At 49.1% G+C, this 57,671-nt stretch carries 48 protein-coding genes, 4 tRNA genes and 2 rRNA genes (2 of these 54 running past the window's edge); 22 read left to right on the top strand and 32 right to left on the bottom strand.

The window, feature by feature from the left end; translation table 11 throughout:
- A protein-coding gene (locus tag AACQ93_RS01090; protein ID WP_064601621.1) for a PAS domain-containing hybrid sensor histidine kinase/response regulator crosses the window boundary here: on the bottom strand, positions 1 to 2,011 show its 5' portion. 1,478 nt of this gene lie to the left of the window's left edge; only the first 2,011 of its 3,489 coding nucleotides appear in the window; its start codon is at positions 2,009 to 2,011; the stop codon falls past the left edge of the window.
- Positions 2,012 to 2,183: 172 nt separating this feature from the next.
- Positions 2,184 to 3,347, bottom strand: coding sequence for a 3-phenylpropionate MFS transporter (locus AACQ93_RS01085; RefSeq protein WP_064601620.1), 1,164 nt, complete (start codon positions 3,345 to 3,347; stop codon positions 2,184 to 2,186).
- A gap of 264 nt (positions 3,348 to 3,611) precedes the next feature.
- Here AACQ93_RS01085 and AACQ93_RS01080 point away from each other — a divergent pair, with 264 nt between their 5' ends.
- From AACQ93_RS01080 to AACQ93_RS01025, 12 genes are all read left to right on the top strand, one after another.
- Positions 3,612 to 5,426: a DUF294 nucleotidyltransferase-like domain-containing protein gene (locus AACQ93_RS01080; RefSeq protein ID WP_064601619.1), complete on the top strand. Its 1,815-nt coding sequence runs from the start codon at positions 3,612 to 3,614 to the stop codon at positions 5,424 to 5,426.
- A 39-nt stretch (positions 5,427 to 5,465) separates the two neighbouring features.
- Entirely contained in the window at positions 5,466 to 6,089 is a 624-nt protein-coding gene (locus AACQ93_RS01075) for a 3'-5' exonuclease (RefSeq protein ID WP_064601618.1), read from the top strand.
- A 203-nt stretch (positions 6,090 to 6,292) separates the two neighbouring features.
- Positions 6,293 to 8,242, top strand: a complete 1,950-nt coding sequence (gene acs / locus AACQ93_RS01070) for an acetate--CoA ligase (protein WP_064601617.1) — start codon at positions 6,293 to 6,295, stop codon at positions 8,240 to 8,242.
- 477 nt (positions 8,243 to 8,719) lie between these two features.
- Positions 8,720 to 9,172 carry a type II 3-dehydroquinate dehydratase gene (aroQ, locus tag AACQ93_RS01065; protein WP_007462866.1) on the top strand — a complete coding sequence of 151 codons (453 nt, stop codon included), beginning with the start codon at positions 8,720 to 8,722 and terminating at the stop codon, positions 9,170 to 9,172.
- Positions 9,173 to 9,199: 27 nt separating this feature from the next.
- Positions 9,200 to 9,661 (top strand): acetyl-CoA carboxylase biotin carboxyl carrier protein, encoded by a 462-nt coding sequence (accB, locus tag AACQ93_RS01060; RefSeq protein WP_064601616.1) that lies wholly within the window; start codon positions 9,200 to 9,202, stop codon positions 9,659 to 9,661.
- Between the two features lie 12 nt (positions 9,662 to 9,673).
- Positions 9,674 to 11,017 (top strand): acetyl-CoA carboxylase biotin carboxylase subunit, encoded by a 1,344-nt coding sequence (accC, locus tag AACQ93_RS01055; RefSeq protein WP_007462862.1) that lies wholly within the window; start codon positions 9,674 to 9,676, stop codon positions 11,015 to 11,017.
- A 195-nt stretch (positions 11,018 to 11,212) separates the two neighbouring features.
- The gene (locus AACQ93_RS01050) at positions 11,213 to 11,494 is read left to right on the top strand and encodes a YhdT family protein (protein WP_007462861.1); all 282 of its coding nucleotides are present in this window, start codon (positions 11,213 to 11,215) and stop codon (positions 11,492 to 11,494) included.
- Complete coding sequence (panF, locus tag AACQ93_RS01045) at positions 11,487 to 12,947, top strand: sodium/pantothenate symporter (RefSeq protein WP_064601615.1); 1,461 nt, start codon at positions 11,487 to 11,489, stop codon at positions 12,945 to 12,947. Before AACQ93_RS01050 ends, panF begins: the two co-directional genes overlap by 8 nt.
- Before the next feature lie 163 nt (positions 12,948 to 13,110).
- Positions 13,111 to 13,995: a 50S ribosomal protein L11 methyltransferase gene (gene prmA, locus AACQ93_RS01040; protein WP_064601614.1), complete on the top strand. Its 885-nt coding sequence runs from the start codon at positions 13,111 to 13,113 to the stop codon at positions 13,993 to 13,995.
- Positions 13,996 to 14,159: 164 nt separating this feature from the next.
- Positions 14,160 to 15,125, top strand: coding sequence for a tRNA dihydrouridine synthase DusB (gene dusB / locus AACQ93_RS01035; RefSeq protein WP_036798777.1), 966 nt, complete (start codon positions 14,160 to 14,162; stop codon positions 15,123 to 15,125).
- A 22-nt stretch (positions 15,126 to 15,147) separates the two neighbouring features.
- On the top strand, positions 15,148 to 15,444 hold the full coding sequence (gene fis, locus AACQ93_RS01030; protein ID WP_005372656.1) for a DNA-binding transcriptional regulator Fis: 297 nt from the start codon (positions 15,148 to 15,150) through the stop codon (positions 15,442 to 15,444).
- A 953-nt stretch (positions 15,445 to 16,397) separates the two neighbouring features.
- Entirely contained in the window at positions 16,398 to 18,077 is a 1,680-nt protein-coding gene (locus AACQ93_RS01025) for a reverse transcriptase domain-containing protein (RefSeq protein ID WP_064601613.1), read from the top strand.
- A gap of 169 nt (positions 18,078 to 18,246) precedes the next feature.
- Here the strand turns inward: AACQ93_RS01025 and AACQ93_RS01020 are convergent, their stop codons facing one another.
- From AACQ93_RS01020 to ppnP, 5 genes are all read right to left on the bottom strand, one after another.
- The gene (locus tag AACQ93_RS01020) at positions 18,247 to 19,854 is read right to left on the bottom strand and encodes a virulence-associated E family protein (RefSeq protein ID WP_232323262.1); all 1,608 of its coding nucleotides are present in this window, start codon (positions 19,852 to 19,854) and stop codon (positions 18,247 to 18,249) included.
- A gap of 139 nt (positions 19,855 to 19,993) precedes the next feature.
- Positions 19,994 to 20,407, bottom strand: a complete 414-nt coding sequence (locus AACQ93_RS01015) for a hypothetical protein (protein ID WP_064601612.1) — start codon at positions 20,405 to 20,407, stop codon at positions 19,994 to 19,996.
- Between the two features lie 8 nt (positions 20,408 to 20,415).
- The gene (locus tag AACQ93_RS01010; RefSeq protein ID WP_064601611.1) at positions 20,416 to 20,646 is read right to left on the bottom strand and encodes a helix-turn-helix transcriptional regulator; all 231 of its coding nucleotides are present in this window, start codon (positions 20,644 to 20,646) and stop codon (positions 20,416 to 20,418) included.
- A 180-nt stretch (positions 20,647 to 20,826) separates the two neighbouring features.
- The gene (locus AACQ93_RS01005) at positions 20,827 to 22,032 is read right to left on the bottom strand and encodes a tyrosine-type recombinase/integrase (RefSeq protein ID WP_064601610.1); all 1,206 of its coding nucleotides are present in this window, start codon (positions 22,030 to 22,032) and stop codon (positions 20,827 to 20,829) included.
- 296 nt (positions 22,033 to 22,328) lie between these two features.
- Positions 22,329 to 22,610, bottom strand: coding sequence for a pyrimidine/purine nucleoside phosphorylase (ppnP, locus tag AACQ93_RS01000; RefSeq protein WP_007462831.1), 282 nt, complete (start codon positions 22,608 to 22,610; stop codon positions 22,329 to 22,331).
- Positions 22,611 to 22,817: 207 nt separating this feature from the next.
- Here ppnP and AACQ93_RS00995 point away from each other — a divergent pair, with 207 nt between their 5' ends.
- Positions 22,818 to 23,402, top strand: coding sequence for a zinc-binding dehydrogenase (locus AACQ93_RS00995; RefSeq protein WP_232323261.1), 585 nt, complete (start codon positions 22,818 to 22,820; stop codon positions 23,400 to 23,402).
- A gap of 216 nt (positions 23,403 to 23,618) precedes the next feature.
- Here the strand turns inward: AACQ93_RS00995 and zntR are convergent, their stop codons facing one another.
- Positions 23,619 to 24,035, bottom strand: coding sequence for a Zn(2+)-responsive transcriptional regulator (zntR, locus tag AACQ93_RS00990; protein WP_064601609.1), 417 nt, complete (start codon positions 24,033 to 24,035; stop codon positions 23,619 to 23,621).
- A gap of 230 nt (positions 24,036 to 24,265) precedes the next feature.
- Here zntR and purH point away from each other — a divergent pair, with 230 nt between their 5' ends.
- Entirely contained in the window at positions 24,266 to 25,891 is a 1,626-nt protein-coding gene (purH, locus tag AACQ93_RS00985; RefSeq protein ID WP_064601608.1) for a bifunctional phosphoribosylaminoimidazolecarboxamide formyltransferase/IMP cyclohydrolase, read from the top strand.
- 210 nt (positions 25,892 to 26,101) lie between these two features.
- Positions 26,102 to 27,391: a phosphoribosylamine--glycine ligase gene (gene purD / locus AACQ93_RS00980; RefSeq protein WP_064601607.1), complete on the top strand. Its 1,290-nt coding sequence runs from the start codon at positions 26,102 to 26,104 to the stop codon at positions 27,389 to 27,391.
- Positions 27,392 to 27,481: 90 nt separating this feature from the next.
- On the opposite strand, the gene AACQ93_RS00975 is transcribed toward purD, so the two are convergent.
- Both AACQ93_RS00975 and hupA read right to left on the bottom strand, forming a co-directional pair.
- Positions 27,482 to 28,168 carry a DUF1481 domain-containing protein gene (locus AACQ93_RS00975; RefSeq protein ID WP_064601606.1) on the bottom strand — a complete coding sequence of 229 codons (687 nt, stop codon included), beginning with the start codon at positions 28,166 to 28,168 and terminating at the stop codon, positions 27,482 to 27,484.
- Between the two features lie 41 nt (positions 28,169 to 28,209).
- The gene (gene hupA, locus AACQ93_RS00970) at positions 28,210 to 28,482 is read right to left on the bottom strand and encodes a nucleoid-associated protein HU-alpha (protein WP_007462819.1); all 273 of its coding nucleotides are present in this window, start codon (positions 28,480 to 28,482) and stop codon (positions 28,210 to 28,212) included.
- 228 nt (positions 28,483 to 28,710) lie between these two features.
- Here hupA and AACQ93_RS00965 point away from each other — a divergent pair, with 228 nt between their 5' ends.
- Positions 28,711 to 29,766 carry a CNNM domain-containing protein gene (locus tag AACQ93_RS00965; RefSeq protein ID WP_007462818.1) on the top strand — a complete coding sequence of 352 codons (1,056 nt, stop codon included), beginning with the start codon at positions 28,711 to 28,713 and terminating at the stop codon, positions 29,764 to 29,766.
- Positions 29,767 to 29,833: 67 nt separating this feature from the next.
- Here the strand turns inward: AACQ93_RS00965 and brnQ are convergent, their stop codons facing one another.
- Positions 29,834 to 31,156, bottom strand: a complete 1,323-nt coding sequence (gene brnQ / locus AACQ93_RS00960; RefSeq protein ID WP_064601605.1) for a branched-chain amino acid transport system II carrier protein — start codon at positions 31,154 to 31,156, stop codon at positions 29,834 to 29,836.
- A 556-nt stretch (positions 31,157 to 31,712) separates the two neighbouring features.
- Positions 31,713 to 32,300 (bottom strand): YjaG family protein, encoded by a 588-nt coding sequence (locus tag AACQ93_RS00955; protein ID WP_007462814.1) that lies wholly within the window; start codon positions 32,298 to 32,300, stop codon positions 31,713 to 31,715.
- A 162-nt stretch (positions 32,301 to 32,462) separates the two neighbouring features.
- Between AACQ93_RS00955 and AACQ93_RS00950 the strand changes: the two genes are divergently transcribed.
- Both AACQ93_RS00950 and AACQ93_RS00945 read left to right on the top strand, forming a co-directional pair.
- Positions 32,463 to 33,374 (top strand): D-2-hydroxyacid dehydrogenase, encoded by a 912-nt coding sequence (locus AACQ93_RS00950; RefSeq protein ID WP_064601603.1) that lies wholly within the window; start codon positions 32,463 to 32,465, stop codon positions 33,372 to 33,374.
- A gap of 20 nt (positions 33,375 to 33,394) precedes the next feature.
- Positions 33,395 to 33,991 (top strand): uracil-DNA glycosylase family protein, encoded by a 597-nt coding sequence (locus AACQ93_RS00945; RefSeq protein WP_064601602.1) that lies wholly within the window; start codon positions 33,395 to 33,397, stop codon positions 33,989 to 33,991.
- Between the two features lie 130 nt (positions 33,992 to 34,121).
- On the opposite strand, the gene hemE is transcribed toward AACQ93_RS00945, so the two are convergent.
- On the bottom strand, positions 34,122 to 35,189 hold the full coding sequence (gene hemE, locus AACQ93_RS00940; RefSeq protein ID WP_064601601.1) for a uroporphyrinogen decarboxylase: 1,068 nt from the start codon (positions 35,187 to 35,189) through the stop codon (positions 34,122 to 34,124).
- Between the two features lie 232 nt (positions 35,190 to 35,421).
- Entirely contained in the window at positions 35,422 to 36,189 is a 768-nt protein-coding gene (gene nudC, locus AACQ93_RS00935; protein ID WP_064601600.1) for an NAD(+) diphosphatase, read from the bottom strand.
- Between the two features lie 157 nt (positions 36,190 to 36,346).
- Here nudC and AACQ93_RS00930 point away from each other — a divergent pair, with 157 nt between their 5' ends.
- Positions 36,347 to 36,829 carry an Rsd/AlgQ family anti-sigma factor gene (locus AACQ93_RS00930; RefSeq protein ID WP_064601599.1) on the top strand — a complete coding sequence of 161 codons (483 nt, stop codon included), beginning with the start codon at positions 36,347 to 36,349 and terminating at the stop codon, positions 36,827 to 36,829.
- A gap of 299 nt (positions 36,830 to 37,128) precedes the next feature.
- Here AACQ93_RS00930 and rpoC read toward each other — a convergent pair whose 3' ends face one another.
- The 16 genes from rpoC to murB all read right to left on the bottom strand — a co-directional run bounded on the left by rpoC (position 37,129) and on the right by murB (position 53,787).
- Positions 37,129 to 41,346 (bottom strand): DNA-directed RNA polymerase subunit beta', encoded by a 4,218-nt coding sequence (gene rpoC / locus AACQ93_RS00925; RefSeq protein ID WP_064601598.1) that lies wholly within the window; start codon positions 41,344 to 41,346, stop codon positions 37,129 to 37,131.
- A 99-nt stretch (positions 41,347 to 41,445) separates the two neighbouring features.
- A complete protein-coding gene (rpoB, locus tag AACQ93_RS00920) occupies positions 41,446 to 45,471 on the bottom strand; it encodes a DNA-directed RNA polymerase subunit beta (protein ID WP_064601597.1) in 4,026 nt (1,341 codons plus the stop codon).
- 224 nt (positions 45,472 to 45,695) lie between these two features.
- Positions 45,696 to 46,061, bottom strand: a complete 366-nt coding sequence (gene rplL / locus AACQ93_RS00915; RefSeq protein WP_007462797.1) for a 50S ribosomal protein L7/L12 — start codon at positions 46,059 to 46,061, stop codon at positions 45,696 to 45,698.
- Positions 46,062 to 46,122: 61 nt separating this feature from the next.
- Positions 46,123 to 46,617 (bottom strand): 50S ribosomal protein L10, encoded by a 495-nt coding sequence (gene rplJ, locus AACQ93_RS00910; protein WP_036817332.1) that lies wholly within the window; start codon positions 46,615 to 46,617, stop codon positions 46,123 to 46,125.
- A gap of 261 nt (positions 46,618 to 46,878) precedes the next feature.
- The gene (rplA, locus tag AACQ93_RS00905; protein ID WP_007462793.1) at positions 46,879 to 47,583 is read right to left on the bottom strand and encodes a 50S ribosomal protein L1; all 705 of its coding nucleotides are present in this window, start codon (positions 47,581 to 47,583) and stop codon (positions 46,879 to 46,881) included.
- A gap of 4 nt (positions 47,584 to 47,587) precedes the next feature.
- Complete coding sequence (rplK, locus tag AACQ93_RS00900; RefSeq protein WP_064601596.1) at positions 47,588 to 48,016, bottom strand: 50S ribosomal protein L11; 429 nt, start codon at positions 48,014 to 48,016, stop codon at positions 47,588 to 47,590.
- 123 nt (positions 48,017 to 48,139) lie between these two features.
- A complete protein-coding gene (nusG, locus tag AACQ93_RS00895; RefSeq protein WP_007462789.1) occupies positions 48,140 to 48,685 on the bottom strand; it encodes a transcription termination/antitermination protein NusG in 546 nt (181 codons plus the stop codon).
- 11 nt (positions 48,686 to 48,696) lie between these two features.
- Positions 48,697 to 49,074, bottom strand: coding sequence for a preprotein translocase subunit SecE (gene secE / locus AACQ93_RS00890; protein WP_064601595.1), 378 nt, complete (start codon positions 49,072 to 49,074; stop codon positions 48,697 to 48,699).
- 217 nt (positions 49,075 to 49,291) lie between these two features.
- Positions 49,292 to 50,476, bottom strand: a complete 1,185-nt coding sequence (gene tuf / locus AACQ93_RS00885) for an elongation factor Tu (RefSeq protein ID WP_064601594.1) — start codon at positions 50,474 to 50,476, stop codon at positions 49,292 to 49,294.
- A gap of 104 nt (positions 50,477 to 50,580) precedes the next feature.
- Positions 50,581 to 50,656, bottom strand: a tRNA-Thr gene (locus tag AACQ93_RS00880).
- 12 nt (positions 50,657 to 50,668) lie between these two features.
- Positions 50,669 to 50,743, bottom strand: a tRNA-Gly gene (locus AACQ93_RS00875).
- A gap of 39 nt (positions 50,744 to 50,782) precedes the next feature.
- Positions 50,783 to 50,867 (bottom strand) — tRNA-Tyr (locus AACQ93_RS00870).
- Between the two features lie 17 nt (positions 50,868 to 50,884).
- Positions 50,885 to 50,960: transfer RNA gene (locus AACQ93_RS00865), tRNA-Thr, on the bottom strand.
- Between the two features lie 96 nt (positions 50,961 to 51,056).
- Positions 51,057 to 51,788, bottom strand: a complete 732-nt coding sequence (locus AACQ93_RS00860) for a type III pantothenate kinase (protein ID WP_064601593.1) — start codon at positions 51,786 to 51,788, stop codon at positions 51,057 to 51,059.
- A complete protein-coding gene (gene birA, locus AACQ93_RS00855) occupies positions 51,788 to 52,750 on the bottom strand; it encodes a bifunctional biotin--[acetyl-CoA-carboxylase] ligase/biotin operon repressor BirA (protein WP_064601592.1) in 963 nt (320 codons plus the stop codon). Before birA ends, AACQ93_RS00860 begins: the two co-directional genes overlap by 1 nt.
- Positions 52,747 to 53,787: a UDP-N-acetylmuramate dehydrogenase gene (gene murB / locus AACQ93_RS00850; protein WP_064601591.1), complete on the bottom strand. Its 1,041-nt coding sequence runs from the start codon at positions 53,785 to 53,787 to the stop codon at positions 52,747 to 52,749. The genes birA and murB overlap by 4 nt, the downstream gene beginning before the upstream one ends.
- 75 nt (positions 53,788 to 53,862) lie before the next feature.
- Here murB and AACQ93_RS00845 point away from each other — a divergent pair, with 75 nt between their 5' ends.
- The 3 genes from AACQ93_RS00845 (at position 53,863) to AACQ93_RS00835 (ending at position 56,407) form a co-directional block, all read left to right on the top strand.
- Positions 53,863 to 54,288 (top strand): GNAT family N-acetyltransferase, encoded by a 426-nt coding sequence (locus AACQ93_RS00845; protein ID WP_064601590.1) that lies wholly within the window; start codon positions 53,863 to 53,865, stop codon positions 54,286 to 54,288.
- A 128-nt stretch (positions 54,289 to 54,416) separates the two neighbouring features.
- Positions 54,417 to 55,766, top strand: coding sequence for a CDP-diacylglycerol--serine O-phosphatidyltransferase (pssA, locus tag AACQ93_RS00840; protein WP_064601589.1), 1,350 nt, complete (start codon positions 54,417 to 54,419; stop codon positions 55,764 to 55,766).
- Between the two features lie 11 nt (positions 55,767 to 55,777).
- A complete protein-coding gene (locus tag AACQ93_RS00835; RefSeq protein WP_064601588.1) occupies positions 55,778 to 56,407 on the top strand; it encodes a nicotinamidase in 630 nt (209 codons plus the stop codon).
- Positions 56,408 to 56,709: 302 nt separating this feature from the next.
- On the opposite strand, the gene rrf is transcribed toward AACQ93_RS00835, so the two are convergent.
- Positions 56,710 to 56,825: ribosomal RNA gene (gene rrf / locus AACQ93_RS00830) — 5S ribosomal RNA — on the bottom strand.
- 88 nt (positions 56,826 to 56,913) lie between these two features.
- A 23S ribosomal RNA gene (locus AACQ93_RS00825) occupies positions 56,914 to 57,671 on the bottom strand; it runs 2,130 nt beyond the window's last position.

The following is a 57,671-nucleotide window of genomic DNA, read 5'->3' as shown; positions in this document are numbered from 1 at the left end:
CCTGGATCAGCCCCGGCGGAAACGAAAACATTTCCAGATATCGGTGGTTCCAGGCCACCAGCCGCAGCTGTTTATCAACCACGGTGATCCCCTGACTGATATGTTCAATCGCTCCCTGTAACAAACCTCGGCTAAAATCAAACAGCTCCGACGCTTCATCGACAATGGTCGCGACTTCTTCCAGTTGCATGTTGCGCCCCTGCAAGGCAGAGGTCAGAACCAGACGGGCAGACGATGCCCCAAATACTCCGGCCAGCACTCGCTCGGTATGTCGGATCAACGAAGCCGTTGCCTGCATCTGCGCCATCACCGGCTCCTGATGTTGTTCGGCATACTGGCGGAAAGCATTCTTGACCCGTTTTCGCCCGACAAACCGGGCAGCCAACATCTCCAGCTCTCCCACCGTCACCCGGGTCTGATATAGGCTGACATCTTCCGTTTCCGGTAACGGCGCACCAACAAAGGCCGCGGCCTGCAAACGCTCGCTCAGAGAAGTACGGGAAGCCAAAGACACCAGCATATACAGAGAAACATTGACACTCAGACTGAGCAGCATTCCCCAGTCAACAGAGGAAAGCTCACCGAGCAATGGCCACTGTGGCGGCGCCAGCAACCACAGCAACAGGTTGTTGTCTGCGGTTCCAGCCAACATGTTGGTCTGCCCCATCATGGTGATCACCCAAACAGCCGAACCACCGGCCAAACCGGCAAACACCCCGTTACGGTTCCCGTCGCGCCAGTACAATCCCCCCAGCAGCGGCGGAGCAAACTGGGCAATGGCCGCAAACGACAACAGCCCTATGGCAGACAGTGACTCAATCTCATCTAATGCCAGATGAAAGAAAAGCGCCGCCAACAGCAGCACAACTATCAGCCCCCGACGGACATTGAGTAACAGGCCGGAAAAGGCACCGAAATCCTGTCCCGAAATCCGCAAACGACGCAATAACAAAGGCAGGACCAAATCATTAGACGCCATGATCGCCAGCGCAATAGTAGACACAATCACCATCCCGCTGGCAGCCGATGTCCCACCGAGAAAAGCCAACAAAGCAATACTGTCAGCTCCTTGTTGAAGGGGCAGACTGATCACATAAGTATCGGCTGCGATATGTGGCAACAACACCTGACCGGCAAGCGCCAACGGAACAACAAACAGCCCCATCAACAGCAGGTAAACCGGAAAAACCTTCCGGGCAGTATGCAAATCCTGGGCACGGTTATTTTCGACCACAGTAGTATGGAACTGGCGGGGCAGACAGATAATGGCCGCCATGGTCAGCAAAGTATGGATCAACAGGCTGGCCATATTCGGTGAATGGGGCAACAGGTAAGCCTGTTGCAACAACTTGATATCCGGCAGTTCAAACAACACACCGCAAACAAAGACGCCGACAACCAGAAACGCCGCCAGCTTAACCAACGATTCAAAAGCCACAGCCATCATCATCCCGCGATGATGCTCAGTGGTATCAATATGCCGGGTTCCGAACAACACGGTAAACACTGCCAGCGCCAAAGTCACCAGCCAGGCGATATCACTGTTACCAAGATCCTGAACTTTCCCTAAATCCGGAGCCACCAGCTCCAGCCCCATCGTAATCGCTCTAAGCTGCAGAGAGATATAGGGCAGAATACCGACGACAGCAATAACGGTCACCAACACTGCCAGCCCCTGCGATTTGCCGTAACGGGCAGCAATAAAGTCGGCAATAGAAGTGATATGTTCCCGTTTGGCAATCAGGATCAGACGCGCCAGGATCCGCCAGCCGACGGTAAACACCAGGATCGGTGCTAAATAGATAGGTAAAAAGGACCAGACATTCTGGCTAGCCTGTCCGACCGTGCCATAAAAGGTCCATGAGGTGCAGTAAACTGCAATTGAAAGGCTATAAATCCACGGCCGCAAACCTGCCATCCACTGCGGTTTCCGATCGCCGTACCAGGCAATTAAAAACAGCAGCCCCAGATAAGTAAGCGAGACCGGCACGACAATCCATCCCTGTGCCATGTGCGTTCCCTGACTGATTGAAAATGCGAAATACCGAAGGGCAAATTATCTGATGAATTTACTCTGGTTTAAGCATAGTAGCGAATATTCATCCGCTAGCTCAATCAGGGGGATCACAGTTCCGGTCAGGACACAGTGTCGCCGGTCTCGCTCCGTAAATTAATGAATAAATTTAGCAGCTTGCTGCTGCATACGACTCTCGTTGCGGCTCAAGCTTCATAAACAGCACTGGCGCCCCCATCGCAGCCATCAGCCAGAACATATCTGCGCCCCAGATGCCATACAGCCAACCGCTCACCGCGGTCATCAGCGCCATGAAGGCACCCAGCGGCAACGCATTGTAAAGTGCCTGCAATGCCACCACCTGATTGCTCTTGGCATTCTGGATATAACGGATCGCCGCCAGGTGAGCCGCAGCAAATGTCACACCGTGAAGGGCCTGAGATACAACTAGTACCGGCAGCTCAGTCATACTTGCAGTAATACCCCAGCGCAGCAGAACACCCACTGCCGCCAGGCGGAACATAGCCGATACGCTCCAACCAGCAAAAATACGCTTACTGAACGCAAACACCGCTACTTCCGCAACCACACTGAAGCTCCACAGGTAACCGATCACCGCTTCGCTGTAACCAACCTCTTTCCAGTAAATCGCACTGAAGCTGTAGTAAGCGGCGTGGCTGCCCTGCAATAAAGCAACTATCACCAGGAACAGAACAACCTGGCTGTCACGCATCATTTTCAGCAGTGCCGGACGGGCTTCGTTATGGCTATCATCCGATTTAGGCTCCACCGTCGGGCGACGCATCGCGAATAACAAGGTCGCCACAAGGCCGGCAACCGCAACCCAAGGGATAATGCTCGGATCATATTTCGCCGCCAGCATCCCAACCACTGTTGAACCGGCAATAAAGGCAATCGAGCCCCACAGGCGGGTACGACCATAGTCTAAGTGGCCGTCATTAGCATAGTGGTTTGCCAGAGCATCAGACAATGGAACAATCGGCCCCACCAGCAGGTTGAAAATAACAGTCACTGCCGTCAGCGCCCATAAGCTGCTACCGCAGTATATAAAGACAATACAGCTAATAAGAGAGGCAAGCGCCAGCCAACGCAGCGCCGGGATCAGATGCTCAGCTTTGTGAATGCGTGGTGTGATCACCAGGTTCGCAAAACAGCGAACCCCCAGCCCAAGGCCCAGCAACAGGCCGATATTGGAGGCACTGACTCCTAGATGGGCAAACCATAACGCCCAAAAAGGAAGGTAAACACCATAGTTAAAGAAAAAACCGAGCAGATACTGCGAGGTCCATCCATAGGGACTACTTCGAAACATGCCAAGTCCTATATGCAGAGTGAAGAATAAATTGAGCGCCTATTATGCATATTCTGCCTTCCCACCCAAACGAAATTATCAGACAAAATCCCTTCCCCTTTTTCAAACAGAAGACGAATTCCGGTTCACAGCTAGACTAAAGTCGGCTGGAGCCGAGGGCATTCCTGGGCGACACTGCCAACATAGATACGGTACTCAGATACTTTCAAACAGGTACTAAGTACACGATCTGTCAGCCGTATCCAAACCTACTGGAGGGTTGCCATGCCTGATACATTCGATACCTCACTGCCACCGTTTGACCGACTACTGGAAGATCAGCAACGCACCCTGCAACAATCACTGGATATCGGTTATTTCCGTGGCGGCGAGATCATTATTGAAGCCGGAGAGCCAAGCCCTCACCTCTTCATTATTATTAAAGGCTATGTCGAGGAAACAGCCACAGACAGTCAGGAAATCTTCGCCCACTACTCTGCCGATGACATGTTTGATGTCCGGGCCCAACTGGAACAACGCAGCCGACACCGCTATACCGCGCTGGAAGACACCCTATGTTACCTGCTGCCACGGGAAGTCTTTACCGACCTTTATCAGGCCAACGGCGAGTTTGCCGCCTACTTCGACAACAACCTAGCCCGACGCCGACAACTGCTTGAAGATGCCCATCAGCAACAAAGTTTGGCTGAATTTATCCTGACCAAAGTCAGTGATGACAATATCCAGCCTTGCCTGATTGTCCCGGCAGACACTGACCTGTGTACCATCACTAAGCAGATGCAAAACAAAGGAACTGATGCTGCCCTGGTCAAACTCGATACTGCAGAAAATAGAGCAAACCAATATGGCATCGTCACCCGTACCGACCTGCTCCATGCCGTTATGCTTGAAGCTTGTCTGCCAGCAACATCGGTCAGCCAGATAGCCGCCACACCAGTAATCAGTGTCCGCAAAGGCGACTTCCTGTTTAACGCCATGTTGGCGATGACCCGCCACAAAGTTAAACGGGTTTCGGTTTTAGATGGCAATGCGGTTATCGGGATGTTGGATCTGCCCCAGGTACTGAGCCTGTTTTCCACCCACTCCCACGTCCTGACCCTACAGATCGCCAGGGCAGAAACCGTTGAAGAGCTGGCCTTAGCGGCCCGAGGGCAAAACCGACTGGTCGAGACCTTATTTAACAACGGCATCCATACCCAATTTGTGACGGAGCTGATCGCCACCGTCAACGAGCAAATTATCGAAAAAGCCTTTCGGTTAGAGGTTCCTCACTCTATGCATGATTATTGCTGCCTGGTGGTAATGGGTTCGGAAGGACGGGGAGAGCAAATTCTCAAAACCGATCAGGACAATGCCCTGATTATTAAAGACGGCATCGACTGGCCCGACTGTCAGCAAGTAATGGAAGAGTTCAGCCACACCCTGCTCCAGCTCGGCTACCCGAGCTGCCCCGGTAAAGTGATGGTCAGCAACCCCAAGTGGGTCAAACATCAAAGTGAGTGGTTACAAACCATCAGCAATGCTACTCAGACAGGTAACGGTGAAACCATGATGGAGCTGGCGATTATGGCCGACAGCCATGCCGTTGCCGGTAACACCGAACTGCTGAAACCGGTACTTGGCCACCTCCGCCAACAATTTGTCCAGCAGGAATTACTCCTGGCGACCTTCACCCGCCCGGCCCTGACCTTCAGTGTCCCGCTGACCCTGTTCGGCAACCTCAAATCCGGCAAAGAAGGGCTGGATATCAAGCGTGGCGGGATCTTTCCGATAGTTCACGGTATTCGCGCCCTGACCCTTGAACATAACATCGCTGACAACAATACCTTCCGACGGATTGAACAGCTGGAAAAGCACAGCGTACTAGAGCCTTCCACCTCATCCAATCTGAGTGAAGCTCTGAAACTCTTTATCAAGCTCCGCCTGCGGCAGCAGTTGAGTCACCCGGACCACGGGCTGCAACACCATCTGGATATCAGCCAGCTCAACCGCTCCGAACGCGACCTGCTCCGCCACAGCCTGCATGTCGTCAAGAAATTTAAAGAGTGGCTCGGTTACCACTACCAAATCCGAGATTAAAAACAAAAAGCGAGAGACATAATAAAAGAGGAAACAACCATGAACAGCTTACGACGATGGTGGTATCTGCAAAAATTGGCAAACAGCCCATACCAATTTCTGTTTGAACGCTACCGGGGCGATGAGCTGGTTTCACTCGACTGCGAAACCACCAGCCTCGACCCTCACTCTGCCGAACTGGTAACCATTGCCGCCACCCAGATCAAGGCCAACCGTATTATAACCAGCCAGTCACTAAGACTGATCTTACAAGCGCCCGGCAGCCTCAATGCCGATTCCATCGCCATACACGGCTTTCGTCATCAGGATCTCAGTGAGGGGGTGGATGAACAACAAGCTCTGTTATCTCTTTTGTCCTTTATCGGCAACCGCCCGTTGGTTGGTTATCACATCCGCTATGACAAGACGATCCTCGACCGCTACTTCCGTCGACTGCTCGGCTTTCCCCTGCCCAACAAAACCGTGGAAGTCAGCCATCTCTACCATGAGCGACTGGAAAGATTGCTGCCCAACGCCTGCTACGATCTGAGCCTGGAAGCCATCAGCCGCCACCTTGAACTCCCCAAACCACAACGCCATGACGCCCTGCAGGATGCCATTGCCGCCGCGCTGATTTATGTCCGCCTCAAACACGGGGACATCCCGCCCCTGCGTTGTGCCTGACCTCTAAATGCCGGTTACCGGCAACTTTTTTATCTGTTTTTGAACTAAAACGGCTCTTTTTCCCTTCGTTTTCCCCCAGTCATCCTAAAGTCTAATTGTGACTATTCGGAATCTGACAGAAGTTATTAATTACACACAATACAAACAATAAGAACCAGCCGGTCCGGAACGGACAATGACGGAAACACAAGGAGAAAATAATAATGAGTGAGGTTCATATCTATCCGGTCTACAAGGAAATCGCCGCCAAGGCCCATATCAACGATGAGCAATACCGCGAGATGTACCAGCATTCCGTCGTTAATCCAGAAGGGTTCTGGCGAGAACATGGCCAGGTTGTTGACTGGATCCAGCCTTACACCAAAGTGAAAAACACCTCGTTTGATACCGGACACGTCAGTATCAAATGGTTTGAAGACGGTGTTCTGAACGTCTCTGCCAACTGTATCGACCGCCACCTTGCAAGCCGCGGTGACCAGGTTGCCATCATCTGGGAAGGTGACGACCCGGCCGACGATGCCACCCTGACCTACAATGAGTTACACCAGCAGGTGTGCCAGTTTGCCAATGCGCTGAAAAGCCAAGGCGTCCGCAAAGGCGATGTGGTCTGCCTTTACATGCCGATGGTCGCCGAAGCGGCCGTTGCCATGCTGGCCTGTACCCGCATCGGTGCCGTTCACACCATTGTCTTTGGCGGCTTCTCACCGGAGGCACTGGCCGGCCGTATCACAGACTCAGATGCCAAAGTCGTGGTCACTGCCGATGAAGGGATCCGTGGCGGACGAGCTGTACCGCTGAAGAAAAACGTTGATGCGGCACTGGCAAATGAAGAAGTCACCAGTGTCGAGAAAGTCATTGTCTTTAAACGCACCGGAGCAGAAGTCGCGTGGGATGACGACCGCGATGTCTGGTGGCACGAAACAACAGCTGTCGCCTCAACCCACTGTGAACCAGAGCCGATGAACGCCGAAGACCCGATGTTTATTCTCTATACCTCGGGCTCAACCGGTAAGCCAAAAGGTGTGCTGCACACCACTGGCGGTTACCTGGTGTATGCCACCATGACCTTCAAGTATGTGTTTGACTACCATGACGGTGATATCTATTGGTGTACCGCAGATGTCGGCTGGATCACCGGCCACAGCTATCTGGTCTACGGCCCGTTATCCAACGGTGCCACAACAATCTTGTTCGAAGGGGTGCCGAACTACCCATCCACCAGCCGCATGAGCGAGGTGGTCGACAAGCATGGCGTCAACATCCTGTACACAGCCCCGACCGCTATCCGCGCCCTGATGGCCAAAGGCGACCAAGCTATTGAAGGCACCGAGCGTTCGACCCTGCGCATCTTGGGCTCGGTCGGTGAACCGATTAACCCGGAAGCCTGGGAGTGGTACCACCGCACTATCGGTAACAGCTTCTGTCCGATTGTCGATACCTGGTGGCAAACCGAAACCGGCGGCATCCTGATCACCCCGCTACCCGGCGCGACCGAGCTCAAGCCAGGCTCCGCCACCCGCCCGTTCTTCGGCGTCCAGCCGGCCCTGGTTGATAACATCGGCAATATCATCGATGGGGAAGCAGAAGGCAACCTGGTGATGCTTGACTCCTGGCCGGGACAAATGCGGACCCTATGGGGTGATCATGAGCGCTTTGAGCAAACCTACTTCTCAACCTTCAAAGGCATGTACTTCACCGGCGACGGCGCCCGCCGCGACGAAGACGGCTATTACTGGATCACCGGCCGGGTCGATGACGTTCTGAACGTATCCGGACACCGTATGGGAACCGCCGAAATTGAATCGGCTCTGGTGGCCTTCGACAAAATCGCTGAAGCCGCGGTTGTCGGGGTACCTCATGACATCAAAGGACAGGCAATCTACGCCTATATCACCCTTAACGCCGGCGAAATCCCGAGTGCCGAGCTGCACAAAGAGGTGAAAGAGTGGGTGCGCAAGGAAATCGGCCCGATCGCCACCCCAGACTTCCTGCACTGGACCGACGCCCTACCAAAAACCCGTTCAGGCAAGATCATGCGCCGAATTCTGCGCAAAATCGCCACCGGCGATACCGGCACACTGGGCGATACCTCAACACTGGCCGATCCGAGTGTGGTCGAAAAGCTGATAGCCGAAAAGCAACAGGTTCTTTAAACCATCAACATAAAGCCGCCTTCGGGCGGCTTTGCTTTTCTTTGATATCGATTACAATATCAACGACTGGTTACAAAATCATCGCGTAGGATCGCGTACTTTCTCCCCCAAACCGACTACACTAATAGAGATTTTCACTCCCAATCCACACTGTTTCTGTATTCAGGAAGCGGATTAAAGCGACATCAGGGATAAAAATCGCGAACTCAGCCACAACTTAAAACAACTTAAATATATCCGGCTGAACTCTGCATTCTCGCAGCCATCTAATGCAATGACTCAATAATTACAGCGTACAGGTGTCCACAAAAAACTGTGGTGATTAGACCAGTATTTTGCTGCGATTTGCATTGAATTCACTATAATTGCTCTCCAAGCGTGTTTTGGCAGCTAAAATTGGGACACAAGGAAGCAGAATTGTTGTTCTCTGCACATTGTTAGAGTAAAACGTCAAAAAACGAGTGATTTAACGTCAAGATGTCGACCATTCAACGAATTTTACTGATTAACGGCCCTAACCTGAATCTACTGGGCCTTCGCGAACCAGGCCACTACGGTCAGAGTACCCTGGCTGAAATCGTGACGAATTTAACTGCCAAAGCAACTGAACTTGGTGTGACGCTTGAGCACATTCAGTCCAACGCAGAGCATGAGCTGATCGATGCCATCCACAATGCCCGAGGCAATGTGGATTTCATCATTATCAACCCGGCCGCTTTCACTCACACCAGTGTGGCGATCCGTGATGCCCTGCTCGGGGTCAGTATCCCGTTTATTGAAGTGCACCTGTCCAACGTCCATGCCCGTGAGCCATTCCGCCACCATTCTTACCTGTCTGACGTCGCTGTCGGGGTGATCTGCGGTCTTGGCCCGGATGGTTATGAATTCGCCCTGCGTGCAGCTGTACGACGCCTGCAAGCAGAAAGCTAAATGAACATATAGATAAGAGAAAGATAAATGGATATTCGTAAGATTAAAAAGCTAATTGAACTGGTTGAAGAGTCTGGTATCTCGGAACTTGAAATCTCTGAAGGCGAAGAATCAGTACGCATCAGCCGTAGTTCGACTGTTGCAACTGTAGCAGCTCCGGCACAAGTTGTTGCTGCAGCACCTGCGCCAGTAGCAGCTCCGGCACCAGCTCAAGCAGCACCAGCAGAAGCTCCGGCGGCGCCGGCTGCACCTGCGGGCCATCAGGTTCTTTCTCCAATGGTTGGTACTTTCTACCGCGCGCCAAGCCCAGATGCGAAAGCATTCGTAGAAGTAGGCCAGAGCGTGAATGTTGGTGACACACTGTGCATCGTTGAAGCAATGAAGATGATGAACCAGATCGAAGCAGACAAAGCAGGTACTGTTGTTGCGATCCTGGCTGAAGACGGTGATGCAGTCGAGTTCGACCAGCCTCTAGTTATCATCGAGTAACCGGGGCTGTCTATGTTAGATAAATTAGTTATCGCCAACCGAGGCGAAATCGCGCTGCGTATCTTGCGCGCGTGTAAAGAACTGGGCATCAAAACTGTTGCCGTTCACTCAACTGCTGACCGCGATCTGAAGCACGTACTGCTGGCAGACGAGTCAGTATGTATCGGTCCTGCTCGCGGCACCGAAAGTTACCTGAACATTCCGCGTATTATCAGTGCGGCTGAAATCACCGGTGCGGTAGCTATCCACCCGGGTTACGGTTTCCTGTCTGAAAACGCAGACTTCGCCGAGCAGGTTGAGCGCAGCGGCTTCATCTTCGTTGGCCCGAAAGCCGATACCATCCGTATGATGGGTGACAAAGTGTCTGCAATCACCGCGATGAAAAAAGCTGGCGTACCTTGTGTACCAGGCTCTGACGGCCCGCTGGATGACGACGAAGCAAGAAACAAAGCCTTCGCTAAACGTATCGGCTACCCGGTGATCATCAAGGCATCCGGTGGCGGCGGCGGTCGTGGTATGCGTGTGGTTCGCAGCGAAGCTGAGCTGACCGAAGCGATTGCCATGACCCGTGCAGAAGCAAAAGCAGCCTTCAACAATGACATGGTTTACATGGAGAAATTCCTGGAAAACCCTCGTCACATTGAAGTGCAGGTACTGGCTGACGGCCAGGGCGGTGCTATCCACCTGGGTGAGCGTGACTGTTCAATGCAGCGTCGCCACCAGAAGGTTGTTGAAGAAGCACCGGCTCCGGGCATCACCGAAGAGATGCGTAAGTACATCGGTGAGCGCTGCTGCCGTGCTTGTATCGAAATCGGCTACCGTGGTGCGGGTACATTCGAATTCCTGTATGAAAACGGCGAGTTCTACTTCATTGAAATGAACACCCGTATCCAGGTTGAGCACCCAGTGACCGAAATGGTAACCGGCGTTGACCTGATCAAAGAGCAGCTGCGCATTGCAGCAGGCCAGCCACTGTCATTCAGCCAGAAAGACATCCAGATCCGCGGCCACGCGGTTGAGTGTCGTATCAATGCTGAAGATCCGGAGCGTTTCCTGCCATGTCCTGGCAAGATTGAGCGCTTCCACGCGCCGGGCGGCATGGGTATCCGTTGGGAATCACACATCTACAGCGGCTACACAGTACCACCGCACTACGACTCAATGATCGGTAAGCTGATTGCCTACGGTGAGAACCGTGATGTTGCAATTTCACGTATGCGTAACGCGCTGGGTGAAATGATCATCGACGGCATCAAGACCAACGTTCCTCTGCAGCAGGACATCATGGCTGACGAGAACTTCCAGCACGGTGGTGCAAACATCCACTATCTGGAAAAGAAACTGGGTCTGCAATAATTGCAAAACCACAGATACAAAAGGCTGCCTCAGGCAGCCTTTTTTAGTTCAATCAATGGCAATTTGATGTGTTTTCTAGCGCTGAATTCTAACTTTTGCCACAATACCCCACCTTATTTTCCATAGACATTACTCATTTCCAGTATTTTCAACCACTTCTGTGAGTAATGTACCCAACCAACTGGAGACTTCGGCATGAAGACGCTCGCAGCGCGTTATCGTCAGGCTCATAAGGAAGCCAAATGGGCGATAGGCCTGGCACTCGCCTATTTCGTCTGGTGGTACTGCTCAGCCTATGGCTTGGCACCAATCAATGTACACGAGGCCTTACCGGAACTGTACTGGGGCTTCCCGCTCTGGTTCCTGATGGCCTGCATCATCGGCCCGGTAATTTTTACTCTGCTCTGTGCCCTGATGGTGAAATACATCTACCAGGATATGTCACTGGAAGTCGACAAGGACACCACTGATGAATAGCCAACTGTTAATCCCCCTCATCCTGTATCTGGCCGCAGTTTTCGGCCTGGCCCTTTTCACCCGCCGTCACCGCAATACCGGCAAAGGGTTTCTCAATGAATACCTGGTCGGCAACCGCAGTATGGGCGGTTTTGTCCTGGCCATGACCCTGGCGGCGACCTATGCCAGTGCCAGCTCATTTATCGGCGGCCCGGGTGCAGCCTATAAAATGGGTCTGGGCTGGGTTCTGCTGGCGATGATCCAACTACCAGCAGCCTGGTTGACGCTGGGCGTACTTGGCAAAAAATTTGCCATTGAGGCCCGTCGCCACAATGCCCTGACCCTCAACGATATCCTTTATGCCCGCTATAAAAACCGGGCGGTGGTGATCTTCGCTTCGCTGGCTCTACTGCTGGCATTCTTCGGTACCATGGTAGTGCAGTTTGTCGGCGGTGCCCGCCTGTTGCAAACCGTCACAGGCCTCTCCTACAGCCATGGCCTGATGCTGTTTGCCGTCACTGTCGGGCTGTATACCACCATCGGCGGTTTCCGCGCGGTAGTGATGACAGATACCATCCAGGGCATCATGATGATCATTGGAACCATTGCCCTGCTGGTCGGGATTGTCCATGCCGGTGGTAGCGTCGGTGAACTGGTTACCGAGCTGCACCAGATCAACCCGGAGCTGGTGACACCGTTCGGAGCCGATAACTTCCTATCCCAGCCGTTTATGCTCAGCTTCTGGGTGCTGGTCTGTTTCGGTGTGATCGGCCTGCCCCATGCCGCCGTGCGCTGCATGTCCTATAAGTCCAGCGGATCGCTGCACAAAGGCATGGTGATCAGTACTGCCATGGTGGCCTTCCTGATGCTGGGTATGCACCTGGCCGGCGCCCTTGGTCGCGCTATCGTGCCGGATATCGCCAGCCCGGACCAAATCATGCCGACGCTGATGATGACAGTACTGCCGCCGGTGGTTGCCGGAGTGTTCCTGGCAGGGCCGATGGCTGCAATTATGTCGACCATCGACTCCCAGCTGATCCAGGCTTCAGCCACCCTGCTCAAGGACCTGTACCTCAACTACATTAACCCGAAAGCAGCCGAAGGGCCGGAAGCCGAATCCCGCCTGCCGAAGCTATCACTGTGGGTTACCGGTATTTTCTCTGCCCTGGTGTTTGTAGCCGCGACTAACCCGCCGGATATGATCATCTGGCTTAACCTGCTGGCCTTCGGTGGTATGCAGGCGGTGTTCCTGTGGCCGTTGGTGCTTGGCCTGTACTGGAAGAAAGCCTCCGCAGCAGGCGCATTTGCTTCCATGGTCACCGGCCTGGTGTGCTATGCCGGCCTGTCCGTGGTGAAGCCGGATCTTGGCGGTATGCATGCTATCGTGCCAACTCTCGCCCTGAGTTTTGTCATATTTGTACTGGGCAGCCTGCTAAAACCAGTTGCCGCACCAAGCCCGCAACATCAGCTCTGATTCACAACAAATCACCACAAGATAGCACCTCCGGGTGCTATCTTTTTGTCTCCACCATCCCCCCGCATAGCCCCGCCAGACCAACGAAGTTGATGCGGGCTGACTAAATTTTATGCTAGACTCCGCTTCCTTGATCCGTAGTCAAACAATAAGCGAATTAACCATGCCTTGGATTCAAATAAAATTAAACGCGACAGCAGACAATGCCGAAGCAATTGGCGATATGCTGATGGAAGAAACCGGTGCTCTGTCCGTCACTTTCCTGGACGCACAAGACACCCCGGTTTTCGAGCCGCTGCCAGGTGAAACCCGCCTGTGGGGTGATACCGATGTCGTTGGTTTATATGATGCTGAAGCCGACATGGATTTCGTCCTTTCGATGCTGAAGAACAGCCCACTGATCGCAGACGACTTCGCCTATAAGATCGAACAGCTGGAAGACAAAGACTGGGAACGCGAGTGGATGGAAAACTTCCACCCAATGCGTTTCGGTCGTCGCCTGTGGATCTGTCCAAGCTGGCGCGAAGCGCCGGAGCCGGATGCGGTAAACGTCCTGCTGGATCCAGGCCTGGCATTCGGTACCGGTACTCACCCGACAACCTCTCTGTGCCTTGAATGGCTGGACGGCCAGGATCTGACTGGCAAGACAGTGATCGACTTCGGTTGTGGCTCAGGCATCCTGGCCATTGCGGCTATCAAGCTAGGTGCGGAAAAAGTGATCGGTATCGATATCGACCCGCAAGCGATTCTGGCTTCCCGCGACAATGCCGAACGTAACGGCGTTGCCGACAAACTGGAACTGTTCCTGCCACAAGATCAGCCTCAGGATATCCAGGCTGACGTGGTTGTTGCCAACATCCTGGCAGGCCCGCTACGCGAACTTTCTCCAGTGATCAAAAGCCTGGTGAAGGACGGTGGCCAACTGGCAATTTCCGGCGTTCTGGAAACACAGGCGGAAGACGTATCGTCTTACTACAGCGATGAGCTGACCCTGGATCCTGTTGTGGCACGCGAAGAATGGTGCCGAATTGCTGGTCGCAAAGCATAACAAGCACAATGAAGGGCGCTATTTTTCTGAACAAAAAACACCCAATAGTTTGAAAATCATACAGTTTTGCAATTGAAAAACTAAATGCTCAATTATTGGCCTTTTCAGAAAGAGAAAAAATGCGTAAAATGCGCGCCCTTACTGGCACAGTCAGGAACAGACGTTTGAAAATCGGTCCTTATCAACTTAAAAACCAGCTGATAGTCGCGCCAATGGCGGGTGTGACCGATCGGCCATTTCGTGAACTTTGCCTGCGTTTCGGTGCAGGTATGGCTGTAAGCGAAATGATGTCGTCCAATCCAGATTTATGGAAAACGTCTAAATCCCAGAACCGCATGGTTCATGAAGGCGAATCGGGTATCCGCTCGGTTCAAATCGCCGGCTCAGATCCGAAACTGATGGCTGAGGCTGCGCAATTCAGTGTTGAAAACGGTGCCCAAATCATCGATATCAACATGGGTTGCCCTGCAAAAAAGGTGAACAAACGCCTTGCAGGTTCTGCCCTGCTGCAGTATCCCCATCTGATCGAAGAAATTCTTCGTTCTGTCGTCGATGCCGTAGATGTACCTGTGACGCTGAAAACGCGTACCGGCTGGGATATTGAAAACCGAAACTGTGTCGACATTGCGAAGCTCGCCGAACAATGCGGCATCCAGGCGCTGGCCCTTCACGGCCGCACCAAAGCCTGCATGTACAAAGGCGAAGCAGAATACGATTACATCAAAGCAGCGAAAGAAGCGATTTCCATTCCAGTGATCGCTAACGGTGATATCGACTCCCCGGAAAAGGCGCGCTTCGTACTGGATTACACCGGTGCCGATGCTTTGATGATTGGCCGCCCTGCGCAGGGACGACCATGGATTTTCCGTGAAATCCACCATTACTTAACAACTGGCGAACACCTGCCGGCACCCTCTATGGATGAGGTGGGTGACATTATGCTGGGTCATGTTCAGGAACTTCACCGTTTCTACGGTGAGTACTTAGGGTTGCGCATTGCACGTAAACACGTGTCTTGGTACTTGAAAGAACATGCCCCTGCTGGTGATTTTCGCCGGACCTTCAACGCAATCGAAGATGCACAACATCAACTCGATGCGCTGCAAGGCTACTTCGAAAACGTTGCATAAATACTAGAAGAGCTTACAGAATATGTTCGAACAAAATCTGACTTCCGAAGCATTAACAGTGACAACTGTAACTTCACAAGACCAAATCACACAGAAGCCACTACGTGACTCTGTAAAAGCGTCACTAAAAAACTACCTTGCTCAGTTAAACGGTCAGGAAGTCGATGATCTGTACGAGCTAGTGCTTGCTGAAGTTGAGCAACCACTACTAGACACTATCATGCAGTACACTCGTGGTAACCAAACTCGCGCAGCAACTATGATGGGTATCAACCGTGGTACGCTTCGCAAGAAACTGAAAAAATACGGCATGAACTAATCTGACAGATTAAGTTACTGTATACAAAAGGGTTTGGCCACGAAAACCAAACCCTTTAATACTTAGTGACTCATTGGTGACTCAAAAGAGTTAACTACCCTCCTGTTTTAGCAAAAACATCACTAATAACTGGTATTGGTTGCCCAATTATCAGTAATGCCTCCTCACAATTAATCACTTATTGTTCGCAGCACTGCTATTTTTAGGATGATAAGAAATATCAGCATTGCGTAATTCATCATGCGCAAAGTGCGCATCTATAAAATATCCACTCTAATCTACATAGAGCCAGTATTAGCAAGGCTTTGAGGCTATCAGTACGGTGAGAAACTGCGCATCCATTGTGGTTTCGTTTCTACAATAATGCGCAACATTGATTACGTTTATAGGGTATTTCCATCCATAAACTCAAGGCGGTTATCAATCTGCTTTGATTGTCCCAAAGCTCTCCATCTCTTTTATGGCCTCCCTCAAAGTCCAGCTTAATTCTTTCACCATTCACCCCAGACACCACCAGCCATTGTTTTACAAAAGCTAGGAGCGATGGATGAAAGGTACTTACTCTTTGTCCGTCATCACCAGCGAATCAATGAATAGTTGTAAAGGATGAAAGATAAAAGCCTCTTTCATCCTTTTCTTTCATTATCCAACCACCGTTGATATATAAGGCTTCAGTGTATGTGGGGTGAATGGATGAAATAGTTTTACTGAAATTAGAAGTTAAATGTCCTTCAGATACATAACCATTCCCTTGAAAAATATTGAAACACAACAAACCTTGGTGTAACTTTAATCAAAGAGGCGAGAGTTTAACTTTCTGCTGTTAATCTGCGGCGGTCATAAGCATGTTTCTTTTTCCGGTTGTCATCTAAAATGTTGCAGCCGTTACGCTGTATAAGAGAAAACAAAATCGCCTCGTTTTTCATGGTTCATGAAATTAGTCTGGGTCATCAATGACATCTGCCATATCTATATTCTCACTTATTAGTCCAATAACCACACCAACAACCTTAAATCAGTGTGTCTGCGTTGAAAGGTTAGCTAGGTTCCTTGGCTTTGCTTCTTACTCAGAGCTACAGAACTTATTTTACCCATCCACCAGCATTCACTATCGTGGTTTCCATATTCCTAAAAAAAATGGTGAGTATCGCTTAATAGAAGCACCAAAAAAGAAATTAAAAGAAATACAAAAGCTAATAAGCAAAGAATTGTCAGCACTGTATTCACCCAGAAAATCCACACATGGTTTTGTTCCTGAACGAAGTATTGTGAGCAATGCCTCTTGTCATGTAGACAAAAAATATGTGCTCAACTTAGATCTTTTAGATTTCTTTGGCTCAATCCACTTTGGCCGCGTTCGAAACTTATTTCAGTCCCACCCAGTAAACTTACCTTTACCTGTCGCTACAGTTCTCGCTCATTTATGCTGTCACAATGGTAAGCTTCCTCAAGGCGCTCCAACATCTCCCATAATATCGAACATGATTGCTTATCGATTAGATAAACAACTTCAAACCTTAGCAGCCAATAATCGCTGCTCATATACACGTTATGCGGATGACATTACGTTTTCATTTACTCAGACTAGGGGGCGGTTACCGAATCAAATAGTAACTGTGACCCGTGAGTTACAGTTGTATTTAGGAACAGAGTTAAAAAACGTAATTTCAGAAAATGGTTTTACCATAAATAGTCAAAAGACACGGATTGCTTCAAGAAGCCAAAAACAGGCGGTTACTGGCATTATTGTTAATGAGCGCATGAATGTTTCCAGGAAATTTATCAGGCAAACTAGGTCAATGCTTTATGCGTGGAAAAGGTTTGGACTTGAACAAGCTGAGTCAGAGTATCTTCAGAGCTATCATGGCAAAACGGTCTTCGAGAAGCACCAAAGACGGATAAACGAAAAGGCAGGCCAATTTTTTAGAAAAATCGTTAAAGGTAGAATTAATTTCATCAAAATGGTTAGGGGCGCTGATGACTTAATATACCGAAAAATAGCATACGATTATTCGGTTCGAATTGGAAAGCCAAAGCATGACTTGATAAAAACACCACTGGATAAAGCATGTGAGTCAATTTTCATTATCGAAAGTGAACTAGATTATGCTCAAGGCACTGCTTTTCTATTAAAAGATATTGGATTAATAACAAATGAACACGTGGTTGACGGGATTGACGAAGAACTAAGTGAGCTTCTGAATGTTTACAGATACTTCGAGCAAGACAAAAAAAGATTGGTGAATTTTGAAAAGTCTTGTAAGTCCAGGGACCTTGCTATCTTAAAACCTACCACCGACTTCAATGGCATTAAAAGACTTAAAGTTGGCGATGACAGTATGTTGAATATAGGCTCAAAGGTTACTGTTCTAGGTTTTCCACAATACTCACCAGGAGAAACACCATACATTAACACTGGGAAAATCATACAGTCTAAAATGCTTTATGGTGAGAAGCTTTGGTTGCTAGATATTCCAGTAATCCATGGAAACAGTGGAGGACCGGTGCTCAATGATAAGTATGAAGTCATTGGTATTGCGGCAATAGGTTCACCTAAGCACGATAATTCAACTAAGTTACATGGCTTTATTCCAATATCCACTTTATTGGCATATGCGAAAGAAAAAAGCTAGCAACGACTCTAACGGTAAACAGATTTTGATCCAGAATCAAACCGAGTTAGCCTCTTAAATCTAACTCGGTTTTACCCATTAATGAAAAATTCCGCCATGATTTTTTCAACAATGGCAATCCGCCAGTTAAGAAATCCTGATTGGTTCAATCGTCGACTTGAATTGCCATTCACTGCCGTTCAATTATCATTGGCAACTTGTAGACCACGATTCTGGAGCGCCCCTCTTTAGACTCAATCAAACCATCCTGTACCATACCTTTGAGCGCCTTACCGATAACGCGAGCCTTTGTAGCTGGAATATCGCAATATAAGCATACCTCACTTGCTTTCATCCATTGGTAGGCTCTACCGTTCATATCAACATCTAAAAAACGCTCCTCCAACATGACACGATAATCACCTTTAAATTTATGCTGGTCATTAGCCCCAACAATCAAAGTTAACTCAGCCTCTGTAAGCTCCCAAGAAGCGCCTCCATCATACATGGCCTTCACTTCTAACCAGAATTGCCTTAGGTTTTCTGGCTCAGAGAGAATTGTTCTACCACCGTTATACTGCCAGCCGAGCAGTTTGTTTACCGCATCCATATTTATAGGCTGTCCCAACTCAATCACAGCATAGCGACTTGATCCTGTTTCGTCCCGTAGGAACTCTGAGCCATTCACCGATGCTATCAAAGTAGTTTGGCGTTTTTTCTTTATATCGGCTCTTGCGTATGGTGGACGAACACTATCAATCGCCTTCGTAATGAATGCCTTTAAACTCCCCTGGCTATTTTTGGATGTGCGTTCCAGTTCCCCAAGTTCAACAATCCAACTCTTAATGCTACTTAACACTGAATCCTTGTTGTCTGGATTTAACTCAGCACCTTCTAAAAAAGCCCCCGGCAAAACGTTAGCAAAGCGACTGATAAAGGCTGTTTTCCTAAATGACTGACCACTTTGTAATACAGGTACTACTTTACAGCTGAACGACGGCTCATAAATCGCTGCTACACAAGCTACAAACCATTTCTTCATTACAACTAGGGCAATGCTCTTATCCTTCGCATTCATTGCCTCTATTAATGGATTAACACGTTCAATACCATCCCATTTGCCATCACCCAGATAAGATTGAATAGGGTGATACTTATTCTGTTCACACAGTGCTGTCATATGATCATCAATTACAGACTTTGGGAGTCCTGCTTTTAAGCACTCACTAATAAGGAAGCTTCGTTGAGCCTCAAATGTTGATGTTATCGGCCTACCATCTTTTAGAATTTCCAATTCCAGATTCATAGCGTTTTGAGCCGGAACCAGCCCTAATTGCTTCACTAATACTGCCAAATTATCAAAGGTACCTAATGGTCTCGCGTTATCATTCAAATCAGGGAAGTAAACATCCTTCGCATATATTCCACTTATATGCCTTTGTTCTTCACCTGCTACCCGATAATCGTCTAAAAACTTAACAGTATCCCCTGTAAATTCATCAACAACATAATAAGACTTAACTATCTTTTGGAAATTATCGAACCCAATTACGCAAATGAGCGCCTCTCGGCGCTCATTCCTCGACACATTTGCCCATCTGTAGATCCCTTCCTCACACCCCGTAGCTTCATAATAAAGCTCAATTAATCCACTATGTGAAGCTAACGAAGCAGCTTTTGTGGCAGCCTGCGGTAATAAAGAATTACTGCCATCTAAACTAGTATGAAGTAAGTAATATCCCAGCATAAGATCAGCATTTGTTAAGCTCTCCAATTCTTGTCTTGATTTAGCCGCCATTACGCAACCTCCTGTAATAGCAAGCAGAACAAATTAATATATCCACTCATATTTGAATTCCTGAATTAAGGTAAAGCTTCGCCCTCCCAAGGCATGGGATGATTCAAGTTAGGCGTTTGAACGGTAAAGAAAGAAGAAGTTAAGCGAAAGTGACCAGTTGCTCGGAACGATCAGGAAACGCAGAGGCCATCGTTTCCAATTCCGCTCGAGAAAGTACCGACATCCCCAGTTTGATACAACGTAAGCGCAACAATTTGGCCAATTTTATGGCTTCTTTACTGTCTAATAATTGGTAAATACTATAATAGCTTCCATCTCGACTAAGCAGCCTCAGGCGAGGCTTCACAAATGTTATTCCGTGCTTTCGCTCTAACTCAGAAATATAATTTCGCCCACTCATTACGCAGGCATAGCGGTTAATACTTTTCTCCGTAACACCATGTGGTGATTGCAAGATATGTAACAGTACCCGAGTTACCTTATCTGTTTTTTTAATTGAATCATGAGCGGTCATCGAAGCTGTTTTGAGCTTGGTTGAAATTTTTTTATCCATATCTCCCCCTAAGCTCCTACTTTTGGTTGGTTGTTAACCCAATCCATTAATTCTGAGTGAAGCCAGCCAACAGCACGTCCTCCTATTTGCCGACGTGCGGGAAACTTACCTTCTTGCTCTAGACGCCAAGCTGTCGAGCGAGATATCTGTGTAATTTGCTGACGTTCCTTTTCTCGAACAAAGCGGTCAGAAGAATTACTTACCTGTGCCATATCATTGGAGACTAGTTCTGTATTCATTTAACTTCCTTATATACAAAAAAAGCCCCATAAGGGGCTGATATTTAGGTATAAAAAAACCCGCACTAAGGCGGGTTCGAATTTCAGGCACAAAAAAAGCCACGTCAAAAACGCGGCTTTTTTCATTATTGGGATAATTTACCCCAAACTTAGGAAGTGATCAAGACGATTTATATCGTATCAACTTGTTCCAGCTATTATGACAACATTATCATTTTGACCAGTCAGCAACTCCAAACGATCCAACCATAGCTCCAGGGCTTCCAACTTTTCTAAAAGAAATTGCGAACGGTTATAAATGCTCATAGTTCCCGGCAGTACATGTCCTGTAATGGTTCGTCCTATATGGGGAGCAATCCGCATGTCAGACCATTTTGTCTCCAATGTATGACGAGCGCTATGTAACGTCCATGGAGAGGCGTGCCCTAATCGCTTCCAAATATTACGCCCAGTTTGACTTACAGCGCATTCGTTCTTAATTTCACCTAACAGAAATTCTGAATTACCTGTATGTCGCCTAATAGCTTCCAGCCACGGAATCACTCTGCTGGGGATGGGACGCTGTATCTCAGTTCGATTTTTCGTATGCTCTTTCGGCACAGTCCAAATCCTGGCTTTTAGGTCCCATTCCTTCCATCGGCTCAACCGTACTTCCTGTGTTCGAGCACCAAAAACAAAAAGTAACCGAATCAATGTGCGGTAATACATGGTCGTGGTATCTGTATCCAGCCAATTCCAAAGTTCAGCAAGCTCCCGATCAGTAAGAACTCTGTCCCGTTGTGACTGCTTCTTACCCACATCATTCACAGTCAAATTAACTAATGCGTGGCTGGTAGCATATTGGCGAACATCACAATAACGTAAAGCCTGCTTACAGTTTTGAAAGATATAGCCAGCAGCTACTGGAGCAACTTTCTTAATACGATCGAAAACCTCTAACCAATGACGTGTTTCTGTATCCTTTAAAGGTAAATCACCAATATACGGGTAAACATGCTTCTCAAATTGCCGCTCATGTTTATGGGCATTAGCACGGTTATCATAGGCATAAGTCTTCAACCAATAATCCAAAGCATCTTTTACAGTAACAGGCCTAATGCTCTCCATCCTAGCCAACTTTAATTCAGTGCGAGGGTCTTTGCCCATTGCCACCATAGCACGGTATTCCATAGCTTTAGCTCTTGCTATTTTTAAAGTGACATCAGGGTAATTGCCTAACTCAACACGAGATTGTTTTTCGCCTGGCTGTCTGTATCGTAGTTCCCAGCTAACCTTTCCTTTTAATGAAACTCTGGCCCCCAGACCATTACCATCACTGAGTGTATATCGTTTTTTTTGTGGCTTCCCTAATATGGCATCAAGCTGTTTCGTGGTTAGCTTGCTCATATACCCCACCCTCAATTTTTGGTGACTCACACAAAATGGTGACTCAACAGTGACTCAAATCCTTTGACAAGTCACGAATGAACGTGAATCGCCATGAAACATGGATAGTAACAAAATCACATTAAATCAAGAGGTTTGGTGGGCAAAATGATTAGAAATGAAATGTAATAAAACAAGACTTGAATTCGTACGGCATGAACTAATCCAACCGGTTTAGTACCCTGCTTGGAAAAGCCTGTACCTCTGGTGCAGGCTTTTTTGCGTTTATTGTGTGCTGTCTCAGGGCCTAGCCGTGATTACAGATAATCACACAGGTACGCGGTCGTCTGGCTGACTTCCACATGGAAAGAGGCATCTCCCGGCACTTCAAAGCTGTCTCCGGCATGATAAGTTTCCCAGTCGATATGACCCGGCAACTTCACGGTCAGCGCCCCTTTGACTACCGTCATCCGCTCAGGTGCAGCTGTAGAGAAACGGTATTCCCCCGGCATCATTACCCCGACACTGGCTCGCTCGCCCTGGCTTTCAAAACCCAGAGACTGAACCTGACCATCAAAATACTCGTTAACTTTAAGCATAGCTTTCCCTGTCACTAATTCCTTGATACTTCGAAGCTACCATAGTTAACGTGCTTTCCCCAACACCCATCACCACTTTTTCTCTTTCTGGAAAAACAGCCACTCATCGATAACATAAAATTCTCATCAAGAACTTCGAGCCACCTCAATAGCAGTGAAACATAATGGCCGTCGTTATATGAAAACCATCACATTAAAACAGCTCGGATGATAATAATTATCACTAGCGCTGATTGGGTTGTAATTAAAATTCCCGACAACATCAGCTATATCGACGCTGCACCGCTATTCTGCGCCGGTGTTACCACCTATAAGGCACTAAAAGTCATCGGCGTAAAACCAGGGCAATGGGTAGCCATTGTCGGAGCCGGTGGTCTGGGGCACCTGGCAATTCAGTACGCGGTTGCGATGGGGATGAATGTGATCGCCATTGATACCGGCGCTGAAAAGCTCGCCCTGGCCAAAGAGCTCGGAGCGACGCATTGTATCGATTTTATGAAGCAGAGCCCGTCAGAAGCTGTTCAGGCGTTAGTTGGCGGTGTACACGGCGTAGTTTGTACTGCGGTATCCAAATCAGCTTTCGAAGAAGCCTATAAGTCAGTCCGTCGTGGCGGGGCTTGTGTTCTGGTTGGCCAGCCACCGGATGAAATGCCGGTTCCAATCTTCGATACGGTGCTCAACGGGGTAAAAATCATCGGCCCCATCATCGGTACCCGCAAAGACCTTCAGGAATGCCTGCAGTTTGCCGCCGAAGGTAAAGTCAAAGCCATCATCGATGGTCAAACACCTTGAAGATATCAATGACATCTTCGCTGACATGGAAAAAGGGGAAATCAACGGCCGTATTGTAATGGATATGTCCTAATCCATATTTCAAACTGAGCAATAATTTGCCTGATATAAAACTGTACTTACCGGATAAAATATTATCCGGTAAGTACCATCAACCCGCTCAGGGGCTTTTCAGTAAAACACAGGTCCATCAAAACAAGTCATTTCATCCGAGCACTAGTGCGCCTCGCCCTCATCCGCCAGAGCTTCGAGGATCGAGCAGTGGCTGGCATCATCGTCAGCGTGACCACAGCAGGCATCATTCAGCTTCTTCAAAGCGGTGCGGATGCGTTTCAGCTCTGCCATTTTACGGTCAACTTCATCAAGCTTAGCCTGAGTGATCGCCTTCACCTCCGCACAGCTGTGCTGGCAGGCTTCCAGCCGAATATCCAGCAATTCCCGTATTTCATCCAAGCTCAGGCCAATCGCTTTTGCCCGCAAGATAAATTTCACCCGCGACTTGTCATCCTCGCTGTAGAGGCGATACCCACTCTCGCTACGACCGGCTGGCCGCAACAACCCGTTTTTCTCATAAAACCGTAACGTATCGCTGCTGACATCACACAATTTTGCCAACTGTCCTATCAGATACATACCAGACTCTTTTCTATACTTAATGCAAAATTGCATAGACAAGTGCCGCGAAAACAAAAAAAAGCAAACGTTTGCGCAACACCGGAATTCATGTAAAATACCGCCATTGACATGACCGGTAACCATTATCAGGCTCCCCGATTCTAGCTGAGTCTATTTGCCAAAAGCCAGCGCCTATACCACCATGGTTTTTGGCAAATATTCCCCCGTGTATAAAAGAGATGGTAGCAATGGAAAACGCTCGTCCTATTCGCCGTGCATTGATCAGCGTATCAGACAAAACAGGTATTGTTGAATTTGCACAAGCCCTCGCCAACCGTGGTGTTGACATCCTTTCTACTGGCGGCACTGCCCGTCTGCTTGCCGAGCAAGGCATTAAAGTAACAGAAGTATCGGATTACACTGGCTTTCCGGAAATGATGGATGGCCGGGTCAAAACCCTTCACCCAAAAGTACACGGCGGTGTATTAGGTCGCCGCGGCCAGGATGATACCGTCATGGCCGAGCATGGTATCAACCCGATTGATTTGGTGGTCGTTAACCTCTACCCGTTTGCTCAGACAGTCGCTAAAGCTGGATGCACACTGGAAGATGCGGTGGAAAATATCGATATCGGCGGCCCGACTATGGTTCGTTCTGCGGCGAAAAACCACAAAGATGTCACTATTGTGGTAAACGCCCATGACTATGGCCGTGTTCTGGCCGAACTGGAAGCCAATAGCGGCTCTCTGACCCATGCTACCCGCTTCGATCTTGCTATCGCCGCCTTTGAGCATACCGCCGCCTATGACGGCATGATCGCCAACTACTTCGGTACCATGGTGCCGTCTTACGGCGACCCTGCTCTTTATAAACAAGGGCAAGAAGTTGATAAACCTTCTCCTGAAACTAAAAGTAAGTTCCCACGCACCTTCAATCAGCAGTTCGAGAAGAAGCAGGACATGCGCTATGGCGAAAACAGCCATCAAGCTGCTGCCTTCTACGTTGAAAGCAATCCACAGGAAGCTTCTGTGGCAACAACCCGCCAGTTGCAGGGCAAGGCCCTTTCCTACAACAACATCGCCGACACGGATGCTGCGCTGGAATGCGTGAAAGAATTCGACCAGCCGGCCTGTGTGATTGTTAAACATGCCAACCCGTGTGGCGTGGCACTGGGCGACAGTATTCTGGAAGCTTATAACCGCGCTTACCAGACCGATCCGACATCCGCTTTTGGCGGCATCATTGCCTTCAACCGTGAGCTGGATGCTGCAACAGCCCAAGCTATTGTTGAGCGTCAGTTTGTCGAAGTGATCATTGCCCCAACAGTTACAGCAGAAGCTGCCGACGCCGTTGCAGCGAAAAAGAACGTCCGCCTACTGGAATGCGGAGAATGGTCTGACAAAACCACCGGCTTTGATCTCAAACGTGTTAACGGCGGCTTGCTGGTTCAGGACCGCGACCAGGGTATGGTCAGCCACGAGGAGCTGAAAGTCGTCTCCAAGCGTCAGCCAAGCGAAGATGAGCTGCGCGATGCCCTGTTCTGCTGGAAGGTTGCCAAATACGTGAAATCCAATGCCATCGTCTACGCCAAAAACGACATGACCATTGGTGTCGGTGCCGGTCAGATGAGCCGGGTCTACTCCGCCAAAATCGCCGGGATCAAAGCAGCCGACGAAAACCTGGAAGTTGCAGGCAGCGTAATGGCCTCTGACGCCTTCTTCCCGTTCCGCGACGGTATCGATGCCGCAGCAGAAGCCGGTATCACCTGTGTGATCCAGCCTGGCGGCTCAATGCGCGATGAAGAAGTCATTGCTGCTGCAGATGAACATGGTATGGCCATGGTCTTCACTGGCATGCGCCACTTCCGCCACTAATCAACACAGGCTCAGGGGAAACCCTGAGCTTTATTTGATTTTAAGAACACGGACTGTTGTAGCTTTAACCCTACAACGCAGCTTAAAGATTTTAATTTTAGAGCAAAGCCAGATGGCTTAATTCAAGGAGCGCACGCTGAGCTTATGGATATAAGTGGGCATGCGTGACACAGAAGTTGGCCATATGGCGAAGCTATCAAAGGTAAAATTATGAAAGTTTTGATTATAGGTAATGGTGGGCGTGAGCACGCCTTGGCATGGAAAGCCGCTCAGTCTGCCCGTGTTGAAACCGTCTTTGTCGCACCGGGCAACGCAGGCAGCGCCCTGGAGCCCAACGTCGAAAATGTCGCTATTGGCGTAGAAGACATCCCGGCTCTGGTTGAATTTGCCCGAACTAACCAGATTGAACTGACGATCGTCGGCCCGGAAGCCCCGCTGGTTATCGGTGTAGTCGACGCTTTCCAGGCTGCCGGACTGCCAATTTTCGGCCCGACAGAAGCAGCGGCCCAACTGGAAGGCTCCAAAGCCTTCACGAAAGACTTTCTGGCCCGTCATCAGATCCCGACGGCAGAATACCAGAACTTCACTGAAATCGAGCCAGCACTGGCCTACCTGCGCGAAAAAGGCGCCCCTATCGTCGTCAAGGCCGATGGCCTGGCAGCCGGTAAAGGCGTCATTGTCGCCATGACACTGGAAGAAGCCGAAGCTGCTGTACGCGATATGCTAGCCGGCAATGCCTTCGGCGAAGCCGGGCACCGGGTGGTAATTGAAGAATTCCTCGATGGTGAGGAAGCAAGTTTCATCGTCATGGTCGACGGTGAGCATGTCCTACCGATGGCCACCAGCCAGGATCACAAGCGTGTGGGCAACGGTGATACCGGGCCAAACACCGGCGGTATGGGTGCCTACTCCCCGGCACCTGTGGTTACGCAGGAAATTCACGACCGTGTGATGGAAGAGGTGATTTACCCGACGGTGCGTGGCATGGCAGCCGAAAGGGCCCCTTATACCGGTTTCCTCTACGCCGGCCTGATGATCATGGCTGACGGCACACCGAAAGTCATTGAGTACAACTGCCGCTTCGGTGATCCGGAAACCCAGCCAATCATGCTGCGCATGCAGTCTGATCTGGTTGAGCTGTGTCTTGCTGCCATCGACGGCAAACTCGATACCGTTCAATCTAAGTGGGATCCACGCGCCTCTATCGGTGTTGTCCTTGCTGCCGGCGGTTACCCGGCGTCATACAACAAAGGTGATGTGATTTCCGGCCTGCCACAGCAAGAATGTGAAGGCGAAAAGGTTTTCCATGCCGGTACGGCCAATAACATTGGTGAGATTGTGACAAACGGCGGACGAGTGCTTTGTGCCACAGCGATGGGTGAAAGTGTCTCTGAGGCGCAGCAACGCGCCTATGCACTGGCAAGCCAGATTTCATGGGATGGCATGTTCCATCGTGATGACATCGGCTACCGAGCCATCGCCCGCGAACAGCAAAACTAACGCCCGAGTAGTAAATACCCCCGCCAACTACCCCAAAAGACACAAAACGCGCCTTCTGGCGCGTTTTTTATTGCTGAACCTGATTAGCGCTTATTTAAGCAGTACCGGCGCACTCAGGCATTGCTGGGATTTATCAGCCAACATCAGCAATTGATTAGCTTCCAACATACTGCGGCGCACCTTGCCAGTCACAGCCATAAACTTGTCCTGGCTCAGTTGCTGCTCAATATAATCCGGCAAAGCTGTCTCGAATGTCACGCTAAGCGGCTTATCATCATCACAGCGTAGGAACTGCTTCCCCTGCCAGTAGCCCTGTACCAGGGATTGACCGTCACGACGCTGCTGCTTAATCACATCCGTCGCCTGTTTGGCCTGTCGGGTCAGCTGATACAGCTGGGTATCACTCAGCGGCAGCACGGTACCGTCGACTAAATAGCGCTGGAATACCGCACTACCCTTGGTATCGTAACGAACATGCAACGAAAATGGCTTAACCACCATATCAATAAACTGTGTTCCCTCGCGTTTGATTTCGCGAAGATTACCCTCTCGCCAGCGATATTCCGACTGGTACTGGCCGTAATCGCCTTTCATAACGATTTCAGACAAGCTGACCGGACGGTTCTGCTGGAACGTATACCAATATACCGCAGTGGTATCACCTTTGGTCTGGCCGGTGGTATAGCTCAGGATTGGAGTAATAGTGTTTTCGGGAACTGTGGTGGATTCACATCCAGCAAGGAGCGAAAGAAGGAGAAAAGGGATAAGACGTTTCATAAGAAAAACTCCGCCAGATGAATTACCTGGCGGAGTATAGATTATTTCACTGCGTCTTTCAGTGCTTTACCTGCTACGAATGCAGGAACGTTTGCAGCAGCGATTTGGATTTCCTGACCAGTTTGTGGGTTACGGCCAGTGCGTGCTGCACGGTGGTTTACTTTAAATGTACCAAAGCCAATTAGTTGAACCTGGTCACCTTCCTTAAGCGCGTCTGTGATGCCTTCCAGAGTTGACTCCAGGGCTACTTTCGCTTGAGCTTTAGAAAGATCTGCTTTTTCAGCGATCAGGTCAATCAGTTGGGTCTTGTTCATTAGGTTTCCCTTCTAAGGTTTTTTCATCAGACGCATCAACTCTAATTCAAAAGAAGCCCGTGTGGCAAAGGTTTGTCGACCATCCTGCGGTTAGGTGCGGGCTCTTTAACCATAAACTGAGCGCAAGTTCACAAAATGTTACTTATTCCCTATACGAAATAGTTGTATTTCTGAGCGGCCGCACCGATTAATATAGGCGTAATTATCCTATTAGCTGACAAGGTAAGCATGTTACTCCTTACGATTTACATCGCAGTTGCGATTGGTGTTTCGTTTATTTGCTCGGTTCTCGAAGCCGTTCTACTCAGTATTTCTCCAAGCTACATTGGCACCCTGCGCCAACAAGGCCATCCGGCAGCACCGCGCCTTGCAGCCCTCAAAGATAATATTGACCGTCCGCTGGCCTCGATCCTGACCCTGAATACTATCGCCCACACCATTGGTGCAGCGACAGCCGGTGCTCAGGCCGCCGTCGTTTTTGGCAGCCAGTGGCTGGGTGTATTTTCAGCAGTGCTGACCATCGGCATCCTGCTGTTCTCAGAAATCATCCCGAAAACCATCGGTGCAACATACTGGCGTCAACTGGCACCGTCTTCAGCCACCCTTCTGCGCTGGATGGTATGGGCATTGACACCATTTGTCTGGGTGTCTGAACAAATCACCCGTCGCCTGTCACACGGCCACCAGCCACCTAAGCTGCGTGATGAGCTGTCGGCGATGGCGATGCTGGCTAAAGAGTCCGGAGAGCTGGCAGAAGGTGAATCCAAAATCATGACAAACCTGCTCCAGTTCCGCGATGTCAGTGTCACCAAAATCATGACACCGCGCCCGGTACTGTTCCGGGTTGAAGCCGAACAGCCGATTAACGAATTCCTGTCACAGCACAAAGACAGCCCGTTCTCACGCCCGCTGGTCTATAGCGGCCAGAAAGACAACATCATCGGTTTTGTTCACCGTCTGGAGCTGTTTGCCGAAAGTCAGGCAGGGCGAGGTAATAAAGAGCTCGGCACCCAGATGCGCCCGATCCCGGTGATCATGAACAACGCCAGCGTACCGAAAGCGTTTGAGCAACTGATGACTGAACGCTCCCAGCTGGTTCTAGTAGTCGATGAATACGGAACCGTCCAGGGTATTGTCACCATGGAAGATATCTTCGAGCACCTGGTGGGAGAAGAAATTGTCGATGAGGCAGACAAGAACACCGACATGCAGCAACTGGCTTACCAGCGCTGGGAACAGTGGAAGCAACTCCACGGCGTGATTGAAAGCAAAGACGACGAGTAATAGCGAACACCAAAAGGGGCCGAGCGGCCCCTTTATTAATTCATGTGTTCATCCTGAAACGTCGCATTTATCCCTGAGCAACGGCGACCTCAGTACGCAAACCACCCATCATCGATACCACCAAACCTGTACCAATCACAACGATTGTCGGTACGATCCAACCGGCAAAGTAGCTGTATAGCGGCAGGTACTGCTGGAACAGCTGATCCCATCCCTCAGGCATACGGCCAAGAATATGTATTGCATCAACGCAGCCGAAGATCAGTGCAGTTGCTGCCGCCACCAGTACCATCGCCGGTGCCAGCTTTTTTCGAACCGGGGCAATCAGCAGCAAAGCAATCGCAATCGGGTGAAGTGCCACAACCACTGGCAAGGTGATAGCCAACAACTGCTCCAGACCGATGTTGGCAATTAAACCAGCCAACACCATAGCAACCCAGACACTCTTACCGTAAGTCACCTTAGTAAAAGTACGGCTGTAGAACTCACTGCCCGCGGTTGTCACACCGATAGCCGTAGTCATACAAGCCAGAACCATCACGGTCCCCAACAGCACAGAGCCAAAAGCACCGAAATGATGGAAGGTAAAGGCTGTCAGGATCTCGCCACCATTGGTAAATTCAGAACCTAAGTTCGAGCTGGTTGAGCCGATATAAGCCAGCGACATATAAACCACCACCATCGCAACCGCATACATCATCGCCGCCATCAAGGTATATTTAGCCGTCGCTTTCGGGCATTCCACTCCCATACTGCGGATCGCCCGGAAGATGATCCAGCCAAAGCCGATTGAGCCCAGCGCATCCATCGTCATATATCCCTGGGTCAAACCTTCCGCAAAGGCACTGTTAACATACGGTCCAGTGGCACTCATCACCTCACCAGCCGGAGACATAAACGCCGTTGCAGCCAGAATTGACAGGATGACCACCAGCATAGGTGTCAACCATTTACCCAGAGTGTCCACCAGCTTACCCGGGAACAAGGCAAACATAATGGTCGCAATACAAAAGGCAATAGAAAACGGAATCAGCGCAGCATCACCAATAAACGGAGCAAAACTAAACTGATAAGCGACAGTGATCGCACGCGGCACGACAAACGCCGGGCCAATCACCACAAAAACCATCACCCAGAAGCAGGTAGCCAGCGGACGAGGCAGTGCCGCAGTCAGGTTATCCGAGCCGTTCACGATAGCAACCATTACCAACGCCAGCGCCGGCAGGCCAACACCAGTCAGCAGGAATCCCGCCATACCGCCCAGAAAGTGCTCACCGGCCTGAAAACCCAAAAACGGTGGGAAGATCAGGTTGCCGGCTCCTAAATACATGGCGAATGTCATAAAACCTAATGCGGCGATATTACGTGCGCTTAACCGTGTCGTTAACATGAGTATTCCTCATTCTGTTTTCAGCTTGAGGAAACGGGAAGGAAAGTGTGATCGGGGGAAAGGATCCTGCCAGCTTCTTCTCAAGCTGACAGATAAAAAAGATATAGCCCGTCAGCTCCGAATAAGGTTCAGAGAGAGCAGGAGGAGCGCGCGAGCAACAATAGCAGCGCGGCTATTGATTGCATTAACTGAAAGCTGGAATGCGTTCATGCGTATATCCTACTGTGACAGGTTGAGTTCATTCCGACGATATAATGATCATCGGTGCTTCCTTTTTTATATACGCCGCCAGATACTTAGTACAACCCCACATCACAAAATAAGTTGAATTGGTTAAGGTTGAATCTAGATATAGAGAATAAAACCAGAATTAACCAAGAAAGCCAGAACTTTAAACTTAACATATTAACAACAAGTAACTTTGCTGACAGAATTTCCGGCAAGCACCTCTGCGCTTTCTCCTTATCAGCTAACGCATCGTCTTGCTCAAGGGCTGAACCGCGGGCACAAAAAAAGGAGCACCCGGCTCCTTTTTCAATCATTGATTCAGCAGAAATTACAGCTCAATTCCGATATTGCTGATCGGCTCGTCACGCAATTCTTTACGCAGGCCTTTAATCAATTCAATATCTCGCTTTTCAGCTTCTTTCAGTGCACGGAAAATAGCCCACTGCATATCCCACTCTGCACAAACGGCTTCATTTTCTTTCTGGTTTTCGTTGGTCACTTCAACACCTGACTGAGCAGATTCAAGATCGGCCACAGTTTCCGCTGACAGTGAGCTCAACTTAACCAGAGTTTCCATCATCAGATCTCGATCCAGCATCGCATGAAGCAGATCAGCCAGTGCCATACAGGCATCAATAGCTGGATTAACCGCATAAAGATCAAAGTCATCAGCAACAGGAACCAACTCTTCAAGCTTTTCCAGCTGATTTTCAAAGTTAATCTTTGCAGTTTTAACCGTCAGGATCTCCCAGATACTATCCAGAATAGAGCGGTACTTCTGCGCATCGGCAAACTCTGTTTCCTGGCAAAAGAACGCATAGTTTGGATACATACGCTCACACAGGGAAACCATAAAAGTGATGTGTTGCCACGGTTCTAATTTTTCTAGTCGAAGCTGAACAGGATTCTTTAGCATGGGATAATCTGCGATAGTGATTTGCACCGGAGTTTACTTGTATACCAGAGCTACTTCAATGCAGATTTCAGCGAGAATTCATTGCCTTTCGGGCAAGACAAGCATATGAAGATATAGTAGTTATGTTTTGAAGATGCTTAACGCAGGGAAAAAGGGAAAGGAATGAACAAAATACTGATCGTCTCGCGCCAGCGAGATGCTTATCGCCGGCTACTGACACAAGCCCAGTTACCAGACCTTGAGCTTACGGAAAATCAGGAAGAAGCAAATATTCTGCTTGCCGATCCTCCCCGTGTTGCTAATAGCATGAACTCCTATCCAGCCCTTAACTGGCTACAGTCAACCTTTGCCGGAATAGATGCCTTAACCCGGGATAATATCCGCAAAGACTATATGCTTACGAACATCCGCGGCCACTTCGGCCAGCTCATCGCCGAATATGTTCTGGGTTACAGCCTGGATTATACCCGCCATCTAAGCCAGTATCGGCAACAGCAAGCTAACAGCCAATGGCAGCCTCAGCCTTACAGCTCTCTGGCCTCAAAAACCATGGTCATTCTCGGCACAGGTTCAATCGGAGCCCACCTGGCCCGGGTTGCGAAAGCTTTTGACCTTACCGTCATTGGCATAAACCGCTCCGGCCGCTGTGATGAACCGGCCTTTGATCGGATTTATCCACTTGATGGTTTAAGCGACGGACTGGCGCTGGCTGACATCCTGGTTTCAACCCTGCCGGCCACACCAGAGACAGATAACCTGCTCAATGCCGACAGCCTGAGCCATTGCCGAGATACGCTGCTGTTTAATGTCGGGCGTGGCAATGCACTATGTGAAACTGGGCTGCTGAAGGCTGCCAACAACGGTCATATTGCCCATGCATTTCTGGACGTATTCAAGCAGGAGCCACTCCCGGAGCAGCACCCTTTCTGGCAACATCCGGCGGTCACAATGACACCGCACATTGCCGCAGAGAGTTTTCCTGAACAGGTATTCGAGATTTTTACCGCCAACTACCTGCGCTATCTCAACCGACAGCCGTTGCTGTACCAAATTGATTTTACACGTGGCTATTAATAGCGAAGGAGATAACCTCCATGGCTCAGCAACAACTTGATAACCTGCTGGATCAAATACGCCGTTGCGAGATCTGCAAAGATCACCTCCCGCTCGGCCCACGCCCGGTGATCCAGGCAGCCAGCAGCGCCAAACTGATGATTGTCGGCCAGGCTCCGGGGACCCGCGTCCATGAAACTGGCATCCCCTGGAATGACCCTAGCGGCGACCGCCTGCGTCGCTGGTTGGAGCTCGACCGGGAGACGTTCTACGATCCGCAGCAAATTGCCATTATGCCGATGGGGCTCTGTTATCCGGGCAAAGGGAAATCTGGTGATCTGCCACCCCGCCCGGAATGCGCACCGCAATGGCACCAACAAGTCTGGTCGTTGTTGCCAGGTGTTGGCATGACACTGCTGGTCGGTCAGTATGCTCAGCAGTATTACCTAAAAGAAAAGCCGAAAACCCTGACAGAAACCGTGCGGGCCTGGCACCAGTGGGCACCGCGTTTTATCCCGATGCCACACCCATCACCGCGCAATACTCTGTGGCTGAAGAAAAACCCGTGGTTTGAAGAGGAAGTGGTGTCGTATATCCGCGATTACGTCCACCAGCACCTCAGGTTAGCGAGAGGATAGCAATAAGAAAAAGCCCACACAGTAAAACTGCATGGGCTTTTCACTACTTATATTTTCATAACATGTTTACTCAACACTTCGGGGTTCAGAGCAAAATAGCGCCAGAACTCAGCAATGAAGGGTCAGCGTGTTATTTGTGGTACGGCTTAGACAGCTCATGCACCGCATCTACAAACACACCGGCATTTTCCGGCGGCACATCCAGGTGGATGCCGTGGCCAAGGTTAAACACATGGCCCGTACCTTCGTCACCGTAACCTTCAAGGATAGTAGCCACTTCCTGACGGATGCGTTCTGGCTGAGCGTACAGGATCGACGGATCCATATTGCCCTGCAGAGCCACTTTATCGCCGATACGACGTTTGGCATCAGCAATATTGATTGTCCAATCGAGGCCGACTGCATCACAGCCCGTTGCAGCGATTTGCTCCAGCCACATACCACCGTTTTTGGTAAACAGCGTTACCGGTACGCGACGACCGTCGTTTTCACGGATCAGGCCATCCACAATTTTGTGCATGTAACGCAGTGAGAACTCATTGTAGTCACGCGGAGTCAGTACACCACCCCAGGTATCAAATACCATCACCGACTGTGCACCGGCTTTGATCTGGGCATTCAAGTACTCAACCACGCTGTCTGCCAGCTTATCCAGCAGCGCATGCAGAGTTGCAGGCTCAGCGTACATCATCTTCTTGATCTTGGTGAACGCTTTCGAGCTACCGCCTTCAACCATGTAGGTCGCCAGTGTCCACGGACTACCAGAGAAACCAATCAGCGGTACTTCACCCTGCAGGTCTTTACGGATCTGGCGCACAGCATTCATTACGTACTGCAGTTCACCTTCCGGGTCCGGCAGGCCAATCTTATCAACATCAGCCTTACAGGTGATCGGACGCTCGAACTTCGGGCCTTCACCAGCTTCGAAGTACAGGCCAAGACCCATTGCATCCGGGATAGTCAGGATATCTGAAAACAGAATCGCAGCATCCAGCGGAAAACGGCGCAGCGGCTGCAGAGTCACTTCACTCGCCAGCTCAGCATTTTTACACAGCGACATGAAATCACCGGCAACACTTCGTGTAGCGCGGTATTCAGGTAAGTAACGGCCAGCCTGGCGCATCATCCATACGGGTGTGCAGTCTACCGGCTGCTTCAGCAGCGCACGCAGGTAACGGTCGTTCTTTAATTCGCTCATTCTGGGCTCCATGGGTTAATTCTGGGGCGTATTGTAACACTCAAAAACAGCAACAAAAGAGTCCCTTTGTTAAGCTGATCATGTTTACAGCAACAATCTGTTCACGAAATTTGCGACTCATCAGCTTCCCGTGGTACAAAATTCGCGCGCTAGCAACAATAACAATGACTTTGCTCGTAGAGAGCAAGATAACTGCACCTTAATCCCTCCCTTTCGGAGGGTTTTTTTTATCTTACGCCTCTGCTATCAATGACAACGTGTGCTCAATCAGAGCTCTGGCAATCGTCCCTTCCGGGGCCAGCAGTGGCAATTCATCTCGTCCGGCCCAAATCGCATCAGTCAGCTCTTCATAGTCCGGATTCAGCTCTCCGCTTTCATAATCAGCAAGAAAGCCCATCATCAGATTAGACGGAAAAGCCCAAGGCTGGCTGCCAAAATAGCGAACATTAGAGATTTGAATGCCTGTTTCTTCCTCAACTTCCCTGGCAACACACTGCTCCAGAGTTTCACCTGCCTCAACAAAGCCAGCTATCACAGTGTACAAGCCAGTTTTATGTCTCGGGTGCTGAGCCAGCAGGATTTTATCCTGACGTTTAACCGCAACAATCACACACGGAGAAACGCGCGGATACTGGTTGCTCTGGCAATTTCGGCAGCGCATCGCAAATTCATGTTCAGCAAGCTCACACGCTCCGCCACATGACGGACAGAACGCCTGGGAATGCAGCATATGAGAAAACTGGGTCGCTTTTCCCGCCAGGTTAAACAACTCACCATCAAGGCCTAACAAATCCCGCTGAGTGAAAAACTCATCTTCCGGCATATGATCTGGCGCTTCCAGCCAAAGCACCGGTTTTCCATCAAATTCACCTATTTTGCGGGCCTGTTCGCTGTTTAAACCCAGCTGCTCAGGCGTCATCAAAGGAAGTGTCTGATTAACCAAATATAATCTGCGGTTCTTTACCACGCACCAATACGCTAATTCTTGTTTTTTTAACATAGATGTCACATCCATCCTTGCAGGGTTTGTTTTTTACTGGCAATCTAAGCTTAGGAACGGAATCAATCCGCCATACAAGGTTCTCTTTTTTAAGAGTTTCACGGGTATATTTTCAGTACCTCCTTGTGCCGGTACTGTAGATCATGAGGGCATGGTCATGTTAAGTAAATTCGAGCAAGTACAAAAACAATGGGGTGGTACCAGTGATGTCATTGATCACTGGCTGATGTCTCGTCAACAGTTGTTGATAGACTACTGCAAACTTGCAGGTCTTCCCCCGTTCGATCAGAAAACACGCCAACTTCCAACAAGCTCCCAGCTTCAACTTTTCAGTCAACAACTGGTCGATTACATCTCCGAAGGCCACTTCAAAATCTATGACATGGTGATGGAACGCTGGAATGCGACCGGCTATTCCCCTACCGAAGAGATTTCGCAGCTCTATTCACAAATCACCCAGACAACCGATCCGCTACTGAACTTTTCGGATCGTTACTGCGCTATTGATGATGACGATGATCTGCCAGATTTCGATAAGGATTTATCTTCGGTCGGCGAGCTCATGGAACTTCGCTTTGCCTTAGAAGATAAGTTAATTGAACTGATCAGCGAAAGCCTGGCCTGTCCGCCGGGGGCTTAATAACAGCAATATCGACTCAAACCGTTATTGCTTTACTAAGCAACACCTGAAAAATAGACTTCAGGTATTAGGCTGCTGTATGCCTGACCAGCCCTAGCAGCCACCAGCGTCATAATGTTGCTGACCTTCATTATCATGCCCTGAGATAACCTTATAAACCGGTGCCCGCTCGCACCGGTTTTTTTCACTCTGAAATAAGCTCATATCTGATAAACCTATTTCAGAGCAAGGTACACCAATAACAAAAAGGCACCCATTCGGGTGCCTTTTTTCTTGCTTATGCTAAGGACAAAACCTAATTAGTTTTCGTCACTCAGACCTGCGTTAAGCAGTGCAGCAAGGTCTTGAGAAGCCTGCTCAGCATCTACCTGAGGTGCTACTGGCTCAAGCTCTGCATCGCGCTGACGCTGACGCTCCTGGTGGTAGGCAAAACCAGTACCAGCAGGGATCAGACGACCAACGATTACGTTCTCTTTCAGGCCACGTAGCTCGTCACGCTTACCAGAAACCGCAGCTTCTGTCAGAACGCGAGTTGTTTCCTGGAACGATGCTGCTGAGATGAAGGATTCTGTTGCCAGAGATGCCTTCGTGATACCCAGTAGGTCACGCTCGAACGTTGCTGGTAGCTTACCTTCAGCTTCAAGCTTACGGTTTGCAATCATGATGCGAGAGAACTCAACCTGCTCACCAGGTAGGAACTCAGAATCACCAGCAGACAGGATAGTCGCCTTACGTAGCATCTGACGAACGATAGTCTCGATGTGCTTATCGTTAATCTTAACGCCCTGTAGACGGTAAACTTCCTGAACCTCGTTCACGATGTATTCTGCTACTGCGTGTACACCACGTAGGCGCAGGATATCGTGTGGAGCCTCTGGACCATCGGCGATTACATCACCTTTCTCAACCTTCTCACCTTCGAATACGTTCAACTGGCGCCACTTAGGAACCATTTCTTCGTATGCGTTGCCTTCAGCAGGTGTGATGATCAGACGGCGCTTACCTTTCGTCTCTTTACCGAACGAAACAGTACCTGTGATCTCTGCAAGAATTGCAGGCTCTTTAGGCTTACGTGCTTCGAACAGGTCAGCAACTCGTGGCAGACCACCGGTGATATCTTTAGTACCGCCAGATGCCTGAGGGATACGAGCCAGGGTATCACCGATACCTACAGCTGCACCATCGTCAAGCTGGATGATCGCTTTACCCGGCAGGAAGTACTGAGCTGGCATTTCAGTGCCGGCGATCATTACATCGTTGCCGTTTTCGTCAACAAGCTTAACGGTTGGACGCATGTCTTTACCTGCACCTGTACGCTCTGCAGCGTCTAGTACAGTGATCATAGACAGACCTGTTAGCTCATCAGTCTGACGAGAAACAGTTACGCCATCAATCAGGTCAACAAACTGAACACGACCTGCCACTTCAGTGATGATTGGCATTGTGTGTGGGTCCCAGTTAGCGATAACTTCGCCAGCTGCAACTTCCGCACCGTCACCCTTAGTCAGGTGAGAACCGTATGGCAGTTTGTAGCTCTCTTTCGTACGACCGAACTCATCAATGATGGTCATTTCAGACGCACGAGAAGTGATAACCAGCTTGCCTTCGTTGTTGGTAACGAATTTCGCATTCTGAAGTTTCACAGAACCGTTGTTCTTAACCTGGATGCTGTTTTCAGCCGCTGCCGCAGATGCCGCACCACCGATGTGGAACGTACGCATTGTCAGCTGTGTACCCGGTTCACCGATTGACTGTGCTGCAACAACACCAACTGCTTCACCCTGGTTAACCAGGTGACCACGAGCAAGGTCACGACCGTAACAGTTCTTACAACAACCGAAGTCATTTTCACAGGTTACAACCGAACGAACCTTAACTAGGTCAACAGAGTTAGCTTCCAGGATGTCACACCACTTCTCATCAAGAAGTGTGTTACGCGGAGCAAGTACTTCATCTGTGCCCGGCTTGATAACATCTTCAGCAACAACACGACCCAGAACACGCTCACGTAGTGGTTCTTTAACATCACCACCTTCGATCAGAGGCATCATAGTGATACCTGCGTGTGTACCACAATCATCAGTTGTGATTACTACGTCTTGCGCAACGTCTACCAGACGACGAGTCAGGTAACCGGAGTTCGCTGTCTTAAGTGCGGTATCCGCCAGACCCTTACGAGCACCGTGAGTAGAGATGAAGTACTGAAGTACGTTCAGACCTTCACGGAAGTTCGCTGTGATCGGCGTTTCGATGATCGAACCATCCGGCTTCGCCATCAGACCACGCATACCAGCCAGCTGACGAATCTGAGCTGCAGAACCACGAGCACCTGAGTCGGCCATCATGTATACGCTGTTGAACGATTTCTGCTGTTCTTCTTCGCCGTCACGGTTGATAACGGTATCGAAAGACAGGTTATCCATCATCGCTTTAGCAACCTGCTCGTTGGCTGTTGCCCAGATATCGATAACTTTGTTGTAACGTTCGCCGGCAGTAACCAGACCAGACTGGAACTGTTCCTGGATTTCAGCAACTTCAGCTTCAGCTTCAGCAATCTTGGTGTATTTCGCTTCTGGTACAACCATATCGTCGATACCAACAGATACACCAGACAGTGCCGCGTAAGCAAAACCTGTGTACATGATCTGGTCAGCGAAGACTACAGTGTCTTTCATGCCCAGTTCACGGTAACAAGTGTTCAGCAGTTTAGAAATCTGCTTCTTACCCAGAGCTTCTGTGTTAACCAGGCTGTATGGCAGACCTTTCGGTACGATAGTCCATAGCATTGCACGACCAACAGTCGTATCAACCAGCTTAGTTTCAGCAACAAGGTTACCTTGCTCATCAGCTTTGTGCTCGGTAATACGAACTTTAACGCGAGCATGTAGCTCAGCATTACCTGTACGGTATGCTTTTTCAGCTTCAGCAGGACCCGCAAGGTACATGCCTTCGCCTTTCGCGTTAATTTTTTCACGAGTCATGTAGTAAAGACCCAATACAACGTCCTGAGAAGGTACGATGATTGGATCACCAGATGCTGGTGAAAGGATGTTGTTGGTAGACATCATCAGTGCACGTGCTTCAAGCTGTGCTTCCAGAGTCAGAGGTACGTGTACCGCCATCTGGTCACCATCGAAGTCGGCGTTATATGCCGCACACACAAGTGGGTGAAGCTGAATCGCTTTACCTTCGATTAGTACTGGTTCAAATGCCTGGATACCCAAACGGTGCAATGTTGGTGCACGGTTAAGCATTACTGGGTGTTCGCGAATTACTTCGTCCAGGATATCCCAAACTACTGCTTCTTCGCGCTCTACCATCTTCTTAGCGGCTTTGATTGTCGTAGCTAGGCCACGAGTTTCCAGCTTGCCGTAGATAAATGGCTTAAATAGCTCAAGTGCCATCTTCTTAGGAAGACCACACTGATGCAGACGCAGGTATGGACCTACGGTGATAACAGAACGACCTGAGTAGTCTACACGCTTACCAAGAAGGTTCTGACGGAAACGACCCTGCTTACCTTTGATCATGTCAGCCAAAGATTTCAGAGGACGCTTGTTAGAACCAGTAATAGCGCGGCCACGACGACCGTTATCTAGCAATGCATCAACAGACTCCTGAAGCATACGTTTTTCGTTACGTACGATAATATCAGGAGCAGCCAGGTCTAGCAGACGCTTCAGACGGTTGTTACGGTTGATTACGCGACGGTACAGATCGTTCAGATCAGACGTTGCGAAACGACCACCATCCAGCGGTACCAGCGGACGTAGATCCGGCGGCAGAACTGGCAGAACAGACAGGATCATCCACTCAGGGTTGTTACCTGACTGCAGGAATGCTTCTACAAGCTTCAGACGCTTGGTTAGTTTCTTACGCTTAGTTTCAGAGTTGGTTTCTTCCAGCTCTTCGCGCATTAGTTCGATTTCGGCATTCAGGTCCATGTTGGCCAGTAGGGCCTGAACCGCTTCTGCACCCATCTTAGCGTCGAATTCGTCGCCCCACTCTTCAAGTGCATCCAGGTACTGCTCTTCTGTCAGCAGCTGGCTACGCTCAAGGTTGGTCATACCTGGTTCGATTACTACGTAAGATTCGAAGTAAAGTACACGCTCAATGTCACGTAGTGGCATGTCCATCAACAGACCGATACGAGACGGCAGTGACTTCAGGAACCAGATGTGGGCAACAGGTGAAGCAAGCTCGATGTGACCCATACGCTCACGACGTACTTTGGTCTGAGTTACTTCAACGCCACATTTTTCACAGATAACACCACGGTGCTTCAGGCGCTTGTATTTGCCACAAAGACACTCGTAGTCTTTTACCGGGCCAAAGATACGTGCACAGAAAAGACCGTCACGCTCAGGCTTAAAGGTACGGTAGTTGATGGTTTCTGGCTTTTTAACTTCACCGAAAGACCATGAACGGATCATGTCCGGAGAAGCAAGACCGATCTTGATTGCATCAAATTCTTCGGTCTTGTGTTGTGCTTTCAGAAACTTAAGTAAGTCTTTCACATTCGGCTCCTGTGAGGAGTTGACCCATAAAGGCGCCAGTCTGCTGGCGCCTTCATATTTATACCGGATTAACTAGTAAGTATAGGTAACCAGCCTAACTTATTCGTCTTCCAGCTCGATGTTGATACCCAACGAGCGGATTTCTTTCAACAGTACGTTGAACGATTCCGGCATACCTGGTTCCATACGATGGTCGCCATCGACGATGTTCTTATACATCTTCGTACGGCCGTTAACGTCATCCGACTTAACAGTTAGCATTTCCTGTAGAGTGTAAGCTGCGCCGTATGCTTCCAGCGCCCATACTTCCATCTCACCGAAACGCTGACCACCGAACTGAGCTTTACCACCCAGCGGCTGCTGAGTAACAAGGCTGTAAGAACCGGTAGAACGGGCGTGCATCTTGTCATCAACCAAGTGGTTCAGTTTCAGCATGTACATGTAACCAACAGTTACAGGACGCTCAAACTTGTCACCGGTACGACCATCAAACAGTGTTAGCTGACCAGACTCAGGCAGATCACCCAGCTTCAGCAGCTCTTTGATTGATGCTTCAGGCGCACCATCAAATACTGGAGTAGCAATTGGCAGACCGTTACGCAGGTTCTTAATCAGTGTACGTACTTCATCATCAGACAGCGCTGCGATGTCGACTTTCTGGCGCGTATCGCCCAGATCGTAAACTCGCTGCAGGAACTCACGGAACTTGTGTAGTTCTTGCTGCTGCTTCAGCATCTCGTTGATCTTGTCACCGATACCTTTCGCTGCAAGACCCAAGTGAGTCTCCAGGATCTGACCGATGTTCATACGAGAAGGTACACCCAGTGGGTTCAGTACGATATCAACAGTTTGACCTTTCTCATCGTATGGCATGTCTTCAACAGGGTTGATCTTAGAGATTACACCCTTGTTACCGTGACGACCCGCCATCTTATCACCAGGCTGGATACGACGCTTAACAGCCAGGTAAACCTTAACAATCTTAAGGACGCCTGGTGCAAGGTCATCACCCTGAGTGATCTTGCGACGTTTAGTTTCAAACTTCTTATCGAACTCAGCTTTCAGTTCATCATACTGTTCTGCAAGCTGTTCCAACTGGTTCTGCAGTGCTTCGTCATCAAGAGTCTGTGCAAACAGCTTCTCACGGTCCATTGAAGCAATCTTGTCTTCGCTGTAACCGGCAGATAGCAGAAGCGTACGAACACGAGCAAGAAGACCACCCTCAAGGATCTGGAATTCTTCTGTGATGTCTTTCTTCGCTTCTTTCAGCTGCATCTCTTCGATTTCAAGCGCACGCTTGTCTTTTTCTACGCCATCGCGGGTAAATACCTGAACGTCGATGATCGTACCAGACACTGAGTTTGGTACACGTAGTGAAGAGTCTTTAACATCAGATGCTTTTTCACCGAAGATTGCACGTAGCAGTTTCTCTTCAGGAGTCAGCTGAGTTTCACCCTTAGGTGTCACCTTACCAACCAGGATGTCGCCACCCTTAACTTCAGCACCAATATAAACGATACCTGATTCGTCCAGCTTAGATAGCGCAGCTTCACCCACGTTAGGGATGTCCGCTGTGATCTCTTCTGCACCCAGCTTAGTATCACGCGCCACACAAGATAGCTCTTGGATGTGGATAGTTGTCAGGCGATCTTCCTGTACAACACGCTCAGAAACTAGGATGGAGTCCTCGAAGTTGTAACCGTTCCAAGGCATGAACGCGATACGCATGTTCTGACCAAGCGCCAGCTCACCAAGGTCGGTAGAAGGACCGTCAGCAAGTACGTCGCCACGAGCCACAGGTTCACCCGGCATCACAGTTGGACGCTGGTTGATACATGTGTTCTGGTTAGAACGGGTGTACTTAGTCAGGTTGTAGATGTCGATACCCGCTTCGCCTGGTACCAGCTCGTCTTCGTTAACTTTAACAACGATACGAGAAGCATCTACTGACTGAACTGTACCACCGCGCTTAGCAACAGCAGTTACACCTGAGTCAACAGCAACGTTTCGCTCGATACCTGTACCAACCAACGGCTTGTCAGCGCGTAGAGTCGGAACGGCCTGACGCTGCATGTTCGCACCCATCAATGCACGGTTCGCATCATCGTGCTCTAGGAATGGGATCAGAGATGCTGCCACCGATACAACCTGGTTGGTTGCAACGTCCATGTACTGAACATGGTCACGTGGGTGCAGACCTGATTCACCTTTCTGACGTGCAGTGATCAGTTCGTCAGCGAATGAACCGTCTTCATTAAGAGCGGCGTTCGCCTGTGCGATTACATACTGACCTTCTTCGATAGCAGACAGGTAGTCGATTTCTTCGGTTACCTTGCCATCAATCACTTTACGGTATGGAGTTTCCAGGAAACCATAAGGGTTACACTGGGCAAATGCCGATAGTGAGTTGATCAGACCGATGTTTGGACCTTCCGGCGTTTCGATTGGACATAGACGACCGTAGTGGGTCGCGTGTACGTCTCGAACTTCGAAGCCAGCACGCTCACGAGTCAGACCACCTGGACCAAGCGCCGAAATACGACGTTTGTGAGTAACTTCTGACAGTGGGTTGTTCTGGTCCATAAACTGAGACAGCTGAGAAGAGCCAAAGAACTCTTTCACTGCCGCAGAGATAGGCTTAGCGTTGATTAGGTCTTGAGGCATTACTGCATCAAGGTCACCCAGGCTCAGACGCTCTTTAACAGCGCGCTCAACACGTACCAGACCTACACGGAACTGGTTTTCTGCCATTTCACCAACAGAACGGATACGACGGTTGCCAAGGTGGTCGATATCATCAACTTCACCTTTACCGTTACGGATATCGATCAGTTTGCGCATAACATCAATGATGTCTGCGTGATCAAGTGTACCCGCACCCGTTGTCTCTTCACGTAGAAGAGAGCTGTTGAACTTCATACGACCAACAGCAGATAGATCGTAACGATCTTCTGAGAAGAACAGGCTTTCGAATAGCTGCTCTGCTGCTTCACGTGTTGGCGGCTCACCAGGACGCATCATGCGGTAGATTTCTACTAGCGCACTCAGACGGTCAGTCGTGCTGTCGACACGGATGGTGTCAGACATGTACGGACCGAAATCCAGGTCATTAGTAAACAGAACTTCCAGTGACTTGTGGCCAGCTTGAGAAAGCATAGCCAGTGTCTCTAGGCTTAGTTCTTGGTTCGCTGCTGCGATTAGCTCGCCGGTCTCTTCGTTCACGTAATCACGTGAAGCGACTTTACCCACGATGTATTCAACAGGTACTTCAATGCGGTCAACACCATCTTTGCCTAGCTGGCGAATATGGCGAGCTGTAATGCGACGACCTTTTTCTACGTAAACTTTGCCGTTCGCTTCGATATCGAAGCTTGCAGTTTCACCACGTAGACGCTCCGGCACAAGTTCCATAACCAGAGACTTACCTTGAACTTCGAAGTTTACTTTCTCGAAGAACATGTCAAGGATCTGCTCGGTTGTGTAACCTAGTGCACGAAGAATGATTGAAGCAGGTAGCTTACGACGACGGTCGATACGTACGAATACGTTATCCTTAGGATCAAATTCGAAATCCAACCATGAACCACGGTAAGGGATTACGCGCGCGTTATATAGCACTTTACCTGAGGAGTGGGTTTTACCCTTATCGCTGTCGAAGAAGACACCCGGGCTACGGTGCAGCTGGGATACGATAACCCTCTCGGTACCGTTAATAACGAATGTACCGTTATCTGTCATGAGCGGAATTTCGCCCATGTAAACTTCTTGTTCTTTGATGTCTTTAACAGTGCCAGCTGGCGCGTCTTTATCGTACATGACAAGACGTAGCTTCACACGCAAAGGTGCAGAGTAGGTTACGCCACGAATCTGACATTCTTTAACATCGAAGACCGGCTCACCGAGACGATAGCTAACGTATTGCAGCTCGGAATTGCCGTTATAGCTCTGAATCGGAAAAACAGAGCGAAAGGCAGCTTCTAGACCGTAATGCCCTTCTGGATCCTGCTCGATGAACTTATCAAAAGACTCAAGCTGGATCGACAGCAAATATGGAACATCCAGGACTTGTGGACGCTTACCAAAATCCTTACGGATACGCTTTTTCTCGGTATAAGAGTAAACCATAGGTTCCTCAGATCGCTGATAAGTGATCCAAACTGCTCAAAACGAGGAGCAGTGACTAATAACATTGTTTATTGTAGGAACAGTTCTGGGGAAACAGGACTGCTTTTTGCATAGATAGTGGTTGCAAAACAACGTGAAAACACCACCACCCTACAGCGCAAAAAGGCCGGTGGCTATTTAGCCACCAGCCATTAGCCAATTAAGGCTAAGAAATTAAGTAATAATTACTTAATTTCAACAGAAGCACCAGCTTCTTCTAGCTGAGCTTTAAGAGCTTCAGCTTCAGCTTTCTCAACGCCTTCTTTCAGAGGTGCTGGAGCGCCGTCTACAAGACCTTTAGCTTCTTTCAGACCTAGGCCAGTTGCGCCACGTACTGCTTTGATTACAGCAACTTTGTTAGCGCCAGCAGCAGTTAGGATTACGTCGAATTCAGTCTGCTCTTCAGCTGCTTCTGCAGCTGCGCCGCCTGCTACAACTGCAGCAGCAGCAGTAACACCGAATTTCTCTTCCATTGCTTCGATTAGCTCAACAACCTGCATTACAGACATTTCTGCAACTGCGTCTAGGATTTGCTCGTTAGTGATAGACATAACAATTCTCTTTTAAAGTCAACAATTAGTTTAAATAGCAACCAGATTAAAGCAAGGCCAATTAAGCCGCTGCTTCTTCTTTCTGATCGCGAACAGCTGCGATAGTACGTACCAGCTTGCCAGCAGACGCTTCTTTCATGCACATCATCAGGCGTGCAATCGCTTCGTCGTATGTTGGTAGAGTCGCTAGTACTTCAACGTCAGCAACAGCGCCTTCGAATGCAGCTGCTTTGATCTCGAAATCTTTGTTCTCTTTAGCGAAGTCTTTGAAAAGACGCGCTGCAGCACCTGGGTGCTCGTTAGAGAAACCGATCAGTGTAGGACCTACGAAAGTCTCAGTAAGACATTCGAAATCAGTACCTTCCACTGCACGACGAGCTAGTGTGTTACGAACAACTTTCAGGTAAACGCCGTTTTCACGAGCTTGTTTACGCAGAGAAGTCATCGCACCCACAGCAACGCCACGAGAGTCAGCAACAACTGCAGACAGGGCACCATTGGCAGCTTCGTTGACTTCAGCAACAATTGCTTTTTTGTCTTGAAGATTCAATGCCATTGGATTTGCTCCTGGATTTATAGCCGGGTTGCCCCGGACAGTACACCACTCACTGCCACTATGGCAGGAGAGTTTTTACGGCGCAGATCCAAGAAAGACTTACATCAATCATGTTCTGGCACCGTCTACGTAGGTGGTATTAAGTCTCGGCTCCGAAGAGCTGGACGCCTACGGTCTTGGACGAAGATCGCGACTTACGTTGCGACCTCAGCCATGAATTCGGAAGCGCCAAATTATACACTAATTTGACGCTTCTGCAAATTACTGTGCGTTAGTTTCCAGAGTGTTCTGGTCTAGCGCAACACCTGCACCCATAGTGGTAGACAGGCTTACTTTCTTGATGAAAGTACCTTTAGCTGAAGAAGGCTTAGCTTTCTTCAGAGCAACTAGAAGAGATTCTAGGTTCTCTTTTAGTTGAGCAGCGTCGAAGTCCACTTTACCGATAGTAGTGTGGATGATGCCGTTCTTGTCGTTACGGTAACGAACCTGACCAGCTTTAGCGTTCTTAACCGCTTCAGCAACGTTAGGAGTTACAGTGCCAACTTTAGGGTTTGGCATCAGGCCGCGTGGACCAAGAATAGTACCAAGCTGACCTACAACGCGCATTGCATCCGGAGAAGCAACAACTACGTCGAAGTTCATTTCGCCTTTCTTCACTTGCTCAGCAAGATCTTCCATGCCAACAATGTCAGCACCAGCTTCTTTAGCTGCTTCAGCGTTTGCACCCTGAGTGAATACCGCTACGCGGATTTCACGGCCAGTACCGTGTGGCAGTACAGTTGCGCCACGAACGTTCTGGTCAGATTTACGTGCATCGATGCCAAGGTTAACAGCAACGTCAACGCTTTCAGTGAATTTAGCAGTAGCTAGTTCTTTCAGAAGAGCAACAGCTTCGTTGATGTCGTACTCACGGTTTACATCAACTTTCTCGCGGATTACGCGCATACGCTTAGTAAGTTTTGCCATTGTCTTAACCCTCTACCACTAGGCCCATTGAACGAGCAGTACCAGCGATCGAACGCTTCATAGCTTCGATGTCAGCACCAGTCATATCAGCAGCTTTAGTTTCTGCGATTTCCTGAACCTGAGCGTCAGTAACAGTACCAACTTTCTCAGTGTTAGGACGGCCAGAACCAGACTTAACGCCAGCAGCTTTCTTCAGAAGAACAGCAGCAGGTGGAGTCTTAGTGATGAACGTGAAAGAACGGTCGTTGTATACAGTGATAACAACAGGAGTCGGCAGACCTTTCTCGATAGAGTCAGTCTTAGCGTTGAACGCTTTACAGAATTCCATGATGTTCACACCGTGCTGACCCAGAGCTGGACCAACTGGTGGACTAGGGTTTGCCATACCAGCTGCAACTTGCAGCTTGATGTAAGCTTCTACTTTTTTAGCCATTGCTATTTACCTAAATTTGGGTTCAAACGTCTATTCTTAAAAACAGACTCCCCGTCTAACGAAAGGGCGCGAAATTATAGTCCAATTTCACGCCCCTGACAATACAAGCTGACTACTTATTGATCAGCTTTTTTCTACCTGACCAAATTCCAGTTCAACTGGTGTTGCACGGCCGAAGATAGATACAGAAACCTTAACGCGGCTCTTATCGTAATCCACTTCTTCCACAACGCCGTTGAAGTCTGCAAACGGACCATCGATAACACGGACAACTTCACCCGGCTCGAATACAGTCTTATGAACAGGAGCCTCACTCGCCTGCTGAAGGCGGTTAAGGATAGCATCCGCCTCTTTATCAGAGATAGGAGCTGGGCGATCTGATGTACCGCCGATGAACCCCATAACACGAGGGATACTACGTACCAGATGCCATGTCTCGTCGTTCATTACCATCTGTACTAGCACATAGCCAGGGAAGAATTTACGCTCGCTCTTGCGGCGCTGGCCTGCACGTACTTCAACTACTTCTTCAGTCGGTACAAGAACCTCATCAAAGTAATCTTCCATACCATGCATTTTGATATGCTCACGTAGCGATTGCGCTACACGACCTTCAAAACCAGAAAAGGCCTGTACTACATACCATCGTTTTTTTGGAGCTTCGCTCATGAACTCTTACCTCACACACCGGTAACTAGGCGGACTAGACGGACCATGATGCCGTCAATACCCCACAAGGCTAACGCCATAATGACAGTGACAGCTAAAACGATAAAGGTTGTCTGCGTAGCTTCCTGACGAGTAGGCCATACTACCTTGCGGACTTCCATGCGCGATTCGCGGGCAAACGAGATCGCGGTTTTACCTTTCGCTGTAAATGCAGCAATACCACCAGCGGCAGCCACAAGGACTACAATCGCAGCAGCACGAAGCACTACAGAAACATCACTGTACAGGTAATTACCAACCACAGCGGCAGCTAGCAAAGCAAAGACGGCGACCCACTTAAGGCCATCCATACTACTTGAGCTGCTTTGGTTTTCGGCATTCGCTTTCATACAACCAACCTGTAACTAGTCTCAATATAGACGAAAATAACCCCGCAAGTGCGAGGCCTTAGTAATGAAGAAAAAGCAAATTGCCTTAATTACATATAAAAAACTTCATTGGATAATCTTTGATTCTGCTTTTTTGGTTAAAAAACAAGCCAAAAATTAATCAAGCGCAGAAAAAGGGCATCAAATGATGCCCTTTTTTGTACCGTGTCGTCAAATCTTATTCGATGATAGAAGCAACAACACCAGCACCAACTGTGCGACCGCCTTCACGGATAGCGAAGCGTAGACCTTCGTCCATCGCGATTGGAGCGATTAGAGTAACAACCATCTTGATGTTGTCACCAGGCATAACCATTTCTACGCCTTCTGGTAGTTCGATAGTACCAGTTACGTCAGTTGTACGGAAGTAGAACTGTGGACGGTAGCCTTTGAAGAATGGCGTGTGACGGCCACCTTCGTCTTTAGACAGAACGTATACTTCTGACTCGAACTTAGTGTGAGGAGTGATAGAACCTGGCTTAGCAAGTACCTGACCACGCTCAACTTCGTCACGCTTAGTACCACGTAGTAGAACACCAACGTTCTCACCAGCACGGCCTTCGTCAAGAAGCTTACGGAACATTTCAACACCAGTACAAGTAGTAGTGGTAGTTTCTTTGATACCGATGATTTCTACTTCGTCACCTACAGTGATAACGCCCTGCTCAACACGACCAGTTACAACTGTACCACGGCCCTGGATTGAGAATACGTCTTCGATTGGTAGGATGAATGGACGATCGATTGCACGCTCTGGCTCTGGGATGTAGTTATCTAGAGCTTCTGCTAGTTCAACAATCTTGTCTTCCCACTCTTTCTCGCCGTTTAGAGCGCCAAGAGCAGAACCCATGATTACTGGGCAGTCGTCACCTGGGAAGTCGTACTCAGATAGAAGTTCACGAACTTCCATTTCTACTAGCTCTAGTAGTTCTTCATCATCAACCATGTCACACTTGTTCATGAATACGATGATGTAAGGGATACCAACCTGACGGCCTAGTAGGATGTGCTCACGAGTCTGAGGCATTGGGCCATCAGTTGCAGCAACAACTAGGATACCACCGTCCATCTGCGCAGCACCGGTGATCATGTTTTTAACATAGTCAGCGTGTCCTGGGCAGTCTACGTGTGCGTAGTGGCGAGTTGGAGTATCGTACTCTACGTGAGAAGTAGCGATTGTGATACCACGCTCACGCTCTTCTGGAGCGTTATCGATAGATGCGAAGTCTTTCGCTTCACCGCCGTAAACTTTAGCCAGAGTAGTACAGATAGCTGCAGTTAGAGTAGTTTTACCGTGGTCAACGTGGCCGATAGTACCAACGTTAACGTGCGGTTTAGTACGTTCAAATTTTTCTTTAGACATGGATAGTCCCTCTAGGCACGGTATTTGGTGGCATTACGACCACACAACCAATCATGGGTTTGTAGAGTATATATCAAAAGGATTGAAGTGACTTGGAGAGAGAGTGGTGCTGATAGGCGGATTTGAACCGCCGACCTCACCCTTACCAAGGGTGCGCTCTACCAACTGAGCTATATCAGCAAACCAGAAATGTGGAGCGGGCAGCGGGAATCGAACCCGCATCATCAGCTTGGAAGGCTGAGGTAATAGCCATTATACGATGCCCGCAAGACTCGTCGCTCGTTAAGCTATTCAATCATTTGAAAATGGTGGAGGGGGAAGGATTCGAACCTTCGAAGGCGGAGCCGGCAGATTTACAGTCTGCTCCCTTTGGCCACTCGGGAACCCCTCCAGGGGTATTGCAAATAATGGTGCCGACTACCGGAATCGAACTGGTGACCTACTGATTACAAGTCAGTTGCTCTACCTACTGAGCTAAGTCGGCGTAATTGCTGCGCATTCTAGAGAATGATTTTAGCCCTTGCAATACCTTTTCGTGGTTTTTTTTAATGTTTTTTATTGAGCGCTGTAATTTTAAGCATTAGCGACATTTTGCATACAAAGCAAGGCCTTCCAGAACAAGCTCTGAGCGATGGCGGTAATGTTTACCCCAGGAGATCGGCAAATGTCGCACCCCACCACCACATAAAATTACTTCTGGTTCAGTCTTAAGTTTATCCCGTGCCTGGGACAACCCATATTCAATCAGGCCTAACAAGGCTGCACGGCAACCGTTCTTCAAGCCATCAGCGGTATTATCAGCAAAAGTCAGCGTATCTGTGTGGTCACGATCAGAGAACACCTTGGTGGTATTTTCCAGCACAGATTTCATCATCAATTGGTAACCCGGGGCGATCCAACCGCCAAGATGCTTGCCCTCAGACGACAGCACGTCAAACGTCAGTGCTGTACCAATATCTACAATCACGGTGTCTTTTTTCAATTCCTGATGAATAGCCACCAAAGTAAGCCAGCGATCAACCCCAAGGTACTGGTACTCAGAATAGGCGTTTTTGACCCCGAAATCCTTACGTAGGGTTTTCACCTGCATCACCGGAATATGCGCCAGCTGTGCAATACGCTGAATAGAGTTATCCACTTCAACAGGACCAACACTAGCAAAAACGATTCTGTTGATTCCTTTTTCCAACAGCGGCTCAAGAACCATTTCAAGCTTACCGCTCGGGTAACGCCCCAGCAGTTCCATATTGCCATCGTCAAACAGTTGGGCAACTTTGACATAGGTGTTGCCCGCTTCAATTAGTAATTGCATTAACAACCTCTAAGGCTGATCTCACCACCGATATAAGGTGTTACGCCTTGCTCGGTTTCCAGTAATAAAGCCCCCTGACCGTTGATACCGCGGGCTACTCCTTCAACCACACGCTCGCCTATCAACAATTTCACAGGGCGATCCAAAAAGTTATCAAGTCGGTTCCAGCGTTCAATAAATCCGTCGAGACCTACTTGTTCGTATTGTTCTAATGTCTGATGCAGTCGTTGAATGAGTGTTGCAGCAAGCTGATTACGCTCAGGTAAGCCATTACACGCTTGAGCCAGATTAGTCCAGGCCTGATCGATTTCACGGCCTTCCTGCTCAGCCATTGCCACATTCAGACCCATGCCGATCACAAGGTGAGCAGCATCTCCGGCCTGACCCGTCATCTCAATCAGAATGCCTGCCAGTTTTTTATCCTGATAGTACAAATCATTTGGCCATTTCACCTTTACCTCACCGGCACCTAACGATTGCAATGCTTCCGCAATTGCAACGCCAACAACAAGGCTCAACCCCATTGCGGCAGCCATTCCGGCATCCAGACGCCAGTACATAGAAAGGTAAAGGTTAGTGCCAAATGGTGACAGCCATTGCCTGCCACGACGACCTCGTCCTGCTTCCTGATATTCAGCCAGGCAAACCGCCCCCTGCGGCAACTGGCCCACACGATCCAGCAAGTACTGGTTTGTTGAATCAATAACAGGAATCAAATCCAAGCCCGGGCACTTTACCTGAGCCAAAATCTTATCGCAATCAAGGAGTTCCAGTTTAGAAGCCAAACTATAGCCTTTCCCTTGAACCCGATAGATATCCAGCCCCCAGCTTTGTAACACCTTAATGTGCTTACTGATTGCTGCTCTGGAAATACCAAGGGATTCGCCCAGAGCTTCGCCGGAATGAAACTGACCATCGGCCAGCATGGCAACCAGCGCTAAACGCGTTGAATGATCTTTCATGACTGCACCTCTGCCAGTGTTGTTTCCTGATGAGCATTCATAAAGCGCACTTCGTGCTCCAGTGAGACACCAAACTTCTGAGCGACACTCGAAACAACATGACGAGCCAATGTCAGTACATCCTGCGCAGTTGCATGATGATGATTAATCAGTACCAAAGCCTGTTGCTCGTGTACTTTTGCACCGCCTGACTGATAACCTTTCAAACCACATCGATCGATCAGCCATCCTGCTGCCAGCTTATAAGAGCCGTCAGCCATGGCATAACTTGGCATATCAGGGTATAGCGTAAGCAGCTTATCGCGCAGCTTTGATTCAACGACAGGGTTTTTGAAAAAGCTCCCGGCATTACCCAGTACTTTCGGATCCGGTAATTTCAACTGACGGATCCGGCACACTTCATCAAATATCGCCTGGGGGGTCACATCCTCAGCGTCAAATTTCGCCAGCGGACCATAACTGATATTTGGTTGCCAATGCTTAGAAAGACACAAACCGACAGCGACAATGGCATGCGTGTTTTTCATTGCATGCTTGAAAACAGAATCACGATAGCCGAACTGGCAATCCTCAGCAGCTATTCGGGATTGCTTACCGGTCTCAAGCTCGATCACATCGACGTATTGGCATACATCTTTAAGCTCAACCCCGTAAGCACCAATATTCTGGATTGGGGAAGAACCAACACAGCCAGGAATCAGAGCCAGATTTTCCAGCCCCGGCATATTGTTTTCAATAGTCGAGCTCACCAACTGATGCCAGTCCTCACCGGCTCCCACATGCAGTAAGTAAGAATCTGCTGTTTCAGTGACCTCAACACCACGGATACGATTCAGGACAATGACACCGGCATAATCTTCACAGAACAGAATATTGCTACCCTGGCCAACAACCATTTTAGGCAGCGAGCAATATTGCTCATCCTGCCATATCGCAACAAGCTCCCGAGGCGATTCGGCAACAATGATATGCTCGGCTGCCACTTCGATACCGAAGGTATGAAAGGGCGCCAATGACCTTTCTTGCAAAACTTTCATGCTAATATCGAACCATATCTCTATACTACTGGCCGCATTTTAACTGATTCAGCGTTTCGACGCAGTGTTTTCCCTATGAGCAAGCTAAGATTTCACGCATTGGAGCCCCTGCGCTTCCCTTTAATTAACCGCTTCTACAAATCATTCTACCCGGCAGGTAAAGCTAAGAAAGACGAGGTTATCTGGGTTGGAGAGCAAAACGGCAGCATTATCTGCTGTGTCAGGTTCAAACAGTTCGAGCAATATCAATTGCTGACCGGCATGCTAGTACATCCGGAAAAAAGAAGCGCTGGCATCGCCAGACAATTACTTCGTGCAAGCGAGGAGCAAATCATCAAGCTCCCATGCTTCTGTTTTGCTTTTAGTTATCTGGAGAAACTGTACGTGAAAGCGGGGTTTGAAACCATTCCGGACAATGACCTTCCAGAACCACTGGAAAGCCGAATTCGCCGTTACCGACAGAGTGGTAAAGATTTGATTCCAATGCGCTATAAACACTAACTTTACAGTTATTCACCTATCCGTGACACAAGATGACATCGGTATACATAGTATTCGAGAACTTTCTGGTATAATCACTCTCTTATTTAACATATTTATCTTAAATTGATCGCGTAAACGAGGCGATAATGGATTCAGCTATTGCTAACAGGCAGCGTATTGAGCAATTACCTTGTATTGCACACAAGCCAGCAGATTTAGAAACACTTTTCGACGCAGCATCATTTCGCGAACGTCTTCACAAAGAAATTACCCAGGCTAAGCAACGCATTTACCTTGTTGCACTTTACCTGCAGGACGATGAGGCCGGCCGAGGTATCCTAACTGCGTTATATGAAGCGAAAGAAGCCAATCCAGAACTGGATATCAAAGTGTTAGTTGACTGGCACAGGGCCCAGCGCGGTCTTATCGGTGCCGCTCAGTCTGATGGTAACGCGGCGTTGTATCGTGAGTTCGCAGAAAAATACAACCAGCATATCGATGTGCTTGGCGTTCCGGTACGCGATCGAGAAGTATTTGGCGTGCTTCACCTGAAAGGTTTCGTCATTGATGACAAAGTCATATACAGCGGTGCAAGTCTAAACGATGTTTACCTGGCCCAGCACGACCGCTATCGTTACGATCGATACCATGTTATCCATAACCCTCTGCTGGCAGACAGCATGGCTAAATTCATCATGGATAACCTGGTCAAAAGTGATGCCGTAAACTGCCTCAGCCAGTCAGAAAGGCCACAAACAAAAGCATTAAAAGGCGCTATCAAAAGCTTCCGTAGTCAACTACAGCGCGCCAACTATTCATTTGATTCAGAGCAAATCAATGAAGAGGAAGTTGGCCTGACTCCCCTTGTCGGACTAGGCAAACGCAAAAACAAATTAAATCAGCATATTTGTACTCTTATAGCGAGCGCACAGAAAGAGCTGACTATTTGTACCCCATACTTTAACTTCCCGAGAACTATCAGCAGGGAAGTCAAACGCGCACTTCGCCGTGGCGTGAAGGTCACGATTGTCGTGGGTGATAAAACAGCAAACGACTTTTATATTCCACCAAGCGAGCCATTTAAAACCATTGCTGGCTTGCCATACCTGTATGAAGTCAACTTACGCAACTTTGCTAAACAAAATGAGTCAGCCATCGCACGCCGCCAACTTGCGATTCACCTCTGGAAGCATAATGACAACAGCTTCCATCTAAAAGGTATTTGGGTCGACCGCAGCTATATGCTGATCACGGGTAACAACCTTAACCCACGAGCCTGGAAACTTGATCTTGAGAATGCCATTCTGGTGCATGACAAAAACCAGCTGCTGGCAGAACAAAAGCAGAAAGAACTCGACTGCATTTTAAGCCATACTCAATTAGTAGGCAGCTATAAGTTGATTGAGAAAGTTGATACCTACCCGGCTCCGGTCAGAAAACTGATCAAACGGATCCGAAGAATCAAAGCCGATCATATCCTGAACCAGATCTTATAAAGAGAAAGCATATGACAATCGCCGCTATTGACGTTGATCCACAGCGAACATTCAGCCCTCTATGTCCTGAAGAACTTCCTGTTCAGGAAGGAGACCTGATAGCTCCTGCACTCAATGCACAAGCGGCGCTTGCCGATTATCGGATACTCACTAAAGACGCTCACCCGGCCAGTGCTGTTTGGGTTGTCGATACTCATGATGAAATGCTGCGGCCACTTTCGCACCCTAACGCAGATCTCACTTGGGTAGCCCATGCCGTTCCAGGAACACCCGGCTTCCAGACGATACCAGGCCTACCGGCAATAACTGATTATGATCATGTTATCTGGAAGGGAATTGAACCAGATCTTCACCCCTATGGTGCCTGTTATCATGATCTGCAAGAGAAACTGAGCACTGGGCTGATCGAGTGGCTTGAAAGCAAGAACGTCGCAACAGTTATTGTCGGCGGCCTTGCCACTGATTACTGTGTCAAAACCACCGCGCTCCAACTGCAAAAGACAGGAAAGTTCAGAGTCATTGTCAATTTGGCTGCTTGCCGGGGTATAGCACCAGAAACAACCGAGTCCGGATGTAATGAAATGCGTAATGCCGGTATCCTCATTACTCAGCAGACGGAAGAAATCTCCCGATACCTATAATCGACAAAGCCTCCTTTATGGCTGCTTTTTTCTATAGCAACCACACTCTCTATACCCACACCCTACTCTGCTATCCTCGATAGCATTCAGCGTAAGCCCGCCAGCTTCATGGTCACTTCGACTATCAACATGCACAAAATCGCAAACCAGAGAGTCTTGTGACAGGCCTGTATCGTCAAGACACAATAAAAGCAATCTCAGTTCAGAGGGGAAGTTATACAGTACAATAAGAGCATTGAAGAAAATTCTGAAAGGCAAACGCAAAAAGGCCATCCTTTCGGATGGCCTTTTCTAAATTGGAAGCCTGGCGATGTCCTACTCTCACATGGGGAGGCCCCACACTACCATCGGCGCTATTACGTTTCACTACTGAGTTCGGCATGGGATCAGGTGGGTCCATAATGCTATGGTCGCCAAGCAAAATTCTTACAATCTCGGAAAATCTGACTATGTTCTCGCACTACATTCAAGTGCTCATGGAGTCCGTAAAACCCCTTGGGTGTTGTATGGTTAAGCCTCACGGGCAATTAGTACAGGTTAGCTCAACGCCTCACAGCGCTTACACACCCTGCCTATCAACGTTCTAGTCTTGAACAGCCCTTCAGGATACTTAAAGTATCAGGGATGACTCATCTTGAGGCTCGCTTCCCGCTTAGATGCTTTCAGCGGTTATCGATTCCGAACTTAGCTACCGGGCAATGCGTCTGGCGACACAACCCGAACACCAGCGGTTCGTCCACTCCGGTCCTCTCGTACTAGGAGCAGCCCCTCTCAATCATCCAGCGCCCACGGCAGATAGGGACCGAACTGTCTCACGACGTTCTAAACCCAGCTCGCGTACCACTTTAAATGGCGAACAGCCATACCCTTGGGACCGACTTCAGCCCCAGGATGTGATGAGCCGACATCGAGGTGCCAAACACCGCCGTCGATATGAACTCTTGGGCGGTATCAGCCTGTTATCCCCGGAGTACCTTTTATCCGTTGAGCGATGGCCCTTCCATTCAGAACCACCGGATCACTATGACCTGCTTTCGCACCTGCTCGAACCGTCATTCTCGCAGTCAAGCGGGCTTATGCCATTGCACTAACCTCACGATGTCCGACCGTGATTAGCCCACCTTCGTGCTCCTCCGTTACGCTTTGGGAGGAGACCGCCCCAGTCAAACTACCCACCAGGCACTGTCCTCACCCCGGATAACGGGGCCAAGTTAGAACATCAACACTACAAGGGTGGTATTTCAAGGACGGCTCCACAGATACT

The organism is Photobacterium sp. J15 (genome assembly GCF_963870815.1).
Classification (GTDB): domain Bacteria; phylum Pseudomonadota; class Gammaproteobacteria; order Enterobacterales; family Vibrionaceae; genus Photobacterium; species Photobacterium marinum.
The sequence above is the reverse complement of the archived record's forward strand: the minus strand, read 5'-3'. Positions and strand labels throughout refer to the sequence as shown.

Coding starts and splice junctions, on each gene's coding strand:
- secE (WP_064601595.1), bottom strand. CDS start 49,074: ATGAAAGCGAATGCCGAAAACCAAAGCAGCTCAAGTAGTATGGATGGC.
- rplJ (WP_036817332.1), bottom strand. CDS start 46,617: ATGGCATTGAATCTTCAAGACAAAAAAGCAATTGTTGCTGAAGTCAAC.
- AACQ93_RS00945 (WP_064601602.1), top strand. CDS start 33,395: ATGGCTCAGCAACAACTTGATAACCTGCTGGATCAAATACGCCGTTGC.
- AACQ93_RS00950 (WP_064601603.1), top strand. CDS start 32,463: ATGAACAAAATACTGATCGTCTCGCGCCAGCGAGATGCTTATCGCCGG.
- AACQ93_RS00835 (WP_064601588.1), top strand. CDS start 55,778: ATGACAATCGCCGCTATTGACGTTGATCCACAGCGAACATTCAGCCCT.
- accC (WP_007462862.1), top strand. CDS start 9,674: ATGTTAGATAAATTAGTTATCGCCAACCGAGGCGAAATCGCGCTGCGT.
- pssA (WP_064601589.1), top strand. CDS start 54,417: ATGGATTCAGCTATTGCTAACAGGCAGCGTATTGAGCAATTACCTTGT.
- birA (WP_064601592.1), bottom strand. CDS start 52,750: ATGAAAGATCATTCAACGCGTTTAGCGCTGGTTGCCATGCTGGCCGAT.
- AACQ93_RS00995 (WP_232323261.1), top strand. CDS start 22,818: ATGATAATAATTATCACTAGCGCTGATTGGGTTGTAATTAAAATTCCC.
- aroQ (WP_007462866.1), top strand. CDS start 8,720: ATGTCGACCATTCAACGAATTTTACTGATTAACGGCCCTAACCTGAAT.
- prmA (WP_064601614.1), top strand. CDS start 13,111: ATGCCTTGGATTCAAATAAAATTAAACGCGACAGCAGACAATGCCGAA.
- AACQ93_RS01015 (WP_064601612.1), bottom strand. CDS start 20,407: ATGGATAAAAAAATTTCAACCAAGCTCAAAACAGCTTCGATGACCGCT.
- AACQ93_RS01080 (WP_064601619.1), top strand. CDS start 3,612: ATGCCTGATACATTCGATACCTCACTGCCACCGTTTGACCGACTACTG.
- AACQ93_RS00860 (WP_064601593.1), bottom strand. CDS start 51,788: ATGCAATTACTAATTGAAGCGGGCAACACCTATGTCAAAGTTGCCCAA.
- AACQ93_RS00930 (WP_064601599.1), top strand. CDS start 36,347: ATGTTAAGTAAATTCGAGCAAGTACAAAAACAATGGGGTGGTACCAGT.
- tuf (WP_064601594.1), bottom strand. CDS start 50,476: ATGTCTAAAGAAAAATTTGAACGTACTAAACCGCACGTTAACGTTGGT.
- AACQ93_RS01010 (WP_064601611.1), bottom strand. CDS start 20,646: ATGAATACAGAACTAGTCTCCAATGATATGGCACAGGTAAGTAATTCT.
- AACQ93_RS01025 (WP_064601613.1), top strand. CDS start 16,398: ATGACATCTGCCATATCTATATTCTCACTTATTAGTCCAATAACCACA.
- zntR (WP_064601609.1), bottom strand. CDS start 24,035: ATGTATCTGATAGGACAGTTGGCAAAATTGTGTGATGTCAGCAGCGAT.
- hupA (WP_007462819.1), bottom strand. CDS start 28,482: ATGAACAAGACCCAACTGATTGACCTGATCGCTGAAAAAGCAGATCTT.
- accB (WP_064601616.1), top strand. CDS start 9,200: ATGGATATTCGTAAGATTAAAAAGCTAATTGAACTGGTTGAAGAGTCT.
- nudC (WP_064601600.1), bottom strand. CDS start 36,189: ATGTTAAAAAAACAAGAATTAGCGTATTGGTGCGTGGTAAAGAACCGC.
- AACQ93_RS00955 (WP_007462814.1), bottom strand. CDS start 32,300: ATGCTAAAGAATCCTGTTCAGCTTCGACTAGAAAAATTAGAACCGTGG.
- purD (WP_064601607.1), top strand. CDS start 26,102: ATGAAAGTTTTGATTATAGGTAATGGTGGGCGTGAGCACGCCTTGGCA.
- AACQ93_RS01085 (WP_064601620.1), bottom strand. CDS start 3,347: ATGTTTCGAAGTAGTCCCTATGGATGGACCTCGCAGTATCTGCTCGGT.
- rplL (WP_007462797.1), bottom strand. CDS start 46,061: ATGTCTATCACTAACGAGCAAATCCTAGACGCAGTTGCAGAAATGTCT.
- AACQ93_RS01005 (WP_064601610.1), bottom strand. CDS start 22,032: ATGAGCAAGCTAACCACGAAACAGCTTGATGCCATATTAGGGAAGCCA.
- ppnP (WP_007462831.1), bottom strand. CDS start 22,610: ATGCTTAAAGTTAACGAGTATTTTGATGGTCAGGTTCAGTCTCTGGGT.
- AACQ93_RS01050 (WP_007462861.1), top strand. CDS start 11,213: ATGAAGACGCTCGCAGCGCGTTATCGTCAGGCTCATAAGGAAGCCAAA.
- AACQ93_RS00965 (WP_007462818.1), top strand. CDS start 28,711: ATGTTACTCCTTACGATTTACATCGCAGTTGCGATTGGTGTTTCGTTT.
- rplA (WP_007462793.1), bottom strand. CDS start 47,583: ATGGCAAAACTTACTAAGCGTATGCGCGTAATCCGCGAGAAAGTTGAT.
- fis (WP_005372656.1), top strand. CDS start 15,148: ATGTTCGAACAAAATCTGACTTCCGAAGCATTAACAGTGACAACTGTA.
- rplK (WP_064601596.1), bottom strand. CDS start 48,016: ATGGCTAAAAAAGTAGAAGCTTACATCAAGCTGCAAGTTGCAGCTGGT.
- AACQ93_RS01075 (WP_064601618.1), top strand. CDS start 5,466: ATGAACAGCTTACGACGATGGTGGTATCTGCAAAAATTGGCAAACAGC.
- purH (WP_064601608.1), top strand. CDS start 24,266: ATGGAAAACGCTCGTCCTATTCGCCGTGCATTGATCAGCGTATCAGAC.
- hemE (WP_064601601.1), bottom strand. CDS start 35,189: ATGAGCGAATTAAAGAACGACCGTTACCTGCGTGCGCTGCTGAAGCAG.
- AACQ93_RS01020 (WP_232323262.1), bottom strand. CDS start 19,854: ATGGCGGCTAAATCAAGACAAGAATTGGAGAGCTTAACAAATGCTGAT.
- nusG (WP_007462789.1), bottom strand. CDS start 48,685: ATGAGCGAAGCTCCAAAAAAACGATGGTATGTAGTACAGGCCTTTTCT.
- AACQ93_RS00975 (WP_064601606.1), bottom strand. CDS start 28,168: ATGAAACGTCTTATCCCTTTTCTCCTTCTTTCGCTCCTTGCTGGATGT.
- AACQ93_RS00845 (WP_064601590.1), top strand. CDS start 53,863: ATGAGCAAGCTAAGATTTCACGCATTGGAGCCCCTGCGCTTCCCTTTA.
- panF (WP_064601615.1), top strand. CDS start 11,487: ATGAATAGCCAACTGTTAATCCCCCTCATCCTGTATCTGGCCGCAGTT.
- rpoB (WP_064601597.1), bottom strand. CDS start 45,471: ATGGTTTACTCTTATACCGAGAAAAAGCGTATCCGTAAGGATTTTGGT.
- murB (WP_064601591.1), bottom strand. CDS start 53,787: ATGAAAGTTTTGCAAGAAAGGTCATTGGCGCCCTTTCATACCTTCGGT.
- brnQ (WP_064601605.1), bottom strand. CDS start 31,156: ATGTTAACGACACGGTTAAGCGCACGTAATATCGCCGCATTAGGTTTT.
- acs (WP_064601617.1), top strand. CDS start 6,293: ATGAGTGAGGTTCATATCTATCCGGTCTACAAGGAAATCGCCGCCAAG.